37 protein-coding genes and 1 pseudogene (1 of these 38 cut by a window edge) are annotated in these 57671 nt (G+C 73.4%); 13 read left to right on the forward strand and 25 right to left on the reverse strand.

Going from position 1 to position 57671, the window contains the following annotated elements; all coding sequences use genetic code 11:
- Positions 1–125 precede the first annotated feature (125 nt).
- Positions 126–773 carry a DUF4360 domain-containing protein gene (locus ABD353_RS14100; RefSeq protein WP_425555156.1) on the forward strand — a complete coding sequence of 216 codons (648 nt, stop codon included), beginning with the start codon at positions 126–128 and terminating at the stop codon, positions 771–773.
- Between the two features lie 168 nt (positions 774–941).
- Here ABD353_RS14100 and ABD353_RS14105 read toward each other — a convergent pair whose 3' ends face one another.
- Positions 942–2135 (reverse strand): ROK family transcriptional regulator, encoded by a 1194-nt coding sequence (locus ABD353_RS14105; RefSeq protein WP_344623907.1) that lies wholly within the window; start codon positions 2133–2135, stop codon positions 942–944.
- Positions 2136–2309: 174 nt separating this feature from the next.
- On the opposite strand from ABD353_RS14105, the gene ABD353_RS14110 reads away from it, so the two are divergent.
- A complete protein-coding gene (locus tag ABD353_RS14110) occupies positions 2310–2573 on the forward strand; it encodes a hypothetical protein (protein ID WP_344623908.1) in 264 nt (87 codons plus the stop codon).
- Here the strand turns inward: ABD353_RS14110 and ABD353_RS14115 are convergent.
- The gene (locus ABD353_RS14115) at positions 2551–3828 is read right to left on the reverse strand and encodes an MFS transporter (RefSeq protein ID WP_344623909.1); all 1278 of its coding nucleotides are present in this window, start codon (positions 3826–3828) and stop codon (positions 2551–2553) included. The two genes, ABD353_RS14110 and ABD353_RS14115, sit on opposite strands and share 23 nt — an antisense overlap.
- Positions 3829–3922: 94 nt before the next feature.
- Here ABD353_RS14115 and ABD353_RS14120 point away from each other — a divergent pair, with 94 nt between their 5' ends.
- From ABD353_RS14120 to ABD353_RS14130, 3 genes are all read left to right on the forward strand, one after another.
- On the forward strand, positions 3923–4678 hold the full coding sequence (locus ABD353_RS14120) for a helix-turn-helix domain-containing protein (RefSeq protein WP_344623910.1): 756 nt from the start codon (positions 3923–3925) through the stop codon (positions 4676–4678).
- A gap of 120 nt (positions 4679–4798) precedes the next feature.
- Positions 4799–10636, forward strand: a complete 5838-nt coding sequence (locus tag ABD353_RS14125) for a hypothetical protein (protein WP_344623911.1) — start codon at positions 4799–4801, stop codon at positions 10634–10636.
- Positions 10633–12033 (forward strand): hypothetical protein, encoded by a 1401-nt coding sequence (locus ABD353_RS14130; protein WP_344623912.1) that lies wholly within the window; start codon positions 10633–10635, stop codon positions 12031–12033. Before ABD353_RS14125 ends, ABD353_RS14130 begins: the two co-directional genes overlap by 4 nt.
- Before the next feature lie 17 nt (positions 12034–12050).
- Here the strand turns inward: ABD353_RS14130 and ABD353_RS14135 are convergent, their stop codons facing one another.
- A complete protein-coding gene (locus ABD353_RS14135) occupies positions 12051–12215 on the reverse strand; it encodes a hypothetical protein (protein WP_344623913.1) in 165 nt (54 codons plus the stop codon).
- A 107-nt stretch (positions 12216–12322) separates the two neighbouring features.
- A complete protein-coding gene (locus ABD353_RS14140) occupies positions 12323–12805 on the reverse strand; it encodes a MarR family winged helix-turn-helix transcriptional regulator (RefSeq protein WP_344623914.1) in 483 nt (160 codons plus the stop codon).
- A gap of 62 nt (positions 12806–12867) precedes the next feature.
- Here ABD353_RS14140 and ABD353_RS14145 point away from each other — a divergent pair, with 62 nt between their 5' ends.
- Together ABD353_RS14145 and ABD353_RS14150 are read left to right on the forward strand one after the other, a co-directional pair.
- Positions 12868–14382, forward strand: coding sequence for a DHA2 family efflux MFS transporter permease subunit (locus tag ABD353_RS14145; RefSeq protein ID WP_344623915.1), 1515 nt, complete (start codon positions 12868–12870; stop codon positions 14380–14382).
- Between the two features lie 119 nt (positions 14383–14501).
- Positions 14502–15787: pseudogene (locus ABD353_RS14150) on the forward strand (IS256 family transposase).
- Positions 15788–16614: 827 nt separating this feature from the next.
- Here ABD353_RS14150 and ABD353_RS14155 read toward each other — a convergent pair.
- Positions 16615–23058 carry an RHS repeat domain-containing protein gene (locus ABD353_RS14155; RefSeq protein ID WP_344623916.1) on the reverse strand — a complete coding sequence of 2148 codons (6444 nt, stop codon included), beginning with the start codon at positions 23056–23058 and terminating at the stop codon, positions 16615–16617.
- Between the two features lie 700 nt (positions 23059–23758).
- On the opposite strand from ABD353_RS14155, the gene ABD353_RS14160 reads away from it, so the two are divergent.
- Positions 23759–27967, forward strand: a complete 4209-nt coding sequence (locus ABD353_RS14160) for a LamG-like jellyroll fold domain-containing protein (RefSeq protein ID WP_344623917.1) — start codon at positions 23759–23761, stop codon at positions 27965–27967.
- A gap of 583 nt (positions 27968–28550) precedes the next feature.
- Here ABD353_RS14160 and ABD353_RS14165 read toward each other — a convergent pair.
- The 7 genes from ABD353_RS14165 to dacB all read right to left on the reverse strand — a co-directional run bounded on the left by ABD353_RS14165 (position 28551) and on the right by dacB (position 36999).
- The gene (locus ABD353_RS14165; RefSeq protein WP_344623918.1) at positions 28551–29873 is read right to left on the reverse strand and encodes a M20/M25/M40 family metallo-hydrolase; all 1323 of its coding nucleotides are present in this window, start codon (positions 29871–29873) and stop codon (positions 28551–28553) included.
- A 199-nt stretch (positions 29874–30072) separates the two neighbouring features.
- Positions 30073–30906 carry a M55 family metallopeptidase gene (locus tag ABD353_RS14170; RefSeq protein ID WP_344623919.1) on the reverse strand — a complete coding sequence of 278 codons (834 nt, stop codon included), beginning with the start codon at positions 30904–30906 and terminating at the stop codon, positions 30073–30075.
- Complete coding sequence (locus ABD353_RS14175; RefSeq protein WP_344623920.1) at positions 30894–31868, reverse strand: S66 peptidase family protein; 975 nt, start codon at positions 31866–31868, stop codon at positions 30894–30896. The genes ABD353_RS14170 and ABD353_RS14175 overlap by 13 nt, the downstream gene beginning before the upstream one ends.
- A 7-nt stretch (positions 31869–31875) precedes the next feature.
- On the reverse strand, positions 31876–32832 hold the full coding sequence (locus ABD353_RS14180; protein WP_344623921.1) for an ABC transporter permease: 957 nt from the start codon (positions 32830–32832) through the stop codon (positions 31876–31878).
- Positions 32822–33751, reverse strand: a complete 930-nt coding sequence (locus ABD353_RS14185; protein WP_344623922.1) for an ABC transporter permease — start codon at positions 33749–33751, stop codon at positions 32822–32824. Before ABD353_RS14185 ends, ABD353_RS14180 begins: the two co-directional genes overlap by 11 nt.
- A gap of 45 nt (positions 33752–33796) precedes the next feature.
- A complete protein-coding gene (locus ABD353_RS14190) occupies positions 33797–35428 on the reverse strand; it encodes a peptide ABC transporter substrate-binding protein (RefSeq protein ID WP_344623923.1) in 1632 nt (543 codons plus the stop codon).
- Positions 35422–36999, reverse strand: a complete 1578-nt coding sequence (dacB, locus tag ABD353_RS14195) for a D-alanyl-D-alanine carboxypeptidase/D-alanyl-D-alanine endopeptidase (protein WP_344623924.1) — start codon at positions 36997–36999, stop codon at positions 35422–35424. Before dacB ends, ABD353_RS14190 begins: the two co-directional genes overlap by 7 nt.
- Positions 37000–37192: 193 nt before the next feature.
- On the opposite strand from dacB, the gene ABD353_RS14200 reads away from it, so the two are divergent.
- Complete coding sequence (locus ABD353_RS14200) at positions 37193–38698, forward strand: glycoside hydrolase family 10-like protein (RefSeq protein WP_344623925.1); 1506 nt, start codon at positions 37193–37195, stop codon at positions 38696–38698.
- Between the two features lie 59 nt (positions 38699–38757).
- Here ABD353_RS14200 and ABD353_RS14205 read toward each other — a convergent pair whose 3' ends face one another.
- Complete coding sequence (locus ABD353_RS14205) at positions 38758–39330, reverse strand: chloramphenicol phosphotransferase CPT family protein (protein ID WP_344623926.1); 573 nt, start codon at positions 39328–39330, stop codon at positions 38758–38760.
- Between the two features lie 99 nt (positions 39331–39429).
- Between ABD353_RS14205 and ABD353_RS14210 the strand changes: the two genes are divergently transcribed.
- On the forward strand, positions 39430–40440 hold the full coding sequence (locus ABD353_RS14210; protein ID WP_344623927.1) for a hypothetical protein: 1011 nt from the start codon (positions 39430–39432) through the stop codon (positions 40438–40440).
- 20 nt (positions 40441–40460) lie between these two features.
- On the opposite strand, the gene ABD353_RS14215 is transcribed toward ABD353_RS14210, so the two are convergent.
- Complete coding sequence (locus ABD353_RS14215; protein WP_344623928.1) at positions 40461–41003, reverse strand: hypothetical protein; 543 nt, start codon at positions 41001–41003, stop codon at positions 40461–40463.
- 75 nt (positions 41004–41078) lie between these two features.
- Here ABD353_RS14215 and ABD353_RS14220 point away from each other — a divergent pair, with 75 nt between their 5' ends.
- Positions 41079–41372 carry a hypothetical protein gene (locus ABD353_RS14220; protein ID WP_344623929.1) on the forward strand — a complete coding sequence of 98 codons (294 nt, stop codon included), beginning with the start codon at positions 41079–41081 and terminating at the stop codon, positions 41370–41372.
- A 4-nt stretch (positions 41373–41376) separates the two neighbouring features.
- Here the strand turns inward: ABD353_RS14220 and ABD353_RS14225 are convergent, their stop codons facing one another.
- Both ABD353_RS14225 and ABD353_RS14230 read right to left on the reverse strand, forming a co-directional pair.
- Entirely contained in the window at positions 41377–43302 is a 1926-nt protein-coding gene (locus ABD353_RS14225) for a glycoside hydrolase family 5 protein (RefSeq protein ID WP_344623930.1), read from the reverse strand.
- Positions 43303–43438: 136 nt separating this feature from the next.
- On the reverse strand, positions 43439–44653 hold the full coding sequence (locus ABD353_RS14230) for a serine hydrolase domain-containing protein (RefSeq protein WP_344623931.1): 1215 nt from the start codon (positions 44651–44653) through the stop codon (positions 43439–43441).
- A 211-nt stretch (positions 44654–44864) separates the two neighbouring features.
- Here ABD353_RS14230 and ABD353_RS14235 point away from each other — a divergent pair, with 211 nt between their 5' ends.
- Positions 44865–45296 carry a hypothetical protein gene (locus tag ABD353_RS14235; protein ID WP_344623932.1) on the forward strand — a complete coding sequence of 144 codons (432 nt, stop codon included), beginning with the start codon at positions 44865–44867 and terminating at the stop codon, positions 45294–45296.
- 131 nt (positions 45297–45427) lie between these two features.
- Positions 45428–46072, forward strand: a complete 645-nt coding sequence (locus tag ABD353_RS14240) for a hypothetical protein (protein WP_344623933.1) — start codon at positions 45428–45430, stop codon at positions 46070–46072.
- A 265-nt stretch (positions 46073–46337) separates the two neighbouring features.
- Here the strand turns inward: ABD353_RS14240 and ABD353_RS14245 are convergent, their stop codons facing one another.
- The 9 genes in view from ABD353_RS14245 to ABD353_RS14285 are tightly spaced (at most 48 nt apart) and all read right to left on the reverse strand, a layout consistent with a single transcriptional unit that may run on beyond the window.
- Complete coding sequence (locus ABD353_RS14245) at positions 46338–48314, reverse strand: acyl-CoA dehydrogenase family protein (protein ID WP_344623934.1); 1977 nt, start codon at positions 48312–48314, stop codon at positions 46338–46340.
- A 42-nt stretch (positions 48315–48356) separates the two neighbouring features.
- Entirely contained in the window at positions 48357–51686 is a 3330-nt protein-coding gene (locus ABD353_RS14250) for a non-ribosomal peptide synthetase (RefSeq protein ID WP_344623935.1), read from the reverse strand.
- The gene (locus ABD353_RS14255; protein WP_344623936.1) at positions 51683–52843 is read right to left on the reverse strand and encodes a M20/M25/M40 family metallo-hydrolase; all 1161 of its coding nucleotides are present in this window, start codon (positions 52841–52843) and stop codon (positions 51683–51685) included. Before ABD353_RS14255 ends, ABD353_RS14250 begins: the two co-directional genes overlap by 4 nt.
- A complete protein-coding gene (locus ABD353_RS14260) occupies positions 52840–53685 on the reverse strand; it encodes a [LysW]-aminoadipate kinase (protein WP_344623937.1) in 846 nt (281 codons plus the stop codon). Before ABD353_RS14260 ends, ABD353_RS14255 begins: the two co-directional genes overlap by 4 nt.
- A 32-nt stretch (positions 53686–53717) precedes the next feature.
- Positions 53718–54749, reverse strand: a complete 1032-nt coding sequence (gene argC, locus ABD353_RS14265) for an N-acetyl-gamma-glutamyl-phosphate reductase (protein ID WP_344623938.1) — start codon at positions 54747–54749, stop codon at positions 53718–53720.
- A complete protein-coding gene (gene lysX, locus ABD353_RS14270) occupies positions 54746–55615 on the reverse strand; it encodes a lysine biosynthesis protein LysX (RefSeq protein WP_344623939.1) in 870 nt (289 codons plus the stop codon). Before lysX ends, argC begins: the two co-directional genes overlap by 4 nt.
- Positions 55612–55791: a lysine biosynthesis protein LysW gene (locus ABD353_RS14275; RefSeq protein WP_344623940.1), complete on the reverse strand. Its 180-nt coding sequence runs from the start codon at positions 55789–55791 to the stop codon at positions 55612–55614. The genes lysX and ABD353_RS14275 overlap by 4 nt, the downstream gene beginning before the upstream one ends.
- 48 nt (positions 55792–55839) lie before the next feature.
- Positions 55840–56895: a transketolase family protein gene (locus ABD353_RS14280; RefSeq protein ID WP_344623941.1), complete on the reverse strand. Its 1056-nt coding sequence runs from the start codon at positions 56893–56895 to the stop codon at positions 55840–55842.
- Positions 56892–57671: the 3' portion of a transketolase gene (locus ABD353_RS14285; protein WP_425555154.1), read on the reverse strand. It continues 117 nt past the right edge of the window; 780 of the gene's 897 nt are visible here — the last part of the coding sequence; the start codon falls outside the window, past its right edge — the gene reads right to left on this strand; the stop codon is at positions 56892–56894. Before ABD353_RS14285 ends, ABD353_RS14280 begins: the two co-directional genes overlap by 4 nt.

A 57671-nucleotide genomic window follows, 5' to 3' on the forward strand; every position in this document is an offset into this window, starting at 1 on the left:
CGGCGCCCTCGCCGCCCCTCTGTACGCGGGGCGGATGTCATGGTGACATGTACGCGACAGACCGCCGGGACGGAGTCCCGCCCGGCGGCCGTGCACGATCGAAAGGAAACGCCTTGATCGTTCGCATGCTCGTCGCCGTCGGCGCCACCGCCGCCTCGCTGGTCGCCGCCCCCGCGGCCTCGGCCGCGGCGCCCACCGGCCCGTGGACCACCCCTCCGCCGCCGGACAAGATCGTGATCAACGTGGCCACCGTCAACGGCTCCGGGTGTCCGGCCGGCACGGCCGCCGTCGCGGTCTCCCCCGACAACACTGCCTTCACCGTGACCTACAGCGACTACCTGGCGCAGGTGGGCGTCGGCTCCAAGCCGACCGACTTCCGCAAGAACTGCCAGCTCAACCTGAACGTGCACGTGCCACAGGGCTTCACCTACGCCATCGCCTCCGCCGACTACCGCGGCTTCGCCCACCTGGAGCGCGGCGCCGTCGGCACGCAGAAGGCCAACTACTACTTCCAGGGCTCGCCGCAGACCACCTCCAGCAACCACCAGTTCAAGGGCCCGCTGGACGACAGCTGGCAGGCCACCGACTCGGTGGACGTGGCCGCCCTGGTCTTCGCGCCCTGCGGCGAGCTCCGCAACTTCAACATCAACACCGAGCTGCGGCTCAACGCCGGGACGTCCGACACCGGCAAGACCACCAGCTTCATGACGATGGACTCCACCGACGGCGACATCAACACCGTCTACCACCTGGCCTGGAAGACCTGCCTCTGACCCTGCCGCACCACCACGACTCCCGCCCGGCCCCACCCCCGGCCACTGTCGGGGCCGGGCGGGCCCACCCACCAGCAGGGGGCGCCGAGGAGAGCCGGCGCCCCCTGCCTCCGTACGTCGCGGGCCGCCCCGGCCGCGGCCGCGCCGACGGCCTCCGGTCCGCGGCCGTCAGGCGACGGTGCGGCGGCTCTCGGCGGCGGTGACCAGGGCGCCGTGGAGCTCGGCACGGACGCCGAGGGTGCCGGCGGTGATCTCGACCGCGTCGGCGACCGCGGGCTGGGCGTAGCGGTCGATGGACTCGCGGACGCCCGTCACCAGGGGCGTGCCGGCCTGGCCGAGCTCGCCGCCGATGATGATCGCGGCGGGGTTGAGGCAGTTGACCAGGTCGGCGAGGACGCGGCCGAGGGTCCGGCCGGCGTCGGTGATCACGCGGGCGGCGGCGGGACGGCCGCCGAGCTCGTCGAGCGGCGGGATCTCCTCGGGCACGTTCCCGCGGTCGGCACTGGCCAGCACGTGGGTGAGCCGGCGCCGGACCTCCGCGACGGAGACGACCGTCTCCAGGCAGCCGCGGTTGCCGCAGCGGCACCAGCTGGTGGCCCCGGGCAGCTGGATGTGGCCGATCTCGCCGGCCAGGCCGGTCGCGCCGCGGTAGAACTGGCCGCCGAGCACGAGGCCGCTGCCGACGCCGTGCGAGGCCTTGACGTAGATGAGGTCGTTGAGGCCGCGGCCGGCGCCGAGGGCGCGCTCGCCGCGGGCGCCCATCTCGGCGTCGTTGGCGACCGCGACGGGCATCCGGAGGCGGCGGGCGAGCTCGGCGGCCGGGTCGAGGCCGATCCACTTGGCGAGGATGGTGGGCGCGCGGACGGCCCGGGTGCGCAGGTCCATGGCGGCGGGGGCCCCGGCCGCGGCCGCGCCGACGGCCTCCGGTCCGCAGCCGGCCTGGCGCATCGCCTCGACGGCGAGGTCGGCGGCGGTGTCCAGGGCGCGCTGCGGGTGGTCGTCGATGTCGAGCAGCGCGGTGGCCTCGCCGAGCACGGTACCCTCGCCGGTGCCGACGGCGGCGGTGATGTGGGCGTGGCCGAGGTCGAGGCCGAGGACGAGCCCGTTGTCGCGGCTGAGCGCGACCACGGCGGCCGGGCGGCCGCGGCCGGTGACCGGGCCGGTGGGGGCGGGCTGCTCGGTGACGGCGCCCTCGGCGCGCAGGTCGGCGACCGCACTGCTGACCGCGGACCGCGACAGGCCGGTGAGCCGCCCCAGGTCGGAGCGGCTGAGCGCGCCGTACTCCGCGAGCACGGCGAGCAGGGCGGTGCGGGTGCGCAGCCGCCGGGCGGAGAGGGCGGCCGACTCGTGGAGGTCGCTCATACATGCACCGTACTGGCTTCCGAACGAATTCATCCGCCGGACGGAATATTTACTCCCCATCTCGTCCTCTTGACGGACATATTTCGCCCTCATACGGTGATACGGATCGCACTGGTCCGAACGCCACGGAGCTCCAACGCCCGTCACGTCCGCACGGGAGAGGAAGCACATCCGATGACCAAGAGGTCCCGAGCGGCATCGCCGCACCTGTTCCGCTGGCGGGTGGAGATTCCGCACCAGTCCGGTGACACCGGGCCGGACGGCACGCCCGACACCGGTGTCCACCTCTTCATCGTCGACGCCTCCGAGGCCGACCACGCACTGGAGCAGGCACTCGCCCGGGCGGAGTCCGAGGACGCCCGCCGGCACCGCCGCCACACCCCGCTCGCGGTGGACCTGCACCGGGTCTCCGTGGTCAAGCTCTGCCACGTGGCCTGAACCGCCCGCCGGGCAGCCCGACCCGCCCAGCCGCGCCCGGCTCCACCAGCGCGTACGCCAGCAGCAGGCCGAGCAGCGGCACCGCGCACAGCGCCGCCAGCACCCCCTGCGGCCCGTGCGCCCGGGCCACCAGACCGAGCAGCGGCCCGCACAGCCCGCCGGCGCTGACGCCGAGCCCCAGCGTGACCCCGGCCGCGGTGCCGGGGCGGCCGGGCAGGTAGTCCTGGCCCAGCTTCACCATCACCGCGAACGGCACGTTGAGCGCCGCCCCGGTCAGCACCGCGAACACCAGCGGCAGCAGGCCGCCCGGCGCCAGGCAGAGGCCCGCCAGTGCGGGCACCGTGAGCGCGGTGCCCAGCCGCACCGCGGCCACCGCTCCGATCCGGTCCGCGAGCCGGCCGCCGAGCAGCGTCCCGGCGACACCGCCGCCGAGGAAGCCGGCCAGTGCCGCACCGGCGAGCGCGTGCGAGGCGTGCAGGTCGCGCAGCCAGTGCAGCTCCAGGAAGGTGCTGACCCCGAAGAACACCACCGACCGCGCCACCTCGACCCCGGTCAGCACCAGGAACGGCGGCCACCGGTCGGGCCCCGCCGGTGCGGCCGCGGCCGTCGCGACGGCCCGCTCCCGCTCCCGCTGTCGCTGCCGGTGGCGCAGCAGCACCCAGCCGGTGATCAGCGCGGGCGGCACGAACAGCACCGTGGACCGCACGCCCCAGGCCGCCAGCACCGGCGTGGCCAGCACCGGGGCGAGGAAGAAGCCGACGCTGCCGCCCGCCGCGAACACGCTCATCGCCGTCGTGCTGCCGCCCGCCGCCTCCCGCGCGGAGCGCCCGGCCGCCGGGTGGAACATCGCCACCCCGAGCCCGGACAGCAGCACCAGCAGCCAGACCGCGGCGTACGAGGACACCAGCCCCGCCGCACCGAGGCCGACCCCGGCCAGGGCCACGCCGAGGGCGGCCGTCCCGCCGAGCCGCCAGCGGTCCACGGCCAGTCCGACGAAGGGCTGCGGCACGGCGCTGCCGACGGTGGCCGCCATCGCGAGCCCGCCGACCGCCACGTAGTCGTAGCCCCGGTCGAGCGCGAAGTACGGCACCACGGCGGGGACGAGGCCCTGGTAGAAGTCGTCGACGGCGTGCGCGGCGCCCCACAGGCCCATCCGCCGCCAGACCCCGCCGGACTCCGGCGGCCCGGCTGCCGCGGGTACTGCGGGTGCTCCGGTTCCGGTGGCGCTCCGGTGCGCGGTGTCGTCCAGGGTCATCCCGCCTCCTCGGTGGCTCGCCGGCGAGCGTTCGCCGGCGGTGACCAGCCTGGCCCGCGGCACCGGGGACGGGCTTCCGATACTCTGCCGATCCATGTCGCCAACCCGCCAGGAACTGACCGGCCCGACCCGGCAGCCGCTGGCCCACCGTGAGCGGATCGACTGGCACTTCCACACCGTCAACCAGCTGATCTGCCCGGGTCGCGGCGTGCTGGAGGTGTCCACCCCGCAGGGCGGCTGGGCGGTTCCCGCGCACCGCGGAGTCTGGCTGCCGGCCGGCGTGCCGCACGCCCACCGGGCCCACGGGCCCAGCGAGTTGCGCAGTCTGAGCTTCCCCGCGGAGGTCAATCCGCTGGCGCTGAACCGGCCGACGGTGCTGGCGGTCAGCCGGCTGCTGTGGGAGGTGGTCGAGGTGATGAGCGGTCCCGAGCCGCCGCAGGGCGAGCAGTTCCGCGCCCTGGAGCGGGTGGCGCTGGACCAGTTGTGCCGGGCGCCCGCCCTCGGCCTGGAGCTGCCGACGCCCTCGGACCCGCGGCTGCGGGACCTCGCCGACCTGCTGGCCGCGGACCCGGCCGACGACCGGACGCTGGCCCGACTCGGCGCCGCCGTGGGCGCGTCCGAGCGCACGCTGAGCCGGCTGTTCCGGCAGGAGACCGGCATGAGCTTCCCGCAGTGGCGGGCGCAGCTGCGACTGCACCGCGCGTTGACCCTGCTGGCCGCGGGTCGTTCGGTGACCTCGGTGGCGGCGGCCTGCGGCTGGTCCTCGCCGAGTTCGTTCGTGGAGTCGTTCCGGAAGGCCTTCGGCACCACCCCCGGCCGCCACCAACGGGAGGGCGGCCCGCTGCGCTGAGGGGTGCCGCGCCCGCGCCCGTACCACCCGCCCGAACACCGGATCGAGCGCCCGGAACCGGCCCGGACCAACCGGGCAAAGCCCTGGTCGGCGTGCCTGCTGCGTGCAAGGATCACGGGCATGCCCTCGATCCCCGCTCTCCGCTCGTGGCTCCGGACGCTCCCCGCGGACGAGGTGCGAATACTGGTGGCCCGTCACGAGGCCGCACACGGACCGGATTCCGTCCGGTACCGGGGGGAGCCGGTGGCCAAGAAGGCGGCCACGGGCTCGGGCACCCACCTGTGGGTCGTCAAGGCGCCCGTCGGGCTGCTCGCCGCACTCGCCGACTGCGGCGCCTCGATGGCCGCGATCGAGCTGTGCCACCGGGGGTTCCCGGTGGAGGCGGTGCGCTCCCCCGACCTGGACGGGCTCGGGACGATGATGGGCGCGCTGCCCGCGCCGATGGCCGGTCTGGCCCTGCACGGCCTGGCCCTGCGCCCGGAGTCCGCGACCACCCGGCTGGTGCGCGAGAACTGGCAGGACTTGTGGGAGCGGGCCCTGACGCCCGCCGAGGACCTCACCGAGGAGGGGCACTTGGCGCACCATCACATGGCGCCCGCAGCGCGGCCGGCGGCCGAGGACGTACAAACCTCAACGGACGCCACCGGATCCGGCGTGGAGCAGGTGGAGCAGGACGTCCAGCGGCTGCGCACGGACGGCGCGGCCCTCGCGGACCGGCTCGACACCGCGGCCGCCGGGATCCGGACCGGACTCGGCACGGTGGACCCGGCCCTGGCCGAGGACGTCGCCGGCTGGCTCGCCGACCGCGCGCGCACGGCCGGGACGGTCCGCGCACTGGACCCCGACGGCACGGGGTGGCCCGCCGAGGACACCTACGACACGGTGGTGCGGATCGTTGCGTCCGTGCGCGAGGCGGAGGAGCGGCAGGCGCACGAACGCCGGGCGCTGCTGGCCGAACTCGTCGAACAGCGCGAGACCCACGCCAAGTACGTGGGCCTGCTGGAGCAGGAGTCGTTCGTGCCGGCCCGGGAGGGGCTGGAGCGCGTCGTCGCGGACCTGGCGAACCGGGTCCGCGAGACCGAGGAGCGACTCGGGCTCGCCACCGACGGCCTCCCGTCCGCGGCGGCGGCGCCCGGTGAGCGACTCGACGACCCGGTGGAACCGTCGGCCGGTGCCCCGGCGGATGCCGTGCCCGCGGCCGACGAACCGGATCCGGAACCACATCCGGAGCCGGAGCCGGAGCCGGAGGACACGGCACCGGAGAGCACCGCGCAGGTGGACGACGCCGCCGCACCGGAGTCCCCCGCCGCCAGCACCACCGGGACCGACGAGACCGCCGGGACCGCCGGCCTCGACGAGCCCACGGGCACCGGGACGGTGGACACCGAGCCCGCCGGGGAGGCCGGGCAGCCCGGTCCGCCGCGGCGCAGGACGGAGCCGCCCGCCGCGCGGCCGGAGCAGGACACCTGGCCGGCCGGTCCCGCCGAGGCCGCCGAGCCCCTCGGGGCCGCCGGTTCCGAGGAGCCCGAGGAGCCCGACGGGTCCGCGGACACCGCCGGGCCGGTACCGGTGGCCGACGTGTGGACCAGCGGGAACGACGGCCCGTCGGCGGTCGAGCGGCTCATCGCGCAGGACCGCTTCGCCGAGGCGTACTGGACCACCCGGGCGGCCGGCGAGTCCCAGCACCGCGTCCAGACCCTGGCGTTCGCCCACGCGGCCTTCCACCTGCCGAACGCCCAGGCGGCGTTCGAGCTCCAGCTGCAGTCCGACGGCATCGGGTTCCCGGCCGCGTCCGAGGACCGCGAGGCGTACCTGGTCGCGCTGGCCGCCGCACTGCGCAGCGGCCTGAGCGCGGGCTGGGCGCCGCCGCTGGTCACCGAGTTCGCGCCGCTGCCGGGCCTGCCCCAGGTCTGGGCCGACGTGCTGCAGCACCTCGTCGCCGAGGTCCGCCAGGGCTTGACGCTGGCGGCCGGGGAGGTGCTGCGCGCGTCCGCGGCCGAGCCGGCCGTGCACCGCGCCGAGATCGGCGACCGGGCGCGGCAGCTCCAGGAGGACCTGCCGCAGCGGACCATCACCCTGCAGCGCGGCACCAAGGTGCTGCAGACCATGTGCGCCCGCGACGGGCGGCTCGGTCTGACGCTGCGTCTGGTCCAGGAGTGGGCGGCGGGCCGTGCGGACGAACGCGCGCTGGCCGAGGACATGGAGCAGCACTACCAGCGGGCCGACGCGGCGGACCGGCTCATCGACGCCACCGACCGCGCGACGCGCTCGCCGAAGCAGGCCAAGGAGAGCATCCACTCGACGGCCAGGGAGCAACTGCGCAACCACATCAAGACGGTGGTGGACCTGCTGCGCGAGGCGCAGACCGTGGCGGCGCTGCCCCAGCACGGCCGCGGCCGGGAGGTCGGCGCCGGACTCATCCAGGCCGTCGCGGAGGCCGGCCGCGCCGAGTCGGTGCCGGGTCCGGGCGGCGCCGCCCTGCGGGTGCTGGTGCGCTGGCTCAGCGGCGAGTCCAAGCCGGTGGCGCGGGAGGACGGGCTGACGCCGTCGGCCGACTGCCTGCTGGCGCTGCGCGACCTGGCGTGGCTGGACGACGGCGACCGGCCGCAGCCGCGGCTGGACGGGGCCGGGGCGGCCGACGCGCTGGCCGGCCTGCTCGAACCTGTGGACGTGCCGGCCGCGCTGCGGGCGCACCTCGACCGCGGTGACGTCCACCTCGCCCGTCTGCTGCTCGCCGTGGCCGGCCAGGGCCGCCTGCACGGGACGGGCATGCCCGAGGCCGGTGAACTCGAGCTCTGGCAGCAGCAGGTGGAGGACTCCGCCGCGGTCTGGCGCGAGCGGGTGGAGCGGCGGCGCCGGCGAGCCGAGTCGCTGTTCGCGCAGATCCGGGTGCAGAACCTGCTGACCCCGCAGGTCGAGAGCGAACTCTCGGGCCGGCTGGTGGACCTGCGGCGCGAGGAGCCCGCCGAGCGGTTCGGGGGCCGGGACGCCGACGTCCGGTCGCTGGCCGCGGAGCTCCGTGCCCTCGTCGTCCAGAAGACCGCGGAACTGCGCGAGCAGCTCGCCGAGTTGCCGCTCGACGCGGACTCCGTCGCCCGCATCTCCGACCTGCTGGACGTCGACGACGTCGTCACGGCGGAGGAACTGCTCTCCTTCGCCCGCCAGGGGCGCGCGCTGCCCGAGCGGCAGAGCGACAAGGGCGTCGAGCTGGACGAGTTCCTCGCGGGCATCGCGCACCGCGACGCGCCGGCCGCCGGCGGCACCGGGGTGGGCGCGCGCTGGTGGGCGTCCCACTACGCGGCCGGCCGGTCGCTCGCGGAGGCCACCTCGGTGGCCCTCGACTCCTGGGAGGCGCTGGCGGACCCGCGCAAGCGCAGCAACGCCTACCAGAAGCACGTGGGCAGTGTGCTGCGCCTGCTCGGCCTGACGGCGACCCAGGTGTCGCTGGACGAGGCGGACCGCAGGGACTGGAGCGTGATGCGGCTGAGCGTCCGCGCCGACGTCAGCGAGAGCCTCCCCGGGTACGTCGCCGCGCTGGGCTCACAGGCCCACCGGTCGTACCGGGTGCTGCTGATCTCCGACGAGCAGCGCGGCGAGGGACCGCTGCGGCACCTGTCGGAGTCGGCGCAGGGCGCGCACATCATCCTCTACCTGCAGCCGCTGGGCGTCGAGGGCCGCCGCCGGCTCGCGCAGCGGTCCCGCAACCGCCCGCAGCAGGCGATCGTCGTGGACCCGGCGGTGCTGGGCTGGATCGCCGCCCGCGAGCCGCGCTCGTTCCGCGCGGTGCAGCGGGTCACCCTGCCGTGGGCCGGCTACGTGCCCTACGCGCCCTACCTCGCCGGACGGGTGCCGCCGGAGGTGTTCAAGGGCCGCGACACCGAGAAGAGCGCCATCATGGGCCGGGAGGGCAGCCTGTTCCTCTACGGCGGACGGCAGTTGGGCAAGTCCTCGCTGCTGCGGCAGGTGGTGGACACCTTCGAGCGGGACAACCGCGAGGACCACGTGGCGGTCTACATCGACCTGCGCACGGCGGACATCGGGCACGCCGAGCCGCCGGAGCGGATCTGGGGCGTGCTCGCCGCCGAGCTGAAGCGGCGCGGCCTGCTCGGGCCGCGGCTGTCCGAGCGGGCGGACGGCGACACCATAGCCGCGCACATCCGGCAGTGGATCGCGGACAAGCCGACCCGTCGCGTCCTGGTCCTGGCGGACGAGGCGGACGCCTTCCTGAACGCCGACGCGCGGCCGGTGTACACCGAGGGCGGGCAGTCCACGTTCCGCACGGTGATGCGGCTGCAGCAGCTCATGCAGGACACCAACCGCGCGTTCAAGGTGGTGTTCGCCGGTCTGCACCAGGTGCAGCGCTTCAACCGGCTCACCAACGTGATCACCGCGCACGGCGGTCCCGGCATCCTGGTCGGTCCGCTGGTGCCGAAGTCGGCCGTCGAGCTGGTGGTCGAGCCGCTGGCCGCCGTCGGCCTGTTCTTCGAGTCCCCCGACCTGGTGTGGCGCATCCTCGCCCTCACCAACTACCAGGCGAACCTGGTGCAGATCTTCTGCGAGGGGCTCGTGGTGGAGATGCAGGAGCGCGCGCTGGCCGCCGACGGCAGCCGCCCTCGCATCACCGAGGCGGACGTCCAGAAGGTGACGGCGTCGCAGGGGATCCAGCACCAGATCAAGGACCGCCTGCGGCTGACCATCAACCTGGAGGACCGCTACCGGGTCCTGACCCTGATCCTCGCCCTGCGCAGCCTGCGCGACGGCTGCGCCCGCGGCTACACCCCGCAGGAGCTGCTGGAGGAGGCCCGCGCGGTGTGGCCGGAGGGCTTCCCGCCGCAGGACGGGGTCAACGAGGTCCGCATCGACCTGGTCGAGATGGAGGGACTCGGCCTGGTGATCCAGCTGCAGGGCGGCCGGGCGTTCGCGATGCGCAGCCCGAACGTCGTCAACATGCTCGGCACGTACGAGGAGCTGGACGCGGAGCTGCAGACGACGGAGTTCAGCCAGCCGTACGACTACAACCCGCGGGTGGCCCGCCGCTCGCTGGGCGTGGACCGGGAGCAGATCGCCCGGACGAGCCCGCTCACCGACGACCAGTGGCACGAGGCGCTGTCGGCGGGGACGGCGGTCGTCGCGGCCTCGCCGGCCATGGGCAGCGACCTGATCGACCGGGCGGCGCGGCTCCACATCGGCACGAGCCGCAAGGTGCTGACCTACCGGGCCTCGGACGACCTGGTCAAGGCGATCACCGAGCACACCAGGCTGCGCACCCCGCACATGCTGATCGTCGACCTGCGCGGCGAGAGCCTCGCCCGGGTGCAGGAGACGGTGGAGCGGCTCACCGCGTACACCGGCGCGATCGGCCAGGAGCGCCCGGTGGCCGACGCGGACGGCGCGGAGGTGCCCCGGCGCCGCGCGCTGGTCGTGACCGATCCGCTGCCGTCGTCGGCGCTGGCCGGCCGGGGCGCGGCCGTGGTGCGGCCGAAGCGGTGGAACGCGACCAGCGTCCGGGCGTGGCCCGAGTCGCCGTTCCTCTCGGCCGAGGAGCGGCGCAACCTGGTCGAGGCCACCGGCGGCTGGCCCGGGCACGTCGAGCGCGTCATGTCGGCGGTCCGCGGCGGGCGGACCCGTGACGCCGCGCTCACCTCGGTCCGGCTGGACGGGCCGGAGTCCGCGGCCACCCACCTCCGGCGCGCCGGGCTCGACCGGGACCTCACGGCCCGGCTCTGCCAGTGGGCCGAGGTGTTCACCGCCGAGGAGCACCGCAACGGCCTGGCCACCGCCACGCCGCAGGACCTGTCGATCGTCCTGGAGACCGGCATCGACGAGGCCGAGGAGCTGCTGGGGCAGCTGGAGCACCTCGGCGTGCTGGACGAGCGCCCGGGCGGGGTGACCGTCGACCCGGTGACGTTCCGCGCGCTCAAGACGCTGCAGGAGGCCGGGGAAGGCGGTCTCGGGTGATCGACGACGCGGCCGTCCGGCCCACCGCGGCGGACCTCCTGCGGCTGCCGGGGCCGCGTCGGCACCTCGCGCGGGTCGCGGCGGACCTGGCCTCCGGCCTGGGCTGCCTGTGGCTGCTGCCCGGCCACGAGGTGGAGCGCGGCCGGGCCGACCTGTACCTCGACCGGCTGCTCGCCGACCTCGACGACGTGGTCGAGGTGCCGGGCCCCGGCGGCGGCCGGGCGGCGCGGGCCGACGGGCCGGCGGAACGGGCCGACGAGGAGCTCTGGCCGGGCGTCGACGCCTTCGGGGACGTCGGCTTCGACTACGACGACGGCCTCGGGGGCTGGACGGCGCCCGCAGCGCCCGCGCCGGCCCCGCCGCTCGGGACACCGAGCCTCACGGAGCGCCTCGCCGGGCAGCTCGGGCTCGTCGGCGACCCGGTCGAGGAACTCGTCGACGGCGCGGACCTGCGCGCCCCCGTGGTGATCGTCCGCGCCTGGCGGGAGGACGACCCGGTGGCGCTCTCCCGTCTGATGCGCCGTCTGCAGGCCGCCGTGAAGAACGCGGGCCTCCCGCCGGCCCGGCGGCCCCGGCTGCTGGTCGCCGCCCGGCCGGAGGACCTCGCCCCCGACGCGCCGGAGGCACTCGACCCGGGCCTCTGCGCCGTCCACTGGTGGTGGTCGGTGTGGGGCCGGCTCGACACGGCGACCCTGGTGGCGGAGGCGGAGGCCGACGGGCGGTCCGCTCACGGCCGGCACACCGCCGGGAAGCGCATCCTGGCGGCGGTGCGGCACGAGACGGTCGTCGAGGTCTGCGGCCCCGACCTGCCGCTGGCCGCGCGCCTGACCGGACGCTGGAACGGGCGGACGGACGACCTGGTCCCCGCCCTGACGGCGTGCCGGCCGGCCGCCGGGGCGGCCCCGCCGCCGGCCGCGAACGCCGCGGCGGCCTACGCGCCGTCCCCCGAGCCGTCGCTCCGGCCGGCCTGGCAGGCCGGGCTGCTGGACAGCTGGGAAGGGCAGGTGCGCTGCTCGCCGGTGGAGTGGCTGGCCGGGGCCGACGGCCGCGACCGCCTGGACAAGCTGGTGTGGCAGGCGCAGAACCGCGTGCTGCTGCCGCTCATCGACGACGCCCGGGCCCGGCTCGTGGCGCTGCTGCCGCAGGCCGCCGCCCGGGGTGCCCGGCACCTCGCCGCCACCTACGTCGACCGGGACGGCGGGCGGGGCGGCCCGGCCGACCTCGCCTCGATGGAGCTGGGCGACATCTGGACGGCCGTCCGCCGCCGCGACGTGCGCTTCGGGACGGCGCAGTACAACCGGCTGTCCACGCTGCGCACCTCGCGCAACAAGCTGGCCCACCGCCGGCCGCTGACCGACCGGGAGCTCGGGGACCTGGTGGACGCGCTGACCGGGTGACCGGGGCGCGTCCGGGCTCAGGCCCGGTCGTCCTCCCTCTCGCTGCGGGTGCCGGCCCGGGCGGCGGCGAGGAAGACGGCGAGGGCGAGGACGGGGCAGGCGAGGCCGAGGCCCAGCAGGACGTAACGCGAGGTGATCTCCTCCTTCGGGTCAGGATCACCTTCGGCAGGACGATACGTCACCCTGACGGCCGAACGGCCGGTTTCACCCGTCCGATACCCGGACGGGGTGCCGCATTGCCGCGGGCTCGGGTGCGGGGCGTCGGGTGCGGGGCGTCGGGTGCAGGGCGTCAGGGACCGGCGTCGGCGTCGGCCGTCTGCTCGCCGACGGTGGTGCGGATGCGGGCGAGCAGGGACCGCAACTGCTCGCGTTCGGCGGGCGCGAGGGCGCCGGTGGCGGTGGCCAGGGCCGCGCGGTCGAGCTCCTCGGCCTCGCGGTGCCGGCGGACGCCCTCCTCGGTGAGGGTGAGCAGGAAGGCGCGGCGGTCCTCGGGGTGCCGGACCCGCTCGACCAGGCCGTCCTTCTCCAGGCTGTCGACGATCGTGGTGGTGGTCCGCGGGGCGTTGCCGACCAGCTCGGCGAGGTCGCGCATGCGCAGCGGCCCGCCGGCGCGGGCCAGTACGCGCAGGGTGCGCAGCCGTGAGACGGAGGCGCCGTGCTCGCGCAGCCTGCCGTCGACGAAGGCTCGGAGCCGCTGCGTGGTGGCGAAGAGCTCGTCCACCAGGACGTCGCTGCTGCCGAAGTCGCGCTTGTCCGCCTGCCGCTGTGCCATGCCGTGTCCGTCCCCGTCCCCAGTCTTTCTGAGCACCATCATAGTGAGTATGCTCAGCTTCTATGAGCACCCGCCTGAGCCAGCGCCGTGTCGTGCCCATCATGACGGTCCTGACCACCTTCATCTGCATCGTCGACGGTGCGATCACCACCGTCGCGCTGCCCGGCATCGCCCGGCAGTTCGCGCTGACCCCGGCCGCACTCACCGGGGTCGTCGTGGTCTACCCGGTCTGCCTGGCCATGATGGTCCCGGCCTCGGCCTGGCTGGTGGAACGGTTCGGCGGCCGCCGGATGCTGCTGCTCTCGCTCGCCGCCTTCACCGGCGCCTCCGCGCTCTGCGGCGCCGCCCCGGGCCTCGGCGCCCTGGTCGGCGCCCGGGCCCTGCAGGGCCTTGCCGCCGGCCTGCTGATGCCGACCTCGCAGGCACTGCTCTTCCGCACCTTCACCCAGGCCGAACAGGTCCGGCTCGCCCGCCTGCTGATCATCCCCCAGCAGATCGCCCCGGCGATCGCCCCGCTGCTCGGCGGCGCGCTCGTCACCGGTCTCTCCTGGCGCTGGGTGTTCTGGGTCAACGTTCCGGTCGGCGCGGCCGCGGTGCTCTTCGGCCTCCTCTTCCTCGCCGAGCACCGCGACCACGCCGCCGGACGGCTCGACCTGCCCGGCCTGCTGCTGAGCGCCGCGGGCACCGCCGCGCTGATGTACGGCGTCTGCACCGGGCCGGAGGCGGGCTGGACCGGCCCGCAGGCGCTCGGCCCGCTGGTGGCCGGCGCCGTGCTGCTCGCGGCGGCGGTCACGGTCGAACTCCGCACCGCCGAGCCGATCCTGCGGCTGCGGCTCTTCGGCGACCGGCTCTTCCGCGACACCAACCTGATCTGCCTGGTCGGCTACGTGCCCATCATGGGCGCGATGTTCCTCGGCCCGCTCTACATCCAGGAGGCCCGCGGCGGCAGCGCGCTGGACAGCGGCAGCACCACCTTCACCGAGGCCTTCGGGGTGCTGCTCACCATGCAGCTGGTCGGCGCGGTGTACGCCCGCATCGGCCCGCGGGTGATCATCGGGACCGGGATGCTGGGCGTGGCGGGGGTGCTGCTGCTGTTCGCCGCCGCGGACGAGCACACCGGCCTGTGGGCCTTCCGCGGCTACATGTTCCTGCTCGGGCTGGCGATGGGCGGGGTGTTCATGCCCACCACCATCGCCTCCTTCAGCACCGTCTCCAAGGCCGACGTCGCCCACGCCGCCACCCTCAACACCGTCGTCCGGCAGACCGGCAACGCCCTCGCCCCCGCCGTGGTGACCACCGTCCTGGTGCTCGGCGCCGGCGGCCCCGAACAGGCCCACCCGCCGCTGGCCGCGTACCGGACGGCCTACCTCGTCCTCGCCGCGATCGCGGTGGCCACCGGCCTGTTCGCCTTCACCGTGCCCGATGCGCTGGCCCGCCGTGCCGCGGCCGCACCGCGGCCGTCCCTGCAAGGGCGCGGGGACCTGCGCACAGCGGACGGGGGCGGACCCGCGGACCTGCACCCGGCCCGCGGCACTGCGGTGCCCGCTCCCGGACCGCGCCGTTCCACACGCCCTTAGCTTGACCTTCACCCCTTGGAACGAGGTGCCCAAGCCCCGGGCCCTGGTCTTGCGCATCAAGGGGGTCTGTACGGTGACCGGTGCATCTCCCGATCAAGGAAGAGCACCTGATGAGCGACATGATCGCCTCGGTTGAGGCGGTTGAAGAGGTCCGGCCGGTCGAGCTGTCGGCGGACCTGCTGGACGACCAGTTGATCGGGCAGCTGGTCGACCGGGCCCGCGCGAGCGGGCTCCAATTGACCGGCGAGGGCGGGCTGCTGCAGCAGCTGACCAAGCGGGTGCTGGAGTCCGCCCTGGAGGGCGAGATCACCGACCACCTCGGCTACGAGAAGCACGACCGGGCCGGCGCGGGCAGCGGCAACAGCCGCAACGGCGTCCGGGCCAAGACCGTGCTCACCGACGTCGGACCGGTCGAGATCGAGGTGCCCCGCGACCGCGAGGGCAGCTTCGATCCGCAGATCGTCAAGAAGCGCCAGCGACGGCTGACCGGCGTCGATGAGATGGTGCTTTCGCTGTCCGCGCGGGGTCTGACGCACGGTGACATCTCCGCCCACCTGGCCGAGGTCTACGGGGCGAGCGTGTCCAAGCAGACCATCTCCACCATCACCGACAAGGTCATGGACGGGATGACCGAATGGCAGAACCGCCCGCTCGACGCGATCTACCCGGTGATCTTCACCGACTGCATCCACGTGAAGGTCCGCGACGGGCAGGTCGCCAACCGGCCGATCTACATCGCCCTCGCGGTGACCATCGACGGCACCCGCGACATCCTGGGCCTGTGGGCCGGCGACGGCGGCGAGGGCGCCAAGTACTGGCTCCAGGTCCTGACCGAGATCAAGAACCGCGGCGTCGAAGACGTGTGCATGGTCGTCTGCGACGGACTCAAGGGCCTGCCCGACGCCATCGGCACGGTCTGGCCGCAGGCCATACCCAGACCTGCGTAGTCCACCTCATGCGGGCATCGTTTCGATACGCGGCCCACCAGGACTGGGACAAGATCTCCCGCGCACTCAAGCCGATCTACACCGCGCCGACCGCCGACGCCGCCGAGGACCGGTTCCTGGGCTTCCAGAAGGAATGGGGTGCCAAGTATCCGGCGATCGTTCGACTCTGGTCGAACGCCTGGGCCGAGTTCGTGCCGTTCCTCCAGTTCGACGCGGAGATCCGGCGGGTCGTCTGCACGACCAACGCGATCGAGAGCGTGAACGCCCGCATCCGCAAGGCCGTCCACGCCCGCGGACACTTCCCGAACGAGGCCGCCGCGCTCAAGTGCGTCTACATGGCCGTCCTGGGCCTGGACCCCACCGGCACCGGCCGCAAGCGCTGGACCATGCGCTGGAAGCCCGCACTCCAGGCCTTCGACATCGCCTTCGACGGCCGGCTCTCCATCGGCCGCCGGTAACTCACACAACACGAGATACACCAGTCGCTGGACACACCCGAACTTCGCTGCCAGTAAAGCTCGTTGATCCGGTGAAGCGCCCATACCACACCAACGAGCCGCAACGGCGGAAGCCATGGGTTGATGATCTGCAAGCCCTTAGTTGATCTCTCCCCTCAGTTAACCGGGCCGACGACAGGCTTCCAAAACTATGGAATTCCTCGACGCCCCGTGATCCGAGTGGAAGACCGTACCTGCCGACGCATTATCGCCGATCCCACCTGTCCTTGACCAACTCTGCCAGCAAACGGAGCCGAAACTCGAGGAAATCCCCGGGCCGCTGCTCGCCTACCACGAAGAGTTCGACTACGACGCGGTGGCCCGGCATGCGCGCTACGTCCTGGACTGCCAACGGCGGCTCGTCGGAGCGCCAGTCGAGAAGCTGTGACAAACCTCGCAGATCGAGGTCATCGAGTTACTGAGTTCGCGGGGTGATCGGGCCAGGCTCGCCAGATAATCCTCACCCGATCACCCCCGCTCACATCATGGCAATATCATTCTATAATTTGGAATTAGAGCTTCACGCTCAACCCTAGGCAGTCCAAAGGGAATTGAAGAAACCCCTTCAGGTATCTCGCAGCGAGAGATGGCGATTCCATTCAGACACACACCGCACCAGAAGGAGCAATACCCAGAGGACGCTCCAGGGCGGCTCGTGAATTTCATCTGAAGAGCAGCCTCGCCACATGATGGACAATAAACATCGCGCGCCGACTCGACACCTTCATAGAAGGCCTGAAATGTAGATATCCATCTATCCCAATCGGAAGCCATGGCATCACGATACCTCACCCATTTGCAGGATTCAACGGATGCGCATCCCACCACTCCTGATCAAACGCGTAGGCTCGATCCTCAAACGGCTCTCTCTCTGCCTCCGTCATGGGAAACTTCAGCCCGTCGCGCAATTCCTGAAGATGGAACCTTTCATGCGCGAGCGTCCTAGCCAGGGTCTGCTCATTGCGGAACGCGCCACGCCCGAGAACAACTGTTCCGTCCGGCATGGTAAACCCCTGGATACCCGCCACTCTATCCTTTACCACAATCGGCACATCGCCATAATCAAGACCGTACCGCTTAGCCATCTCCCGCGCGGCCTTCTCGGTCATTCGAATACTCGGCCCTGTCCCAACCTTCGAGGCCCTGAAGAGTCCAGATTCCTCCGATGCCATGCCGGCGGCCTCCTGCTCCGCTGCCGACATTTCGCCCACGCCACCGAGGAAGGCATAGGAACCTTCAGTTCCGGCACTTTCTCCCTGCGCGTAATACCACGAGTTTAGGTCAGCCCCGTGCTGCGACGCCCAGTAATCATACGGCGACTGGAGGTCACAGTCATCGGAGCCGAACCAGCACGGGAAATATCCTACGGTAAGACCGTATCCGAGCACCTTACTGACGCCGGAACCGATTCCATAAAAAACGTCAGCAGTCGGATGCTTCGGCCGCCAGGAAGAAATCACTCTGGCGATGTGGTTCTTCGCTACATCCTTATCCCGCTTGGTCTGCTTATCGTGAATCCGGTTGGCATGCTCAAGCTCGCCAGGGTGTCCGCTGCAGTCATGATTGTCGCACCAGATTCCATCGGAATCTGACCGAAGTCCGCTTGGATCGCTCTTTCCGACGGGATTACTTCCCGCATAGTTATATCCGCCCATCTGTTGGGCGTCTGCCGTCTCGAAGAGCGGATCCAGGCTGACGAAGCGGCCCGTGACGGGGTCGTACTGCCGTGCTCCGAGGATGGTCAGGCCGGTGGCCGTGGAGGCCGGGGCGTTGAGGAAGGCACGGTTGTCCGGCCAGGCGGCGGGGGTGCCGCGCGGGGCTCCGTAGGGGGTGGACTGGCGCCAGGTGGGGGTTTGTGCGGTGTTGTCGAGGAGGAGGCCGACGGTGCCGTGCGGGTCCGCGATCTCGAACTTGTAGTTGGTGCTGCCACCGGTACGCACGGCGGTGCCGCCGCCGGGCAGGGGGACGTAGCGGGTGCCGGTCGTTGCGCCGGTGGCCGTGTTGAGGACGATCTGCTGGCCGGGCAGGTAGAGGGTGGTGGTGCCGGGGTCCTTCTGGAGGAGGACGTTGCCGTCGGCGTCGTAGACGTAGCTGCTGTCGCCTGCGGTGCCGCCGGTGATGGCGGTGAGGTGGCCGGCGTCGTCCCAGGTCAGGTTCTGGGTGCCGCCGGCGGCGGTGGTGCGCTTGGTGGTGTTGCCCGCGGTGTCGTACTGCAGGCTCGTACCGCCGGTGGCCGAGGTCAGGGTGTGGGGCTGGTTGGTGCCGTTTCCGTTGTAGGTGTACGTGGTGGTGGTGTCGGCGCCGCCGGTGGTGGAGTGTTCCACCTGGCTGGTGCGGTTGCCGAGGGCGTCGAAGGCCCAGTCCGTCCAGTAGGCGCCGCCGGTGACGGCGTCGCCGACCTGGGAGTGCGCCGCCGTGGTCGGGGTGGCCGCGCACGAGTCGGTGGCGGTCCACGCCTGGGTGAGGCGGTCGAGCTGGTCGTACGTGAAGCACTGCGTCTCGGAGGTCGCACCGAGGCGGGTGGAGACCTGGCGAGTGGTGTTGCCGGCCTGGTCGTAGTCGTAGTGCTGCTTGTCGACCTCGGTGTTGGTGCCGGAGCGGACCACCGTCTGCTCGGTCAGGCGGCTGGTGTGCGGATCGTAGGTGTTGGTGATCAGCGCGAAGTTGCTGTTCAGACCGCCGATCTTCGTCTGACCGACCCGACCGTAGGCGTCGTAGGTGACGCTCTGGCCGTACCCGTAGCTCGTGGTGTTGGTGCTGTTGGGCAGGTCGAAAGCAGTGGCGTAACCGTGGAGCAGTGTCTCGCCGGGAAGTCCCGCCCCGAGGGGGAAGACGTCGGTGTCCAGCAGTCCCGTGTTGGGCGTGTAGGTGTGCTTGAAGACGTAGGACTTGCCGAGGGCGGTGCCTTCGGTGGTGGGGATGGTGATGGTGTCGCCGAGGGAGGCGCCGAACTTGTTGAAGCCTGCGGACTGCGTCTTGTAGGCGGCGCCGGTGGCGCTTCCTCCGACGTAGGAGGCGCTGGTGGTGACGTGGCCCTTGGGGTTGGTCATGCCGACGACGGCGTTGTTGTCGTTGTCGTAGACCCAGGAGGCGATCTGGTTGTTGCCGGACTGGGTCGTGGCCGTGGCGGCGTACGTGCCGGTCTTGCGGTTGAGGGCGTCGTAGGTGTAGCTGACGTTCTTTCCGCGCGAGTCGGTTGTCTGGAGAAGGTTGCCGGCGGCGTCGTACTGCATGGTGCTGGTGCCGGCGTCGGGGTCGATCCTGCTGCTGGCCTGGCCGAGCAGGTTGTAGGCGGTGGTCCAGGTGGAGCCGTTGGCGGTGACGGTGCTCTGCTTGCCGTGGCCGTCGTAGCCGTAGGTGATGGCCTGGCTCTGGCCGCCGGTGACGGTGTAGGTGCCGTTGAACGTGTCGGCGGGCGGGGTGACGGTGGGCCGCACGGTGTAGTCGTCGAGTTCGACGGTCCGGCCGAGCGGGTCGGTGACGGTGGTCTTCACGGTGCCGCCGGCGGGCGGAACGACGGTGGTGCGGTCGCCTCCGCGGACGGTGGTCGTGCTCTCCTGCACCACGGAGTTCTTCAACGCGTCGACCCGCACCGGACGGCCGAGGCCGTCGTAGGTGGTGCGTTCCTGGTTCGGAACCTTCTCGTCCAGGACGTCGTTGGCGAGAACCAGCGTCGGGAGGTTGTCGGGGTCCCAGAACGCCTTGTTGGTCTTGGTGACCCAGCCGTGGCTGTCGAAGTACGACTCGGTGATCAGGCGGCCGCCCTGCGGAGTGGGCGCCTGGGTCTGACGGACCCGGCCGAGTGAGTCGTAGAGCGAGTACGAGGTCACGTAGCCGAGCGAGTCGTTGAGCTTGTCCGTCGTGGTACCGGACAGACTGGTGTTGGAGACGGTGTAGGTGAACTTGAGGTTCGCCGGTGCTGTCGTCGGACGGGACTGGGTCCACACCGCGGTGAGTCGGCCGAGCGCGTCGGACTGGCTAGTCGCGGTGATGTTGTTGACGTCACCGGCGGCAACGGTCAGGCCGCGGGCCGGCGCCAGGGTCGTGGTGGCGGTCTGGCTCTTGGCGTTGGTGACGGTGCTGGCGGTGGTCAGGCCGACCGCGTTCACCGTGTAGGTGGTCGTGGTGGTGTTGCCGTTGCCGTCGGTCGCGGTCAGCGGGCGCCCGTACGTGTCGTAGGTGGTGCGCTTGCTGGTCTGCCAGACGTAGGAGCCGCCGGCACCGGTGTGGTCGGAGGCGGTCTGCACCATCGTGACGTTGCCGACGGTGGGCGGGTTCGGCTGCGGGAAGGTGGTTGCGAACTGCGCGTCGTCGTAGAAGGTCCGGGTAGCGGACTGTACCTGCGCAGGCCGGTTGACGGCGGCGGGCGCGGTCAGCGTGTTGTAGCCGGCCGGTGCCGAGGCGATGCTGCCCTCGGTGAAGCCGCCGCAGGTCACCGACACCGTCTCCTGCGAGGCGACCAGGCCGACGAGGTTCCGGCCGGTGTTGGCAGGAGCGTAGGTGTAGGTGGTGCACCGGTCGTACGCGGCGTTCGCCGGCACGGTGTGGACGTAGCTGGCGTTCAGCAGGCCGAAGCTGGAGCTGTTGGTGTCCGAGACGTAGCTGTTGTTCGACTCCGTGACCCGCCACGTGGTGGGCACGGTGGAAGTGACGGCCTGACGGCTGTAGGTCTCCGCCTCCTTCACCGTCTTCGCCGCGAGGGCGGGCAAGCCGGTGCGATTGCGGGTCGCGGTGCTCGCGGACACCCAGTACGAGGTGATGTCCAGGCTGTCGACCTCGGTGCCGTCACCCTTGTAGGTGGTGCTCTCCAGTTCCCTGCCGGACAGCTCGTCGCTGTCGGCGTGGGTGGCCCCCTGGGAATCCGTCAGTGCGACGGACCGGGTCGAGGTGGGCGAGAGCCAGTCCCCGTCCATGCCCCGGTAGTAGCTGGTCTTCTGCTTGGTCCGGCGGTCGTTGGTACCGTCTCCCACCCAAGTGGTGACGTCGGCGTAGCCGCGGAACTGGCCCCAGGTCCGGTACTTCGCCTGCACGACCTCGTTGTCGTCGTAGTGCCAGGCCGCTCCGCCGCCGTACTCGTAGGAGGTGGCGCGAGCGGGTGCACCGGCGGTCTGGTCCTTCTCCAGGACCTTGGTGACGGCGTACTTCTGGAACCAGTCGACGATGGGATCGGTGTAGAACTCCGGCGTCCATCTGACCGGGAAGCAGGAGTTCGTGTTGGTGGAGGCGTTGGCCGTGGCCACGTAGGAGGCGGTGCAGGGGTTGGGCAGGCCGTACTCGACATCGGTCTTGGCGCCGAGTTCGGTGATGATCGTGGTAAGCCGGTAGCGGTACATGCCCGGGTAGTTGGTGGTGTCCACCCGGTTCTGCATGCTGGTGCCGCCGAAGACCACGGGCGGGAGCGCGATCGAGCCCGATCCGCCGGCGGTGGTGTCGTTGCCCGTGCGGGTGACGGAGGCCAGCCAGAGGGTCGGCGAGGTGCCGTCACCGGTCGGCGGCTCGGTCTGCGCCAGGTCGTAGGTGTCGACCGCCGCGTACTGGGAGGAGGCCGTCGAGTACTGCTTGGTGACGATCTGCTTCAGCCGGACGGTCGAGAAGAACGACGGCGCCTGCGAGGTGCAGGTCGCACCGCTGTTGCAGATCAGGTCGAACGGCACGTCCGGGTACTGCGTGCCCGCGTTCGAGGCCGAGATCGGGTCACAGGTGGTCGCCACGCAGCGCGAGCCGGTGATGAAGTTGACCTGGTCCGGGACGGTGCCGAAGGCGCCGTTGTCGAGGAAGCCGTAGTCGATCCGGGACAGGTAGGAGTCGCGGACGTACTTGGTGTTGCTCTGGCCCTTGTTCTGCCCGTAGTAGTTGGTGTCCTGGGTGTACCAGTAGGACATGGCCTGGCCACGGACGTCCTTGACGTAGTCCAGGTGCCACTTGTAGGCCATGGTGCACACCGAGGCGTTGAACCCGGAGGCGTTGTAGCAGGGGTCGCCGGAGTGCGAGGAGTAGACCGGCACCGAGTCGACCGAATTGGTCACCGGCTTGCCGGAGCTCCAGCCCGGCAGCTGGTTGCGGCCGAAGTAGTACACCGTGCCGGAGCGGTCCGTGACCGTCCAGTAGTCGGTGTTGTAGGTGCCCGTGCCGTTGTTCGAGTTCGTGACGTGGGTGACGACCTCACCGTTGTCGCTCTGCGGCTTCCAGGTGTTCTTGCCCGAGTCCCAGACCAGCGCCGTCGACGAGCCGTTCAGCGACAGGGTCAGGATCGGACCCGCGTAGCACTGGTCACCCGTCTCGGACGGCGAGGCCGTGCCCTCCGGCTTGTCGGCGCAGGAGGTGAAGGTCTGCTCGATGTACGAGTCCGGGGTCGACCAGCCGTCGCCCACCCAGGAGGCCTGGGCCTGGGTGGAGGCGGTCTTGCCGTCCACCGAGGCAGAGTCGTACCCGAGCGAGATCTTGGGGGTCAGGGAGCCGGAGGCGCCCGGCGTCTGGATCGGGTACCCGTAGGTGAAGGATCCGCCGGCGCTGCCACCGGTCCACGAGCCCGACGGCGACAGCGAGCTGGCGGCGTAGTTGCCCGACCGGCCACCGCCCTGGTCGCCGGAACCGGTAGCGGCGAGGACCTGGGCACCGGACGTCGAGGCGGCCTGCAGCGCGACCGCACTGTCGCCGGACCAGACCGCGGGAACGGCGCGGCTGCCTTCCGCGTCGGTGGATGCGTGCACGGTCGACGGCTTCCCGAGCATGACCTCGGCCGACACGCTGGACGCCTTGGCGTCCTGCCGCGTGTCGAGCGGGGTCTGCACCCGGCAGGCCGCGACCTCGGGGGTGGTCAGCGCACAGGCGGGAAGGGTGACCAGGTGGAGCCGGGAGGCGTAGTTGCCGCCGTAGGCCTCGGCGAAGGCCGAGTAGTCGACGCCGACCCGGACCTTGCCCTCACCGGTGGCGGTGGCGGACGGGTCGACGGTGAAGACCACGCCGGAGATGCCGAGGGCGGCGGACTTCTGATGGTCCAGCACCGTCACACCGACGTCGGACGGGCCCTTGTAGGCGCCGTTGCCGGACTTCGTGGCCTGGACCCACACGGGGGTGTTGGCCGCGGTCTGCTTCGTGCCGTCAGCCTTGGCCGTGGGCTCGGCAAGGCGGGCACTGCCCTTCGCGGCCTTCGGCCAGGCGGTCGCGCGCGGCTTGAAGGTGCGATCGGTGTCGCTGGTGTGCTGAGCGACCTTGGGCTTGAGGTTGTGCACGCCCTTGACGGCGACTGCGGAAGGTGCCGACGGCAGAGCGGGCTTGGTGTCCGCGGCTGCTTGTGCAGGCGCGGAGACCAGGGCCGAGACCAACACCGTGGCGGCAAGAGCAGCCGCAGTTCTCAGAGCATTTCGTGACGACGGGAGCATGCCCTTTATTCGTGGTCGACGTGCGTCGACGGGTATGCGCATGGCGCGGGGACACCTCTGTAGGTCTGCTGCCTTCGGGCAGCGCGGAGTGCCGACGTGATCGTTCGTCGGACCGCCCGACTATGGCAAAACCACAGGCCAGCTCGGGAGGGCCACCTGACGCCGCGCTCTAGTTTTGCAAACTTTTTACTGATGACCTTTCCGCCAAAACGGTCATTCACGCCACAAACAGCCCACGGTATGAAGCTGGCTGGGCGGGAAGATCTGCGCAGCACCGCAGCCACCTCCGAGTCCTGGACGAACCAGGACAGCCGAGGTGGGGCAGTGGCCTGTAACGATCGACAAGTTGAGGACCTATCCCATGCCATCACCTGCACTGCCCAGACGCATAGGCGTCTTCGGCCTGGCCGCGGCACTGTGTGCGCTGTCTCTGACAGCGCTCGGCGTTCCCGCCCAGGCCGACACCGGCGCCACGAGACGATCTGCCCTTGGCGGGCCGCTCTCGGCCGAGCAGGCGTCCGCAAAGGCTCGCTCGTCGAAGAAGCCGGTGGTGGCCGATGCCGCCACCACGGCCACCGATCAGCTGACGGCCAACCCCGACGGCAGTTTCACGTTGGATCAGTCCCTCACTCCTGTGCGGCGCTACCAGGGCGGGGCCTGGAAGCCGTTGGACGCCACGCTCGTCAAGCGCGCCGACGGGTCCGTCGGGCCGGCACTGACGGCATCCGACCTCACCCTGTCCGCCGGCGGCACAGGTCCGCTGGCTCAGATGAAGAGCCTCGGCCGCTCGCTGTCCCTGCAGCTTCCAGCCAGCCTCACGAGCAAGCTGCCCGCCCCGGACCTCAACGGCCCCACCGCGACCTACCACCTGCTGGCCGGCATCGACCTGAAGGTCACCGCCGACCTGCAGGGCGGCTTCTCCGAGGTACTCGTCGTCCAGGACGCCAAGGCAGCTGCCAACCCCGCACTGAAGTCCCTCTCGTTCACCACCAGGGCCACCGGGGTCGATCTCGCCGTCGACGCGGCCGGCAACATCACCGGCAAGGACAAGTCCGGCAAGGTGGCCTTCTCCGCCCCCGCACCCGTGCGCGGCGTGTGGGACTCGGCGGTGGACGCCTCGGCACCCACCGTCACCCACCCCACCACCGGTCAGGTACTGGACGCCCGCAGCGGCGAGCCCGCCCGCTCCAGCGCACAAGCGCCCGGCGCGACCGCGCACACCGCCCCGCTCAAGACCTCCTACGGCAACAACGCCATCACCCTCACGCCGGACCCGGGCCTGCTCGCGGGCAAGAACACCGTCTGGCCGCTGTACATCGACCCGACCTACTCCGCCGGCGGCTCCGCCCTCGGCTGGACCTACGTCAGCTCGGCCTTCCCGACGACCAGCTACTGGAAGACCAGCGACAGCACGGGCCTGCGGGTCGGCTACAACAACTGGGACGCGCCCTACTACGTCGGCCGCGCCTTCGCGAAGATGTCGGTGCCGAGCAGCATCCACGGCGCACAGATCAGCCTGTCGACGTTCTACGCCACGGAGACCTGGGCACCGTCCTGCAGCGCCCGTGACGTCGAGCTGTGGCAGATCGACCCGAGCACCCCGGTCTCCTCTTCCACCACCTGGAACAACCAACCCGTCTGGAAAGCCAAGAGCGACACCAAGAACGCCGCCCACGGCTTCAACGACAGCTGCCCTGCGGAATCGGTCGGCTTCAACACGACCGGCCTGATGCAGAACGCGGCCAACGGCAAGGCGAATGACATCACCTTCGGCCTGCGGGCGTCGAACGAGTCCGACGGCTACGGCTGGAAGAAGTTCCAGCCGTCGACGATGACCATGACCACGACGTACAACCACGCGCCGAGCGCGCCGGTGTTGTCGACCTCGCCGTCCACGTCCTGCCCCGCATCGACTCCGACACTCGTCGGCGACGGGGACGTCTACCTGCGGGCAGCGGTCTACGACGCCGAGGGCGGAATCCTCACCGCCAACTTCAAGGTGACCAAGACCTCGACCGGCGCAGTCGTCGGGCAGGGCCCCGTCTCCGCCGGATCAGGATCCGACGCCGTCTACGTCATGAAGAAGGAGGACCTGGAGACTGCGGCCGGCGGCAGGACGACCGGCTCCCCGACGACCTTCTCCTGGAACGTCACGGTCAGCGACGGACCGGCCGGCACCACCAGCGCCACCTGCAGCTTCACCTTTGACCCAACGGCACCCGGCGCACCGACGGTCACCCTGCCCGCCGGCCCGTTCACCGTGGGAACACCTCTCCAGGTCTCCATCACCCCCAATCCGAGCGGCCCCACCCCCGCCAGCTACCTATACCAGCTCAACGAGAGCGCGCCGGTCTCCGTCAACGCCCTGAACGGTGCTGCCACGGTGACCGTCACACCGACCCGCGCCTACAACACCCTCTCGGTAACCGCCGTTGCGGCTTCCGGCAACCCCAGCGGCAACAGTGCCGTCCAGCCGTTTGCGGCCGGCGCGCCGACCACGGCGCTCGAGAACGACCTGACGGGTGACGGCGGCGCCGACCTCGCCCTGGTCGGGAACAAGGCGGCCCTGCCGCCGGGCCTGTGGCTGGCCACCGGAATCGACGCCTCCAACGTGGACGCCAACGCCCACAACGTCGGAGACGCAGGCACCGGCATCAACACCCAGGGGTCCGCGGCGGACTGGAACAGCACCGAGCCGGTCGTCGGCCACTTCTTCGGAGGCGGATCCGGCTTCAACGACATCCTCGCCTACAACCCCAACACCCAGAGCGCCCAGATCCTCAAGGGCAACGGCGACGGCTCCGCCCTGAAGCCGTACTCGGGCGGAACCGTCAGCCTGCCGTCCACGGTCTTCACCGACGCGGACAGCGGAACAACGACCACCCATGTCGCCAGCGGGGGCTGGCTCAAGCGGATCGCCAACGGCGACCCCACCGACAACGGTGCCGGCCCCGACCTGCTCCTCACCTACGGTGGCCACCTGATGGTCGAGGAAGGTGGCGTTGCGGTCGAGAACTACGAACGGGTCGTCGGTGCAACGCTGCTCGCCGAGACCCCCCCGGTCGGGACGGACTGGAGCGATTGGACCATCACCAGCGCCGTCGTCGGTAACAGGCCCGGCATGTTCGCGCGCCACGACACCGGCAGCGGCGAGCTGTACTACTACAGCCCCGATGTGCTGGACTCCCTGATCCAGAGCGGTTCCGCCGCGCCCACGCTGGTTGCCGACAAGGGATGGGGCGCCGACACCTTCACCACCATCCAGGCCGCCGACGTCGATCGTGACGGCATTCCCGATCTGCGCGGCATCAGCCCCACCGGTCAGGCCAGCACCTACGTCTTCAACGGCGCCTCCCTCACCGCCACGCCGTTCACCCAGCAGTTGTCCACCGCCACCCACACCTGGGCCCTGGCCGACGGCGTCGACGGCAAGGTCACGACCGCGGCCGACAACACCGCCACCGGCCGCACCCCCGTGCCCCTCACCGGAGGTGACGGCACCGGAAACACCGCCACCTGGGCCACCAACGACCTCTTCAACCCCGATGTCCACCTCGACGGCACCAAGACCGGCGTCCTGAGCACCACCGCCGGCGTGGTGGACCCCACCAAGAGCTTCACCCTCTCCGTGTGGGCCAAGCCCGACGCCCTCGGCGGCACCGTCCTCTCCCAGGACGGCACCAACACCTCCGGCTTCAAGCTCTACTCCGATGCCGCAACGAAGCAGTGGTCCTTCTGCATGGCCGCCTCCGACGTCGCCTCCCCCACCTGGGACTGCGCGGCCTCCGGCACCACTGCAGCCCAAACGGGCGTGTGGACCCACCTGACCGCGACATACAACGCCGGCACCAAGACGATGACGCTGTACGTCAACGACACCGGCACCAAGACCGCAACGCACAGCCCGACGGTCGGCTTCACCAAGGGCTTCCGGGTCGGCGACTCGCTGAGCGGTACCACCCGGCAGGCCTTCTTCAAGGGTGCCGTCTCCAAGATCCAGACCTGGAGCGGCATTGCTCTGCCCCCCGCCCAGGCGTCGCTGCCGCCTGTCGCGCCAGGCGTGATGCGCTGGTTCCTGTCGGACGATGCCACGCTCAATGTGTCCACGCGTGCGCCGTTCGACTACGGCAACAGCCCGATGGTTCCGCTGGTCGGCAATTGGGACGGCGCCGGTGGCGACAGCCCCGGCGCGTACGACCCCGCCACCTCGACCTTCTACCTTGCCAACACGTTCGCCGGCGACGTGAGCGATGTGAGCCTGCGCTTCGGCAACCAGGGCGACACGCCGGTGGTCGGGCGCTGGGACGGCGGGCGTGCCACCCAGGTCGGTGTCTACCGGCCGAGCAATGCAACCTTCTACCTGCGTCACAACGACGGCACCGTCACCTCCCTCCGCTTCGGCAACGGCGGCAATTGGAAGCCGATCGCCGGCGACTGGACCCACAAGGGCTACGACACTCCCGGCCTGTTCAACCCTGACACCGCCACCTTCTACCTCCTCAACTCCTTCCACGAAGGAGCCGCCGACACCACCATTGTGTTCGGCAACTCCGGCGACCTGCCGATCACTGGCGACTGGAACAACAGCGGAGCCACCCAGATCGGCGTCTACCGACCCACCAACCGCACCTACTACTTCCGCGCCACCGGCGGCACCGTCACCTCCGTCACGTACGGCGACACCGGCATGACCCCCATCACCGGCGACTGGAACAACGACGGCAAAGCCACGCAAGGAGCCGTCGCCTACGGCCACTGACCCGTCCCGCCTCCGTCCACCGAACGGCCGGCCACGGCGGTCGCACCGGCCTCGGGAAGGCCGCCAGCCGGAGGCTGAGTTGTGGTGACCTCCCGGCAGGTCGGGGCAATGCCCCGACCTGCCGGGAACTTCAGAGGAACAGGCGTTTCTTCGACACTGGTGCCTTGCGGTCGGGAGGCGGGCCATACCGGACAGCCCTCTGAACGGACTAGCGGCGACCTCGTCGGGCGGCTGCTTGCCACCGGCGGAGTCCTGGACCGACGCCGCGGTGACGATCACCGTGAGCAGTGGTCGCAGACCGTCTTGCAGGCGGGAAGTTGTATGGCAGGTAGTCCCACGGGAAGCCGGTCCGATTGACGTGGGGGATCGCGTTCACGATCCCGCAGGTCATGGACGCGGACCGCCACGCCGGAACCGGCACGGCGAGCCCCCCAGGCTATGAAGACCGTCTCGATCAGGCCCCGTCGGGCATCGGACACGTCAGTGCAGTAAGGGCACCGAGAAGTCGCGAGCCCTGCAACGGCCCACCGCCGCCCCGGTCACCCGCCCGGGACGACCCACCTGCAACCCAGATCAGACGCCCTCAGTAGCTCTCGAGGAAGCGGTCCAGGACGCGGACGCCGAAGGCCAGGCCGTCGACGGGGACGCGTTCGTCCACGCCGTGGAACATCGTCGGGTAGTCGAGTTCCGGGTCGAGCAGCAGGGGTGCGAAGCCGTAGCAGGTGATGCCCAGGCGGTTGAAGGTCTTGGCGTCGGTGCCGCCGGACATCAGGTACGGCACCGGGTGGCCGGCCGGGTCCTCGGCGCGCACGGCGGCGGCCATGGCGGCGAACGCCGGTCCCGTGTGGTCGGCCGCGACGGCCTCCTCCAGGTTGATGAACTCGCGGGTCACGCCCGGCCCGAGGAGCCGTTCGACGGTCTCCAGGTACTCGTCCCGGGTGCCGGGCAGGAACCGTCCGTCGACCTGGGCGTGCGCACTGCCGGGCACCACGTTCACCTTCTGCCCGGCCTGCAGCACGGTCGGCACCGCCGAGTTCCGCACGGTGTGGGCGAACAGCGCGCCCGCCCGGCCGAGTCGGGCCGCCTCCGCCTCCAGCCGCTCCCGGTCGATCCGGGTCCCGAGGACCCCCTCCAGCTCGGTGATCAGCGCCTCCACCGGTGGGGTGAGGCGGACCGGCCAGGCGTGCGCGGCGAGCCGGGACAGCCCGTGCACCAGGGTGGCGACGGCGTTGTCCGCGCCGGCCCGGGAACCGTGCCCGGCGGTGCCGGTGGCGGTCAGCCGCATCCAGGCGGTGCAGCGCTCCCCGACCGCCACCGGATAGAGCCGCCGCTCCCCCGCCGTCTCGCCCGCGGGCACCGAATACCCGCCGGACTCGCCGATCGCCTCGGTACAGCCCTCGAACCACTCGCGGTGCCGCTCGGCCGCGAAGCGGGCACCGTACTCGCCGGTCGACTCCTCGTCCGCCAGGAAGGCGAGCACCAGGTCCCGGCGCGGCCGCCGCCCGGTGCGGGACCAGTCCCGGACGAGGGCCAGGGTCATCGCCAGGGTGCCCTTCATGTCGACCGCGCCGCGGCCCCACAGGCAGCCGTCGGCGAGTTCGCCGGAGAGCGGGTGGTGCGTCCAGTCCTCGGCGTCGAAGGGCACGGTGTCCAGGTGGCCGTGGACGAGCAGCGGCGGCAGCGTGCGGTCGGTGCCGGCCACCCGGGCGAGGACGTTCGCCCGGCGCGGCGCGGACTCGGTGAGCAGCGGGTCGAGTCCGGCCTCGGAGAGCCGGGCGGCGACGTACTCCGCGGCGGCCCGCTCGCCCGGCCCGCTGCCGTCCCCGGGGTTCACGGTGTCGAGGCGCAGCAGGTCGTGGCAGAGGACGGCCGCGTCGGTGTCGAGTGCCTGCGGGCTGACGGTCACGGGGTCTCCCTCTCGGGCACGGGTGGTTGGTAGGTGGTAGGCCAGGGGCGCGGGGAACTGCGCAATTCGGATGCGGGCCACCGTACGAATCACGGCCTGGCCCGTGCTGTCGTGACACCCGCCCCCGGATCGCCCCCGGATTGCGCAGTTCCCCCCAGCCTTCGGCCGGGAGGTGCCCCCGGCGCCCCTGGGGAGGCCACTATCCGTACTGCTGCTCGGCGGCCGCGCGGGCGACCACGGTGCAGACCTTGAAGGTGCGGGCGGCCCGGGTGGCGCCGGGGGCGGTGTAGCCGACGGTGCACGGGCCGAGGAGTTCGACGGTGGGCACCGCGGCGACCGCCTCGGCCTGGTGGGTGGCGTGGAAGTCGATCTCGAAGCGGTGCGGGCCGGTGACGGGTTCGGGGCGGCCGAGCAGCCGGTGGTCGCGCATGGCGAGCTCGGCCCGGTCGCGGATCAGCGCGGCGCTGACGGACGGCGGCAGGCAGACCGCCGCGTAGCGGCTGACGCACTCCTTGACGGCGGCGGTGCGGGCCTCGGGTGCCCAGGCTGCGGCGGCGGCGCAGGTGAGGTCGTCGCCGGTGACGAGGATGACGGGGACGCCGTGTTCGGCGGCGGTCAGGGCGTTCATCCGGCCTTCGTCGGCGTCCGTGCCGTCGATCCGGAAGCCGGTGAGTCCGGCGCCCAGGTAGGTGTGGGCGAGGACCCCGTTCGCCCCGGCACCGGTGTGGTAGCCGAGGAAGACGACGGCGTCGGCGTCCTGGACGCCCTGCATCATGCCGAGCGGTTTGTGCCGGCCGATCAGCAGCTTCGCCCGCGGGTCGAGTTCCTCCAGCAGGACGTTCCGCTGGGTCTCGTGTGCCTCGTTGACCAGGACTTCTTCGGCGCCGCCGGCGAACAGGCCGGCGATGCAGGCGTTGACGTCGCCGGTGAGCAGCCGGCGCATCCGCTGCCAGGCGGGCGCGCCGGGTTCGACGTCCTCCGGCCAGGTGGTGCCGGTGGCGCCCTCCATGTCGGCGGAGATCAGGACGCGCACGCGGTCTCCTCGGCGGCCGGCCGGCCCGGGGCGGGCCGGGGGGCGAGCGGGGGTTCGAGCAGGGTGAGCACGCCGTCGCCGAGTTCGGCGGCGGTGCCGAGCGGGACGGTGAGCTGGAGCGGGCCGTGTCCGGCGGGCAGGCCGGCCGCGACGGGGATGCCGAGGCCGCCGAGCCGGTCGGCGAGGACGGCGCGGACCTCCTCCTCGGGCCCGCAGTCGGTGAAGTCGCCGAGCACGATGCCGGCGGCGCGGCCGAGCACGCCCGCGCGCACCAGCTGGGTGAGGATGCGGTCCAGCCGGTAGGGCTCCTCGCCGGTCTCCTCCAGCAGCAGCAGGCAGCCGTCCGGCGGCTGGGCGGTGGGGGTGCCGACGGAGGCGGCGAGCAGGCTGGCGTTGCCGCCGGCGAGCCGGCCGCGGGCGGTGCCGGGGACGAGCACGCCGCCGGCGAGCGGCAGTTCGGTGACCCGTTCGGGGTGGAAGAGCACGGTGCGCAGGTGGTCGGCGCTGGCCGGGTTGTCGACCAGGGCGCCGGTGGCGGGCATCGGGGCGTGCAGGGTGCTGGTGCCGAGCCGGACGGCGAAGGCCTCGTGCAGGGCGGTGATGTCGCTGGAGCCGATCAGCAGGGCGGGTTCGGCGGCGGCGTCGATCGCCTTCCAGTCGACCAGGTCGACCATCCGCTGGGTGCCGTAGCCGCCGCGGGCGCAGAGGACGGCGCGGACGGCGGGGTCGGCGCAGGCCTCGGTGAGGTCGGCGGCGCGGTCCTCGTCGCGGCCGGCGAGGTGGCCGAGGTGGCTGTCGCGGACGTGCGGCAGCACCGTCACCTCCAGGCCCCAGGAGGCCAGCAGGGCGGTGCCGCGCTCCAGCAGGGCGGGGTCGGGCGGGCCTGCGGGGGCGGCGACGGCGACCCGGTCGCCGGGTCGCAGGGCCTGCGGCACCGTTCGGGGCCGGTCGTGGGTCGGCATGCGGGCCTCATCTCAGCTTCGGGTCGTACGCGTCCCGGACGGCGTCGCCGAGCAGGATGAAGCTCAGCACGGTCGCCGACAGGAACAGCGCGGGGAAGGCGAGCAGGTGCGGGAAGTCGAGGACGTACGCCTGGGCCGCGTTCAGTTGCAGGCCCCAGGAGACCGCAGGGTACTGCAGACCGACGCCGAGGAAGTCCAACGTGGCCTCGCCGGAGATGACGTTCCCGACGTTCAGCATGGCGACCACCACCACGGGGGTGGCGGCGTTGGGCAGCAGGTGGCGGGTCATCAGCCGCAGCGGTCCGGCGCCGGTGGAGCGGGCGGCCTGCACGTAGTCGGCCTGTTTGAGGCCGATGACCTGGGCGCGCATCACCCGGGTCATGGTCGTCCAGCCGAGGGCGACGAGGACGAGGGTCATCGCGCCGAGGCCGTGGTCGGGGAAGGCGACCAGGACGACGGTGGCGCCGAGGACGAACGGCAGGCCGAAGAAGACGTCGGTGAGACCGGAGAGCAGGGTGTCCACCCAGCCGCCGAAGAAGCCCGCCAGCATGCCGAGGAGCAGCGAGAGCAGCAGTGCCCCGGCGGTCACCGCGAGCCCGATGACCAGCGAGGGGCGGCTGCCGCGGACGACCTGGCCGAGGTAGTCGCAGCCCTGCAGGTCGAAGCCGAACGGGTGGTGGAGGCTGGGGCCGACCCGGGAGTCGGCGAGTTCGCAGCGGCCGCTGTCGTCGGTGAGCAGGGCGACGAACGGCTCGGGGAGGGCGGCCATCAGCGCCATCAGCAGCAGCACGCCGGTGCAGGCGAGGACGAGCGGGCGCCTGCGCAGGTCCCGCCAGGCACCGGCGGAGGGGGACTCGCCGCGGCGAGGGCGCCGCTTCGGCGGCAGCGTGAGGTCCCGGACGGGCGCGGGCGGTGCCGGGGCGGGGGCCGGGGGCGGTGCGGGGGCCTGCGGGCTACCGGTCATGGCGGATCCTCGGGTCGAGCAGGCCGTACAGGACGTCGACGACCAGGTTGGCCAGGCAGTAGACCAGCACCAGGGCGGTGGTGATGCCGACCACGGTCGGTCCCTCGCGCAACTGGATGGCCTGGAAGACCTGTTGGCCGACGCCGGGCAGGTTGAACACGTACTCGGTGACGACGGCGCCGGCCATCAGCGAGCCGAGTTCGATGCCGAGGAAGGTCACCACCGGGATCAGCGAGTTGCGCAGGGTGTGCCGGACGACCACCCGCCGGCGGGACAGGCCCTTGGCGCCGGCGGTGCGCACGTGGTCGGCGCGCAGGTTCTCCAGCAGGGAGGCCCGGGTGAGCCGGGCGACGTAGGCCACGCCGAAGGAGGCGAGGACCAGGCCGGGCAGCAGGTAGGCGGTCGGCCAGCCGTCCTCGGCGCCGGCCACCGGGAACCAGCCGAGCTTGACGCCGAGCAGCAGTTGGGCGAGGTAGCCGACGATGTACACCGGCACGGCGATCACCAGGGTGGTACCGGCGAGCACCGCGTTGTCCGCCCAGCGGCCCTTGCGCAGCGCCGCCCAGACGCCGAGCGCGACGCCGAGGACGGTCTCCAGGAACCAGGCGGTGAGGCCGAGCCGCAGGGTGACCTGCCAGCGGCCGGCCAGGGTGTCGGCGACCGGCTCGCCGGTGAAGGTCCGGCCGAGGTCGCCGGTGAGCAGGCCGCCCAGGTACTTGGCGTACTGGACGACGAGCGGGTCGTCGAGGTGGTAGCGGCGGTGCAGTTCGGCGAGGACGGCGGCCGGCACCGGCCGGTCCCCGGCGAGGCCCTGGATCGGGTCGCCGGGCAGCACGAACACCATGGCGTGGATGAGGAAGGTGGTCGCCAGCAGTACGGGAACGGCGTACAGCAGGCGGCGGGCGATGTATCGGCCCATCGGCGGGCGCCCCCGGTTCGTGTGGTCGCGACGGTGGTCAGTGGCTCAGTGCCGCACGGTCACCTTCTCCAGGTGCAGGCCGGCGACGTACGGGTCGACCAGGACGTTGCCGATCCGGGGGCTCCAGGCGGTCTGGTCCTGCCAGTTCCAGAGCGGGATCAGCGGCAGCGCCCGGAGCGCGATCGACTCGGCCTCGTGGTAGTGCTGCTCGGACTCGGCGGCGTCCGGCGCCGCGTTGCCGAGCGCGAGCGCCCGGTCGAAGGCCGGGTCGGACCAGCCGGAGCGGTTGTTGGGGCCGAGCAGCCCGGCGAGGTAGTTCTGCACGCTCGGGTAGTCGACCACCCAGTTCTGCCGGTACGGGCCGGTCGCCTTGCGGCCGTTGAGGATCGGGCCGAGGTCGGCGCCGGACATCTTGCGGAAGGCGATGGAGCGGATGCCGAGGTTCTGCTTGAGCTCGTTGGCCACCGCGGTCATCCACTGCTCGTACGTGGGGTCGGAGTTGGCGAAGTACAGCTCCAGCGTGCCGGTGAAGCCGCCGGCCCGGTCGAACAGCTCCTTGGCGCGCTCCGGCCGGTACTCGCAGGTCTCGCCGCAGGCGCCGGCCCGGTGGCCGGGGATCATCGCGGCGACCAGCGAGTCGGCGGGCGCGAACACCTCGTTGAAGATCGCCCGGGTGATGCCCCGGCGGTCGATCGCCATCGAGATGGCCTGCCGCAGCTCGGGCTTGGCGTAGCGGGCGTCCCAGAGCGGCAGGCCGAGGTAGTCCATCGTGCCGCTGGGCCGCACCGAGTACCGCGCGCCGAAGGTGCGCTTCGCCTCGTACGCCCGGGCGGGCGGCACGCTGGCCATGAAGTCGACGTGTCCGGCCCGCAGTTCGGTGAAGGCGGTGTCCTTGCTGGTGAAGATCCGGAAGTGCACGCCGTCGGCGGTGGCGGGGCGCGGCCCGGTGTAGCCCTCGGCGCGGCGCAGGTCGATCCGCTGCTGGTGCCGCCAGTCGCCGTCCATCGCGAACGGGCCGTTGCCGACCGGGTGCAGGTCGTACCCGGCCGGGTCGGCGAAGGCGGCCTTCGGCAGCGGTGCGAACGCGGGGAAGGCGAGCAGCATCGGGAACTGGCTGAACGGCGCCCCGAGGGTGACCTTCAGGGTGGTGTCGTCGACCACCTCCAGGCCGGACAGCCGGTCGGTCGGGGGCTTGGCGCCGTCCGCCGGGTTGAGGGCGGCGTACCCGTCGATCTGGCTGAAGTACCCGTTGGCCTCCCAGCCGTTGGGCCCGTACGCGGCCGCGTTCCAGGCGTCGGCGTAGCTGGCCGCGGTGACCGGCTCGCCGTTGTGGAAGCGGGCGCCGGGCCGGAAGTGCAGTGTCCAGACCCGCTGGTCGTCGGTGCTGACGGACTCGGCGGCGAGCGGCACCGCGTGGCCGTCCGAAGGGTCCAGGGCGAGCGGGGTGTCGAACAGCCCCTCCAGCACCTGCAGGGAGTAACTGCTGGTCGTGCGGCCGGGGGTGAGGTGGTCCGGCTCGGTGAGGGCGACGGTGAACGTCCCGCCGGGCACGTCCGGGACGGGCCCGAGGTCCTCGTCCGAGCGGCGGACGCAGCCCGCGGCGGCCGTCCCGGTGACGGCGAGCAGGGCGAGGGCGAGCAGCGCGGCGGGCAGCCGGCCCGTGCGGCCCGTCAGCACCGGGCCTCCACCAGGCAGGCGGTCTCCCAGTCCCGGTCCGGCACCTCGCCCGGCGTCTCGGCCGGCGGGGCGGCGCGGACGGTGGCGGCCGAACCCCCGGCCAGCCGGACGGCGAACGCGTCGATCACCGAACGGGGGCTGCTGCCGGCGAAGTTGTTGACCAGGACGGCGAAGGCCAGGGTACGGCCGTCGGCCCGCTCGGCGTAGCCCGTCAGGGCGTCCACGCCGGTCATCGAGCCGGTCTTGGCGTGCACCCGGCCCTCGGCGGCGGTGCCGCGCATCCGGTTGGTGAGGGTGCCGCCGACGGCGCGCCGGGCGTCCCCGGCCACCGGCAGCGCCTGGTACCAGGTGGCGAACCAGGGCCTAGTCCGGGCGTACGCCAGCAGCGCGGTGAGCCGGGAGGCGGTCAGCAGGTCGTGCCGGGACAGCCCGGAGCCGTCCACCTGCCGGGCCTCGGTGGGCTCCAGGCCCGCCCGGTGCAGGAAGCCGTTCACCTGGTCGGTGCCGGAGGCCCAGCTGCCGCTGCCGGCCCGCACCCGGCCGATCTCCTTCACCAGGTGCTCGGCGATGCCGTTGTTGCTGAGCTTCAGGAAGGGCGCCATCAGGGCCGAGACCGGCGCCGAGTCGTGGGCGGCGAGGACGGCCGCGCCCGCCGGCGCCCGGCCCTCGCGGGGCGCACCCTGCACCGCGACCCCGTGCCGGGCCAGGGCTGCGGCGAACACGTCGGCGGCCACCAGCGCCGGGGCGTCCACGGCGATCCACTCCTCGCTCGGGCCGCCGTCCGCCGGGACGCTGCCGGAGAGCAGCAGTTCGTTGCCGCCGGGCCTGCGGTCGACCACGGCGGTACGGGCGCTGCCGGCCGCGCTGGTCGCCACCCGGCCGGTGAACCGGACGGGCGCCTCGGCGGGGACGACCCGCACCGCGGCGGGCTGCCCGGACGCCTCCCCGGGGGTCAGCACGACCCGGACGGTGCCCGGGTCGTAGTCGGTGTCGGTGGTGAGGGTCAGCGCGGAGATCTGCGGGCTGTAGTACGCCGCCTGGTCGTCCCACGACCAGCTGGGGCCGAGCGGCACGTCGTCCCAGCGGCTCGCATCGGCCAGCAGGGCGCCGCCGACCTCCGTCACCCCGGCGGCGGCCACCGCGGCGGCCAGCGCGTCGAGGTCGGCCGTCAGCAGCGTCGGGTCGCCGCCGCCGCGCAGCACCAGGTCGGCGTCGATCCGCCCGCCGGTGCGCGGGCCGGCGGCGAGCACCTCGGTGGTGAAGCGGTGGTCGGGGCCGAGCAGTTCGAGGGCGGCCGCCGCGGTCACCGTCTTCTGGGTGGAGGCGGGCAGCAGCAGCGCGCCGGGCGTCCGCCGGTACAGCACCTCGCCGGTGGCCGCGTCGGTGACCAGCGCGGACACCTGGGCACCGGTCAGCGCCCGGTCGGCGAACAGCGCGTCCAGGTCGGAGCCGAGGCTCCGGGCGGCGGCGGACGTCCCCGCGCCGCTGCCGGGGGCCGCCCCCGCGGGCAGCAGCGCGGCGAGCACGACGGCGAGCGGCACCGCCAGCAGCCGGACGGGCACAGTGAGCACGGTGTTGCCTCCCGAGGAGTGGAGCCGGGCACCACCTTCTCCCCGATCGGACGTCAGAAGTCGCCGGTGGCACGGAGATCGGCGACAATTCACCCTGCAATTCCCCCGTGCGGAGGACGCCGACGGCGCGGTGCCGCGACACCGCCGGCCCCGGGCGGTGAGAGTGGCACCACCCTCACCCCCGGGAGCCGCCATGCCGCCGCGTCCGTCCCGCCGGCTCTTCCTGGGCGGCCTCGGTGCGCTGACCCTGACCGCCGCGGCACGGCCCGCCACGGCCGCCGCCGGGCCGCCGCCGCGGCGGCTGCGCGGCGTCTGGATCGCGACGGTCGACCACATCGACTGGCCCCCCGCACCCGGCCTCCCCGAGGCGCAGCTGCGCGCCGCGTACGACGACCTGCTCGACGCCGCGGCGGCAGCCGGCGCCAACGCGGTGTTCGTGCAGGTCCGGCCGACCGCGGACGCCTTCTGGCCCTCCCGGTACGAGCCCTGGTCGCAGTGGCTGACCGGCGTCCAGGGGCAGGACCCGGGCTGGGACCCGATGCGCTTCCTGGTCGACGCCGCACACGCCCGCGGCCTCGCCTTCCACGCCTGGTTCAACCCGTACCGGATCGCCCAGCACGACGACCCCGCACGGCTCGCCGCCCACCACCCGGCCCGCCGCCACCCCGAGTGGACGGTCTCCTACGGCGGGCGCCTCTACTACGACCCCGGCGTCCCCGCCGCCCGCGCCTTCGTCGAACAGGCGATCCTGGACGCGGTGGCCCGTTACCAGGTCGACGGCGTCCACCTCGACGACTACTTCTACCCCTACCCCGCCGCCGGCCGGCCCTTCCCCGACGACGCCTCCTTCACCGCGTACGGCGCCGGCGCCACCGACCGGGCGGCCTGGCGGCGGCGCAACGTCGACCAGCTGATCCGCGAACTGCGCGACCTGGTACGGGCGGTGCGGCCCGAGGCGGCCTTCGGTGTCAGCCCGTTCGGCATCTGGCGCAACGCCGCGACCGACCCGCGGGGCTCGGCCACCGCCGCCTTCCAGTCCTACGACGGGCTGTACGCCGACTCGCTGGGCTGGGTGCAGGACGGCCTGCTCGACTACGTCGCCCCGCAGCTGTACTGGCACCTCGGCCACCCGCAGGCCGACTACGCGGCCCTCGCCCGCTGGTGGGCCGCGCAGACCGCCGCCCGGGACACCCTGCTCTGGACCGGCCAGGCCGCCTACCGCGCCGGCGCCGCGGGCGAGGCCCCCGCCTGGCAGGACCCGGCCGAACTCTCCCGCCACCTCGACCTGGACGCCACGCTGCCGCAGATCGGCGGCCAGATCCTGTTCAGCGCCCGCAACGTCCGCACCGACCCGATCGGCGCCGTCGCCCGGCTCACCGCCGACCACTGGCACCGCCCCGCCCTGCCCCCGCTGCTGCCACGGCTCGCCGGCGGCACTCCCCCGGCAGCGCCCGTCCTGACCGCGGCGGACGGCACCCTGCGCATCGCCCCCGGCGGCCCGCCGCCGTTCCGCTACGCCGTCCACCGCCTCCCGCAGACACCCGGCGACCGTCCGCAGCTCACCGCGGACACCCTGGCCGCCTGCCTGCCCGCCGCCGACTGCGCCCGTCCCCTGCCCCTCCCCACCGGCCGGTACACCGCCACCGCCCTCGACCGCCCGGGCCGCGAAAGCCGCCCCGCGACACCGGTCCAGGTGTAGCGCGTCGCTCCCTGCCCCCACGCGCCCCTGAGGTGCCCCCGTCCACCTCGGATCACGGCTCAGACCGCGTGCCGACCGTCCGTCAGGTACCTCTCGCGGAGCCGGCTGAACGCCGTCGGCGTGGGACGCCGCGGCAGGAACTCCTTGATCCGCTCCGCGCACGCCCGGGGGCTCGCCGCGGCGGTGTCGCACTCCAGATCGTAGTCGCCGTGCCGGTGCACCAGCCCGTACTGGTGCACCGCGAGGCCCGGCGGCCGGTCGCCCCGGTCCCGTTCGCGTCGGGCCAGTTCGTCCGGCGGGCAGTGGACGCCGACGAACAGCACGTCCTCCGGCGGCAGCACGGCGAGGCAGTCGAGCAGCCGCCACTCCTCGCTCAGCACATGGTCCACGACGACGTCGTTGCCCGCACTCGCCATGGCGGCGATCGAGCGGTGGAAGCCCTCCCTGGTGCGGCGCAGCGCGGCTGCGAGTTCGGCCTCGCCGAGTTCCCGTTTGGTGCGCATGGCGTTGAAGCCGTCGACCGCCAGGTGGAAGAAGACGCCGTCGTCCAGGACGTCCAGGAGTTCCCGCGCGATGCTGGACTTGCCGGAGCTGGACGTGCCGTTGAGGAAGATGATCCGACCGGTTGCCATGCCGACATGATCACACGGGGTGTGCGCCGGGTTCCGGCGTTCCGGGACGCTGCACCCGGTGGCCGGGCCGCCCGGGCGCGGCCGTCGTACGGTGGAGCGGTGAGTGCCGAGAACCCCCGGCCCTCGCCGCAGGCGTTCCAGGTGCCCCGGCGGGCGGTGCTGCTCGGCCTGGCGGGGGTGGTGCTGGGGGCCTGCAGCAGCCGGACGGGCACTGCGGCCGGCTCCGCCTCCCCGCCCGCGCCGGCCACCTCGTCCCCGCCCGCGACCTCGCCCGCAGCCTCCTCGGCGGCGCTCCCCGCCACCATGCCGTGGCAACCCGGCCCGGGTGAGATCGACCCGGACGTGAAGCTGCGGGCGACCCAGCTGGTCGAGGCGCTCGGCGCCTGGCCTGCCGGCGGGCAGGGCCTGGCCGCCGCCCGGGACCGGGTCCGGGCGCTCGGCCTCGACCCCACGCTCGCCGACCAGGCCGGACCGCTGCTCGGCACCGCCCCGCAGGCCGTCCTGCAGGTCGTCAACGCCCAGTGGGGCGGACACCTCACCGACTCCGCCAGCGTGATGGTCCCGTGCCGGCAGTGGACCACCGAGGGTTCGGGGGGCACCACCGTCGACGTGCGGCTGGTCAGGGCGCAGCCGCGCTGGAACGTCACGGCCCTGCACCCGGCGGAGCCGGCACCGCCAGCCGCCACCCTCTCCGACGCGGCGCAGCGGGTGCTGGCCGAGCCGCGGATCCAGTTGCCGCCGGCCGCGGTCGCGGACGTCCGCGGGGGCGGCGTGCACGAGAGCGTCCTCGCCTCGATGCTGACGCTGGCCGGGCGGTACTCGTACGCGGTGACCGTGCTGCGCTCGGGGCATCCCATCGACGTGTTCGGCACCTCCCGGCCGAGCGACCATCCGCCGGGGCGGGCCTTCGACGTCTGGCGGATCGACGGACACGAGGTGGTCGACCCGGCGACCCCGCACGACCTGGTCGACGGCTTCATGCGGGCCGCGGCGGCGAGCGGCTCCTACAACGTCGGCGGCCCGCGCCAGCTCTCCGGCGGCACCGCCCCCAACCAGTTCTTCACCGACGACGCCCACCACGACCACGTCCACGTCGGCTTCCGCAGCTGAGACCGGGCTGCGGCCCCGGCTCAAGGTGACGCAGCGCCCCCGGCGGAGGCGAGCCTGCGGAGCCGGTCCGCGGCCGTGTTCCGGAGCTTCCGGGCCGCTCCGCGCTCGGCGAGGACGCCCAGCAGGACGGGCGACCGCGAGGTGTCCGCGATCGTTCGCTGGAGCCAGAGGTTCCCGGCCAGCACGGCCGCGACCGAGCCCTCCGGATCGGCCTCCGCCCGCTTGACCGGCACCCACTGCCCGATCCTCGCTTGCAGGAAGGCGAACCCCGGCGCCTGTCCGGCGAGGGTGCTCACCCGGTCGGCGAAGTCCTCCGCCGTGGTGAAGTCCGGTGCCAGCCGGTCGACGTGCCACACCAGCGTGGATTCGGCCATCGCCGCGTCCTGGTCCCGGACGACGATCTCCACGATCCGTTCCTCGTCGGCCGCCGAGGGGCAGGCCGCCAGGCACTCCTGGTACAGCCGGTACCGGAGGTGCTCGTCCTCCGCCCAGCCCTCCGGTGGCGCCGCCCGCCCCACGAGGCCGGACAGCCACCGCACGTCGTCCTCCCGAACCACCGTCACCCGCCCGTCCGCATCCGCCTCGCCGCTGTCGCCCGGCCGACGATATCCGGTGGACGGCGCTGCGACACTGGCCGCATGGACGACCGCGATACGACCGCGCACCTGGAGTGGTGGGCCGACCCGGAGACCTGTCCGGGCCGGGTGGCCGTCCGTCTCGGCGCGGTCTCCACGGCCGGCGGAGCGTGGCGGTGCGAGGCGCTGCTCGCCCCTCCCCTGTCGGCGGCCGACCGGGAGGGGCTCGACTTCCTGATGGCGGTCCATCCGGTGTTCACGCTGCGGCGCGGCGCGGGCACCGTCGAGGTCCGGGCCGACCGTGCCGGGACGGACGACGGACTCGTGCTCACGGCAGTGCCCGCGCCCGCGCCGTAGCGGTTCAGGAGAGCGGGCGGCAGAGCAGCGCGTCCGGGGTTCCGGAGGAGCCGATGCGGGTGGTGAAGGCGAGGCCGGCGGCGTACTCGGTGGGTGCGCACTGGCCCTTGTAGGCGCCGTAGGCGAATTCGCCGCCGGGGCCGGCGGACGGGCGGTTGTCGCCGCGGTCGAACCAGACCGTGCGGGTGCCGGTGCCCAGCGGGCGGCGGGCCGTGGCGCAGAGGACGGCCGAGACCCGGGAGCCGCGCAGGCTGTAGCCGATCAGGTACTGGCCCTGCGCGCACTGGTACTTGGTGTAGCCGGAGGCCCAGTCACCGCCTGCCGGGACGTTGCGTTCGTCGCGGACGACGACGGCCTCGCCGGTGGCGGCCCGCAGGTCGCCGCCGGTCGCGGTGTCGGTGCACAGGCCGCGGCCGCCGGTGTGGGCGACGCCGGCGAGGCGTTCCCCGTCGGGGCAGACGGCCTTGCGGGCTCCACCGTCCCAGTCTCCGGCGGCGCGCACCCGCAGGGACTGCACGGCATCGGCGTGGTCGGTGGTCAGCATGTGCCAGGAGTCGGCGGCCGGCACCGGCCCCGTGAGGCCGGGCGCGGCGGCAAGACGGTTCCAGGCGTCGGCGCGCCAGTCCGTGCCGTCCAGCAGGCCCGAGCGGCCGCCGGTGGCGGTGTACCGGAGGAGGGCCCAACTGTCGCCGCGGCCGGGGTCGTTCCAGCCGACCAGCGGCCAGTAGGCGAAGTCGGTGTCGAGGGCGGCCAGGCGGTCGGTGAAGTCGCCGAACCAGGTCCGCGGCGCGGCCGCGGCCTCGTCCGCGCCGATGCCGAACTCGCTGACCCAGACGGGGGCGGTGAAGTGCTGCCCGCTCTCGGCGGCGACGTAGAGGGCCTGCTGGTCGAGGACCCGGTAGAGCTCGTCACGGCTCAGGTCCTGGTAGCGGGCGTCGTGGGTCTCGCCGAGGCCGGTGGCGCCGCTGTGCTTGGGGCCGGTGTAGCCGTAGAAGTGCGCCGAGTAGACCAGCTTGTGGGAGGCGACCAGGGTGTGCGAGAGGGTGCGGACGGGGGTGAGGGTGGGGCGGCCGTGCGGAAGGCCGTCGGCGGGGATGCCCGTCCAGTTGATGCCCTCGACCACGATCAGCAGGTCCGGGCTGCCCTCGGTGAGGATGCGGTCCCCGGCGTGCTGGGCGGCGGCGTACCAGTCGTGGGCGTCGCCGAGGCCCCAGTTGGGGTCGTCGAGGTAGTCGCGGCGGACCTCGTTGTACAGGTCGGCGCCGACCACCCGCTTGTTGTCGCGGTAGCGCCGGGCCATGAACACCCAGTCGTCCTCCCACTGCGCGGTGGACTGGCTGCTGTTCCAGCGTTCGTTGCCGTCCAGGCCGCAGCACCAACGGGTGGTGTTGGTGTGGTTGTTGAGGATCACCGCGAAGCCGTCCGCGGTGAGCGCCCGCACCACGGCGTCGTAGACCTGCAGCGGGGTGAGGCCGCGCAGTTGCGGGTTGGCCGCGACGGCGGCGTCGGGCACCGGCGCGGTGGTGCGGATCATCTCGTTGGAGAAGGGCAGCCGGATGCTGTTGAGCCCGAGGCGGTGGAAGTCCGCCATCAGGGTCGGTAGTTGGGCCCGGTCGAGGCCGAGCGGGATGCCGTGGGAGTCCTGGCCGCTGTGGTGGTTGGCCGGGTCGGCGGCGCTGCCGGATCCCGTCCAGGAGCCCTGGGCGCCGTCCCAGTTGCCGGCCCGGAGCTTGAAGCGGGCACCGGTGGCGTCGACGATGTAGCGGCCGCGGGTGGAGAGCGGCGCCGTCCAGTCGGCGGCGGGGCCGGAGGCCGCCGCGCCCACGGGTGAGGGGGCGGCGGACGCCGGTGCTGCCGAGGCCGCGGGGGCGACGAGCAGCGCGGCCGGGAGGGCGAGCGTCAGTGCGGTGCGGAGGAGGTGCCGGATCATCGGGCCTGCCCGGGTGTCAAGAGTGTCGGATTCATGCCAACGTTGCGTCGGCAGAGCCGAGTTACCCGGCGGTAGAGCGGTTGAACCGCCGCCGGCCGACACCTCGTCGCGGGGTGTCGGCCGGCGGACGGCCGGGTCAGCGGAGGTCCAGCGGGTTCTGCGGGGCGAGCAGTCGGGAGATGCGCTCGGCGACGACCTGGGCGGCGTTCCCCTCCGGGGTGTCGGGCCCCTTGGTGGCGGAGACGGCGATGGACAGCCGGCTCTGCGGCAGGTACGCCTGGAGGGCGGCGTAGCCGGAGAACGACGGGTTCTGCACCACCCAGTCGTTCACCACCAGGATGCCCAGCCCGAAGTGCCTGGCCTCGGTGTTCAGCAGACAGACGTCCGCCGGGCAGGTCTTGGTGGCCCCGCCGAGGCCGACCGTGCCGGGGTCGAGCTGCACCCGGAAGGAACGGCGGTCGAGCAGTTCGCCGCTGCCGATCGCCCGGGCGGAGCGCTCCAGGTCGCAGATGTGGGTGGTGAGGACGGCACCCGGCGCGGTCGTCCACGAGGGGTTCCAGAAGGTGGACTCCTCGTAGGTGCCGCGCTCGGCGGTGAAGGCGTGCAGCACCGGGGACTCGATCTCCGGGGTGAAGCTGTTGCGGGTGTTCCGCAGCCCGAGCGGGCCCGTCACCCGCTCCTCCAGCAGCCGGTCCAGCCGGGTGCCGGTGATGCGCTCCAGGGCCTCGCCGAGCAGGACGAAGTTGGCGTGCGAGTAGCTCCAGCTGGTGCCCGGGTCGTACCAGAGGTCCTGGGCGGTGGAGATGCCCACCAGCTCCTCCGGCGTCCACTGGCGGAACGGCTCGGCGGCGAGCGCGGCCAGGAAACCGGGGTCGCGGACGTAGTCGACCAGGCCGGAGGTGGAGCTGCCGAGCATCCGCAGGGTGATCTCGTCGCCGTGCGGCAGGCCGGGCAGCCACCGGGAGACCGGGTCGTCGAGGCCGACCTCGCCCTCCTCCACCAGCTGCAGCAGCACGGTGCCCATGAAGGCGATCGCCACCGAACCGGCCCGGAAGTGCATGCCCGGCTCGGCCGGCACGCCCGTCATCGACTCGCCCTGCGCCCCGGTGACGACCTCCCGGCCGCCCTGGGTCACCTTGAACAGGACGGCCTTCAGCCCGAGCTCGTCCTTCACCTGGCCGACGATCCGGTCGACCTGCCGGGCCTTCCCGCGGAGCGGCTCCGGGGTGCTGACGCAGGCCTGCCCGTCGTGCCCGCCACCCCCGGCGGCGACGGCCACCCCGGCCGTGGACTGCAGCGTGGCGGCGAACAGCGTGGCCGCGCAGAGCAGCGCGGTCTGAGTACGTGTCATGCCCCACCGTGCGAACACCCCCGCGCCACCCCGGACCCGACACCCCGGCACCTCCGCCGGACGGCCGGACCCACCGTCCCCCGGAAGAGTGGCCGGAGCCCGACGCCATCCACCGGAAGAGAACTTGAACGCGTTCAAAAGAGCTGGAAGGATGACCGGCACCGAGCGAGGCAGGGGTTCCACCTGCCCGGGAACGGCAGGGAGGGGCCCGATGCCCGAGTACAGCGGTCGCACGGTACGCGGCAGCACGAGGCTCCGACCTCCGCTGTACAGCACGTACTGCTCCGCAGCCTGGGCCGTCTTCGCGCCGCTGGCCCTCTTCCTCCCGTCGGTCGCCGGGCCCCGGTCGGGCAGTGCGGTTCTGCCGCTGGTACTCCTCCTGGGCGGCGGCTCGGGCCTGCTGCTCGGCATCCTCCTCGGTTACCTGGAGGCCCGGGCACTCCTCGGCCTCGCGGCCGGACTCTCCGCCGCCCTCTTCCTGGCGCAGATCCTCTGGCTCGGCGCATCGGCCGGAGCTCCGACACCCTACGGGCTCCTCGTCGAAGCGGTCGTCTGGCTGGTGTACGCGGGATGCGCCGAATTGCCGCTGTTCGTCGGCGTGGTGCTCGGCCGGGCCCTGCGGTATTCCCGAGCGGCCCGGTGACAGCACCCGACCGCAGTGCGGGAACCGGCACCGGCTCTCCGGACGGTCGGTGCGGCCGTGGCCAGCGGCTCCCCCGAAGACTCCGTAGCGCCCAGTCCCTGCGGGCTGCGGCGACGCATTCCCACCACTGGATGGACATGGACTCGACTATCGGAACCCCGGCCGGAACCGACCCTGCCGCGCCGTCGGAGCCGCGGCCGGGTGGCGGGACGGGCCGCCGGCCGGCCCACCGGTTCAACGGGCGGTTCGGGTGGGTGGCCGCAGTTCTCTGGTGTCTGGTTCTGGGGTGCACGTCGTGCGCCGGCGCCGGTGGCGGGTCGGCGGTGATCGGGCAGGCCGATCTGGTCGGCGACTGGGGCAATGCAGCCGGCGCCAGGCTGCACGTGTCGGCCGACCACACCCTCACCTGGAGTGGGATCCTCAACGCCGTACCCGACTACGAGTGCTCGACAGGGGTGGCGGGAGGCGGGTGGAAGTTCCTCGTGTCGAGCGATCCGTCAGGGGATGTCTACGCGTCGGACTCGGCCACGGCAGGCGACTCGTTCACGGTGTCCACGGGCCGCCACTCCCAGGTCGGCTGCGACCTCGACGCCAAGGTCCAGTACGACGACGACGGCTACAACCTCTGTCTCGTCAGGGACTTCGACCAGACGTGCACGTCCGGAGAGCTTCTCCGCAGGTCCTCGACACAGACCGACGACGGCGCCCACCGGCAGTCCACCCGACCGCCCGAAGCGGCCGCGGAGGGCACGGCCCCTCTCACGCACGACGGATGAACCGTCCACCACGATGGCCGCCCTGACAGCGGCATCCCGCACCGGGTCCGGACCGGGGCGCCCTGGCCTCGGTCCGCACGTGGCTCGGGAGCCAGTCTCAGACCCGGTCGAGCGCTGCCTGGATCGCCGGGCCTGACCCCGGATCGGCACCGCGCTGTGCTCCGGGTCCCGCTTCACGACGTACGGCGCGATCACGCGGTGGAGCAGCTCGCCGTCCGTGGGGCCGCACTAACCACTGTGGCACCACCCGTGATCGGCCGGACGACTACTGGCCGGCGAGTTCCGCGAGGCGGGCCGAGCCTGCGGTGTGCCAGAGGGTGGCGGGGGTGGCGAGGCGGACGGCTTCGGTGCGGGTGAGCCGGTAGTGGAGGTGGAGGGGGGTGGCGTCGGTGAGGCCGCGGACGCCCGCGGTGTGGACGGCGGTGCGGACGGCCTCCAGGGCGGTTTCGGCGGCGGTGGCCAGGGCCTCGGCGGCGGACCGCGTGAGCAGGGCCTCGGGGGCGCCTGAGTCGGCCAGGGCGGCGGCGCGGCGGACGAGCAGGCGGCCCGCCTCGATCCGGACGAGCTGGCGGGCGAGCGGCAGGGCGACGCCCTGCCACTGGGCCAGCGGACGGCCGAACTGTTCGCGGCGGTGGCTGAGTCCGACGGCCTCGCCGGTGGCGCCGGCGGCCAGGCCGAGCAGGTGGGCGGCCTGCCGGATCCGCTGCCGGGCGGTGGCGGGCCCGGACGGCGGGAGGGTCGGCGCGGGCAGTGGCGTTCCGGCGCAGGCGGCCTCCGCGGCGGGGCCGACGGCGTCCGGGTCGAGCAGGTCGAGGGCGGCGGCGGTGTCCAGGTAGGGGCCGCGGAGGGCGGCCCGTCCGAGTTCCTCGGCGACGACGGTGGCGGCGGCGAGGCCGAGGTCGAGTCCGCCCGACTCGGCGGGCACCTCGAAGAGCGGGGCGCCGAGTTCGGTGAGGGCGGGCCAGGAGGGGCAGTCGGGGCCGTCCTCGGCGGGTGCGTCACGGACTCCGGGCCGGGGCCTCTCGGTGACCGCCCGGTCGAGCAGTTTCCGTACGGCTTGCCGGAGTTGCTGTTGCAGGAGGTCGTCGCCCGGGTCGAGGGCGCCGGCTCCGGCGACGACCTGGAGCATCACCTCGGAGGTGCCGGCCGAGAGGGTGAGTCCGGGTGCTTCCCGGTAGCCGGCCTCCAGGCCGGGGTCGGTGCCGGGCGTCGAGAGGCCGTGGGCGGCGGCCCAGCCGGCGATCTCCTGGGCGAGTTCGCTGGTGTGGTACTTGGCGGCGGCCGAGAGCGGTTCGTCCACCTCGGCGGTGTGGCCTCCGCCGTCCGCGGGGGCGAGGACCCCGGCGGTGAGGCGGGCGGCGAAGAGGGCGGCGGCGTCGACGGCGGCGCCGTACCGGGCGATCTCCTCGGGCCGGTCGAGGCCCTGCGCCAGGACGGCCCGGTACCAGCGTTCGGCCTTCAACGCGTAGTCCAGGCCGGTGCGTTCGACGGCGAGCGCCTGGGTGAGCAGCGGCCAGCCCTGGTGTTCGGTGCCGACCAGTGCGTCGGCGCCGACGCGGACGCCGCGCAGCTCGACCCGGTGGAACTGTTCGTCGGCGAGGCCGGGGATCACGCTGCGGTGCACCCCCTCCGCCGCAAGGTCGACCAGGAAGAGGCTGATGCCGTGGTAGCGGCCGTCGGTGGGGCCGGTGCGGGCGGCGCACAGGCCGAGGTGGGTGCGGTCGCTCTTCAGGCTGAACACCTTGGTGCCGTCCAGCCGCCAGCCGTCCGCGGGCTCCGACGTGGTGTCCCGGACGGCGGTGGTGCGCAGGGCGGCCAGGTCGGAGCCGGTCTCGGGTTCGGTGTAGAGCACGCTGGCGAAGCGCTCGCCGGCGGCGATGGCGGGCAGGTGGGCGGCCTTCTGTTCGGGGGTGCCCGCCATCAGCAGGAACAGGCCGACGATCTGGACGGTGTTGACGTGCAGGGTGTCGGGGATGCCGGCCCGGACGAGTTCCTCGTAGAGGGCGGCGGCCTCGGCGCGGCCGAGGCCCCGGCCGCCGTACTCGACGGGCCAGTCGGGGGCGAGCAGCCCTTGGCGGCCGAGTTCGCGGTAGAGCGGCCGCTCGTCGGCGTCCGGTCCGGGCGCGGCGCGCCAGGCGTCGAGGGCGGCCCGCACGGCGGGGCCGGCGAGCCGCTCGCGGACGTCGCGGCGGAAGGCGTCGAGCCCGTCGGCGGTGGGCGGGTGGCCCGTCGAGTGGTCCATCTGGTGCTCCTCCGGGGGCTCGGACGACTGGCGGAAAGGGGGTCAGGAGGCGGAGCCGCCGGCGAGCAGCCGGGCGGCCTCGTCCTCGGACATCCGCTCGATCAGGCCGATCAGGGCGTCGTCGTCGAGTGCGGTGGCGCGGGCCCGGTCGACGAGGGCGGCGAGGTGTTCGACGGTGGGGCCGCGGAAGAACTCGGCGAGCGGCACCTCGGCGCCGAAGCGTTCGCGGATCCGGGCGAGCAGCCGGGTGCTGCGCAGGCTGGTGCCACCGAGGTCGAAGAAGCTGTCGTGCACGGAGATCCCGTCGGCGCCGAGGACTTCGGCGAACACCTCCTCGGCGAGGATGCGTTCGGTCTCGGTACGGGGTGCGGTGGCCGGTCCGCCGCGCGGCCGGGCGGCGGGGTCGGGTTCGGGCAGGGCGCGCCGGTCGACCTTGCCGCTGGTGGTGAGCGGCAGGGCGGGCAGGGCGACGTAGTGGGCGGGAAGCATCCAGCCGGGGAGGCGTTCGGCGAGGGCGGCGCGCAGGGCGGCGGGTTCGGCGGGTTCGGCGCCGTCTGCGGGGGCGGTGTAGGCGACCAGGTGGCGTTCGCCGAGCGGGTCCGTCCAGACGGCCGCGGCGGCCTGCCCGATGCCGTGGACGGCGGCCAGCGCGGCTTCGACCTCGCCGAGTTCGATCCGCAGGCCGCGGAGTTTGACCTGCTGGTCGATCCGGCCGAGGAAGGTGATGGCGCCGCCGGGTTCGCGGCGGACGAGGTCGCCGGTGCGGTAGAGGCGGGCGCCGGGGGCGGTGCCGAACGGGTCGGCGACGATCTTCTGTGCGGTGAGGTCGGGGGCGTTGAGGTAGCCGGGGGTCAATCCGGCGCCGCCGATGACGAGTTCGCCGGGCACGCCGTACGGGACGGGCCGGAGGTGGCGGTCGAGGACGTGGGCGACGTGGTTGTCCATCGGCAGGCCGATCGGCGGGCTCGCCGTCCAGTGGCCGGCGCACTCCTGGACGATCATGGTGACGGTGCACTCGGTGGGGCCGTAGCCGTTGAAGAAGCGGCGGCCGGGGTTCCAGCGGTTGACGAGCTCGCCGGAGAAGGCCTCGCCGCCGACGAAGACGATCCGCAGGGCGGGCAGCCGCTCGGGCTCCAGCAGCGCCATCACGCTGGGCGGCAGGTCGACCACGGTGACAGCTTGACGTTCCATCAGATCCTGCAGCCGCGCGGGGTCGAGGCGTTGCTCGTCGGTGGCAAGGCAGAGCCGGGCGCCGGTGAGGAGGGCGGCGAACGTCTCGAAGACGGAGACGTCAAAGGCGGCGGAGGCGAAGCCCAGCACCCGGTCGTCCGGGGTGAGCTCGAAGAGCCGGCGGACGGAGTCGGCGAAGGCGACGGCGCTGCGGTGGGTGATGGGCACGCCCTTGGGGGTGCCGGTGGTGCCGGAGGTGTAGATGACGTACGCGGTGTTGTCGGGGCCGGCCTCGCCGCCGGATCCCGTCAGGGCGACCAGGGCGCCGCCCTCGGGGTGCCAGCGGCCGTCGCGGTGGACGATCCGGCGGGCCGGGGAGCCGGTCGGCAGACCGTGTTCCGTCGCGTCGGTGGCGAGGACGGCGACGGGGGTGGCGTCGGCGAGGACGGCGGCGATCCGGGCGGGCGGGTTGGCGGCGTCCAGCGGCACGTAGGCGGCGCCGGTGCGCAGCACGGCGAGGACGGCGGTGAGGAGCTCCTCGCTGCGGGGCAGCAGCAGCGCGACGCGCTCGCCCGGCCGGGCCCCGGCGGCCCGCAGGGCGTCGGCCAACTCATCAGCGGCGGAGTCGAGTTCGGCGTAGCTGGTGTCGCGGCCGGAGACGGTGAGGGCGACGGCCTCCGGAGTGCGGGCGGCCTGCTCGGCGAAGGCGGTGGCGAGGGTGCCGGCGGGGACGGGCGGGCGGGCGCCGTCGTAGGTGCCGCCGGTGAGTTCGGCGTGCTCCTCGGCGGAGAGCAGCGGCAGCCGGCCGGCCTCGGCGCCGGGATCGGCGAGCAGGCCGTCGAGCAGGGTGCCGTAGTGGGCGGTCATCCGGTCGACGGTCGCCGGGTCGAACAGGGCGGTGGCGTACTCGACGTAGAGGTCGAGGCCGTCGGCGCGTTCGGTGGCGTTCCAGCTCATGTCGAAGCGCGAGGTGCCGGGGTCGACGGCGTACTGGTCGACCGTCAGGCCGGTCAGCTGCAGTGGCCGGTCGGCGTTCTGGTAGGTGAAGGCGAGCTGGACGAGCGGCGAGCGGGAGGGGTCGCGGGGCGGCCGGGCGGCGTCCACGATCTGCTCGAAGGGCAGCTCGCCGTGGGCGAAGGAGTCGCGGACGGCGGCGCTCACCCGGGCGAGGGCCTCGCGACCGGTGGGCTCACCGTCGAGGTCGACGCGGATCGGCAGGGTGTTGACGAAGAAGCCGACCAGGTCCTCGATCTCGACCCGGTCGCGGTTGGCGGTGGGCGAGCCGACCACCAGGTCGTGCTGGCCGCTGTAGCGCTGGAGCAGCAGCAGGAAGGCGGTGAGCAGCACGGTGTACGGGGTGGTGCCCTCGCTGCGGGCGAGTTCGCGCACCCGGGGGGCGAGTTCGGCGGGCAGCAGCCGGCTGCGGTGGGCGCCCTCGTACCGGACCTCGGGCGGGCGCGGGCGGTCGGTGGGCAGGTCGACGGTGGGCAGTCCGGCGAGCCGTTCGCGCCAGAAGCCGGTGAGCCGGGCGAGTTCGGGGCCGGTGAGGCGGGCGCGCTGCCAGAGGGTGTGGTCGGCGTACTGGACGGGCGGGGGTGCGACGGCCTCGCCCGCGTAGCCGGCGGCGAGTTCGCGGGCGACGACGCCGAGCGACCAGCCGTCGCAGACGACGTGGTGCACGGCGAGGACGAGCAGGTGGCGTTCGGGCTCCGACCGGAGGAGGGCGGCGCGCCAGAGCGGTCCGGTCTCCAGGTCGAAGGGGCGGCGGGCGAACTCCTCGGCGAACCGCTCGGCCCAGGCCTCGCGTTCGTCCGGGGAGGCACCCTCGGCGGGCAGCGGCGCCAGGTCGACGAACTGGTGCCCGGCGATCTCCTGGACGGGCCCGTCGGGCGTCTCGCGGACGCGGGTGCGCAACGCCTCGTGGCGGTCGACCACGCCGGCCAGGGCGCGGGCGAGGGCGTCGGTGTCGAGCGGCCCGTCGAGGCGGTAGGCGGTGGTGACGTTGTAGGTGGCGAGGCCGGGGGCGAGCCGGTCGAGGAACCAGAGCGGGGCCTGGGCGAAGGAGAGCGGCACCGGGCGCTCGCGGTCCTCGCGGGGGCGCAGCTCGGCCTCGGGCCGGGCCCCGGCGCCGCGCAGTTGGGCGAGGAAGGCGGCGCGCCGCTCGCCCGGGAGCTTGGCGAGGCGGTTGATCAGCTCACTCATCGCAGGACGCCTTCCGGCTGGCGGGCCGCGGGGGCGGCGGGGTGGGTGTCGGGTCGGTCGGGGCGGGTGTCGGCCGCTGCGGGCCCGGTGGCGGGGGCGGCCGCCCGCGGCGGCAGGGCGGCGAGGTGGCGCAGCGCGGTGCGCAGGACGGCGATGCCGCGCAGGTAGTCGTCGACGGCGATGTGCTCGTCGTCGGAGTGGTCGAGGGCGCTGTCGCCGGGGCCGTAGGTGGCCATCGGGACGTCCCAGACCTCGGCGAGGGTGTTCATGTCGGAGGTGCCGGTCTTCCGGGTGGGCCGGGGGGTGCCGCCGGCCGCGCGGACGCCGGCGGTGAGGGCGCGGACGACCGGGTCGGTGCGCGGGGAGAGCACGGCGCCGACGGCGTTGAGGACGTCGAGGGTGCCGCCGTCGGCGCGTTCGCGCAGGGCGGCGGTGAAGGCCGGGATGTCGAAGCCGACGGGGGTGCGGACGCCGATCTCGAGTGCCGCGGCGGCGGCGTCGCCGTGCATCGCGACCAGGGTGGCGCCGGGGGTGCCGAAGGAGGCGTGGCCGGCGTCGGGGCCGAGCAGGTCCAGCAGGTGCTGCCAGAAGGCGGCGGCGACCTCGGTGGCCTTGGGTTCGGGGTTGCTGGGGTGGGTGGCGGCGCGGGTGACCCGGTAGCGCAGGTCGAGCTTGCCCTTGTAGCCGAGGACGACGCCCTGCCAGCCGCCGGGTTCGCCGACGATCAGCGCGTCGGGGACGGGGCGGGTGCGGCCGAGGTGGACGGCGCCGCGCGAGCGCGGGGTCTCCTCCTCGACCACCCCGGCGACGACCAGCCGGCCGGGGAAGTCGGCCTCCGCGGCGACGGCGCTGATCATCGCGGCGAGCGGCCCCTTGGCGTCGACGGCGCCGCGTCCGGTGATCACCCCGCCGGTGCGGCGGACCGGCAGCTCACCGGGGACGGTGTCGAGGTGGCCGACCAGCATCACGGTCGGGCCGGGCCGCGGCTCGGTCTCGCCGATGACGTTCCCGGCTGCGTCGATGCTCGCGGTGAGCCCGGCCTCGCGCATCCGGGCGGCGAGGTGGACGGCGAGCGGGTGCTCCTCGCCGGAGGGCGAGGGGACGGCGAGCGCGGACTCCAGCAGTTCGACGGCGGCGTCGGCCTCGGCGGGGGTCATGCGCCACCTGCCGGGGTCGCGTGGGCGGTGAGTGCGATCTCGGTGCCGGCGCCGTCCAGGGCGCGGGCGAGCGCGCCGGGGGTGCGGCCGTCGGCGACGGTGACCCGTCCGACGCCGGCGAGCAGGGCCTCGCGGGCGGCGACCAGTTTGAGCGCCATCCCGCCGCGGGCGAACTCCCCCGGGGCGCCCTCGACGGACACCTCGCAGCGGTCCAGCAGGGAGTCCGGGTCGGCCGGGTCGGCGAGCACCCCGGGGGCGCCGGTGAGCAGCAGCAGCCGGTCGGCACCGAGCGCCCCGGCGACGGCGGCGGCGGCACGGTCGGCGTCGACGTTCACCGGACGGCCGTCCTCGGCGGCGGCCGGCGGGGAGACCACGGGGACGAACCCGGCGTCGAGCAGGGTGGTGAGCACACCGGTGCGCACCTCGGTGATCCGGCCGCTGTGGTCGTCGCGGACGAGCACGGTGCGGCCGTCGACCACGGCCCGGTGGGCGCGCTTGCGGCGGGCCCGCAGCAGTCCGCCGTCCAGGCCGGTGAGGCCGACCGCGGGGACGCCGTGGTCCTGCAGTCCGGCGACCAGCCGGGGTTTGACGGCGCCGGCCAGGGCGAGCGTGACGACCTCCAGGGTGGCGGTGTCGGTGTGCCGGGCGGAGACGCCGTCGGGGGCGGTGAGGCGGCGGTGCGGGACGCCGAGGCGGTCGCCGAGCCGGTCGATCTCGGCGGAGCCGCCGTGCACGAGCACGACCCGCCGCCCGGCCCGGACGAGGGCGGCGACGTCCGTGCAGATGCCCGCGGCGTCGACCTCGCGGTTGCCGCCGCACTTGACGACGGTGAGGGGTGCCATCGGCGTCCTTTCGCTCGCTGGATGATCGTGCGTCAGATCGGGTGCAGGCCGGGGAAGGAGAGCCCGAGGCCCTCCGGGCGGCCGGTGCGGATGTTGAGGCACTGCACGGCGTTGCCGGCACCGCCCTTGACCAGGTTGTCCAGGGCCGCGATCAGCACCAGCCGCCCGCTCTTCTCGTCGTACACGTGGCCGACGTCGCAGAAGTTGGAGCCGATCAGGATCTTGGGCTCCGGGTAGCGGTAGGTGCCGCGGCGCTGGGCGACGATCCGGACGAAGGGCTCGTCGCGGTAGGCCTCCCGGTAGGCGCGGCGGATCGCCAGGTCGTCGACGCCCTCGGCGGCCTCGACCCGGGCGACCACCTGGACGCCGCGCACCGCCTCGACGCCGGTGGCCGTCATCCGCACGTCCAGGCCGGTGAGTTGGGCGATCTCCGCCTCGTGCCGGTGGCCGACGGGGGCGAACACCCGCATGGCACCGCTGCGTTCGGCGTGCAGGTTGGCCTCGCCGGCGGTCACCCCGGAGCCGCTGGAGCCCGTCCGGGCGTCGAGTTCGACCCGGCCGGTGAGCAGGCCGCGCGCGGCGAGCGGGGCGATCGCGAGCAGACCGGCGGCGGCCATGCAGCCGGGGACGCTGATCCGGTCCGCGGTGCGCAGTTCCTCGCGGTACAGCTCGGGGATGCCGGGGGTGAAGGTGCCGAGCAGTTCGGGCACCGGGTGCTCGGCCCCGTAGTACCGCTCGAAGACCTCGGCGTCGCGCAGCCGGAAGTCGCCGGACAGGTCGATCACCGTCTTCACCCGGCCGGACCAGTCGCGGACGAGTTCGGCGGTCTTGCGGTGCGGGGTGGCGAGCAGCACGGCGTCGTACTCGCGCCGGGCGGCCTCCTCCGGGTCGGTGAAGACCAGGTCGGTGACGGCGCGCAGGTTGGGGTGGACGGTGTCGACGCGTCGGCCGGGGAAGCGGGAGGAGACCGCGGCGGCGACCTCCACCTCCGGGTGGCCCACCAGCAGCCGCAGCAGCTCGCCGCCGATGTAGCCGGCGGCGCCGAGCACGGCGACCCGGGTCATCGGGCGGCCTCCTCGACCAGGTGCCCGGCGATCGCGGCGCCGATGTCGACGCGGTCGCCCGCGGCGGCCTGCAGGCCGGCGAACTCCACGCGGTGGTTGACCTCGATCACGTACAGGCCTCCTCGGGCGTCCTCGACCAGGTCGACCCCGGCGATGCCGGCGCCGACGCCGTCCGCGGCGGCGACGCCCAGCTTGGCGAGGTCGTCGGTGAGCGGGCAGGGTTCGGTGGTGGCGCCGCGGGCGACGTTGGTGCGCCAGTCCGCGGAGCGGCGGTAGACCGCGGCGACCGCGCGGCCGCCGATCACGGCGACCCGGATGTCGCGGTCCGGCTTGTCGACGTACGCCTGCAGGTAGACCAGCCGGCCGGCCGGCGAGGGCATCGCCTCGCAGTACTCGAACAGGCTGCGGGCGGTGTCCCGGTCGCGCAGCAGGGCGACCCGGCGGCCCCAGGAGCCGGTGAGCGGCTTGAGGACGACCGGGTAGCCCAGCTCCTCGGCGGCGGCCTCGGCGGCCTCCGGGGTGAGGGCGAGGGCGGTGCGCGGGGTGGGCACGCCGGCCCGGCGCAGCGCCACCGAGGTGCGCCACTTGTCGCCGCAGGTCTCGGTCGCGGCGGCGCTGTTGAGCACCTTCGTCCCGGCGGCTTCGAGGGCGAGCGCGGCGTAGAGCGCCCGGGTGGCGGAGATCTCCCGGTTGAGGACGGCGTCCCACGGCGCGGGGGCGGCGTCCGGCTCCCGGTGCAGGGAGCGGGTGTCCAGGTGGGTGCAGCTGAGGCCGTGCCGGGCCAGGGCCTCCAGGATCCGCTTCTCCTCGAAGCCGATCCTGGAGGCCAGCAGGGCGATCCGGGGCCTCGGGGAGGCCCCGCTCACTCGCCCCAGTCCTCCTCGACCTCGGGCGCGAGGGCGAGCAGCACCGGGTCGGTGGCGACGACCTCCAACTCGGTTCGGCACTCGGCGCATTCGGTGATCTCGGCGAGCACCGGCGGGGCGGCGAAGGCCACGTCGGCCTCGCAGCTGGGACAGGCGAGGACGTCGGTCGCGGGCATCGGGCTTCCTCTCGTGAGCAGGTCTGGGCTGACAGGTCTGACGGTGCGTCAGTCGATGGCCGGGGCCGGGCCGAGGCCCAGCGCACCGCGGACGGTGCAGGCGACCCGGGCGGGGGTGATGCCGTAGTGGGCGAGCAGGTGCTCGTGGCCGCCGACGGTGTCGGTGAAGGTGTCGGGCATGCCGATCCGCAGCACCCGGGCGGGCGCGGCCTCGGCCAGCGCCTCGGCGACCGCGCCGCCGAGGCCGCCGCTGCGCCAGTGCTCCTCCACGGTGACCACCAGTCCGCTGTGGTCGGCGGCCTCGACCAGCGCGGCGGTGTCGAAGGGGCGCAGCGTGTGCACGTTGAGCACGGTGCACTCGACGCCCTCGGCGGCGAGTTCGGCGGCGGCGGCCAGGCAGGCCTGCACCGGGTACGGGCCGCAGGCGGCGAGCACCGCGTCCCGGCCGCGGCGCAGCGTCTGGGCCCGGCCGGGGACGGGCGGCGGGGTGCCGGCCGGCAGGGCGGGGGTGGCCTTGCGGCCGAGCCGGACGTACAGCGGGCCGGGCAGGTCGAGGCTGCGGTCGACGAAGGCGGCGGCCTGCGCGGCGTCGGCGGGCACCACCACGGTCATGCCGGGCAGCGCCCGCATCACCGCGAGGTCCTCCAGCGCCTGGTGGGTGGGGCCGAGGTGGCCGGCGGCGAGGCCGCCGTGGGTGGCCATGATGCGCACCGGCAGGCCCGTGTAGGCGATGTCGATCTTCACGGCCTCCAGCGCCCGGGTGGCGGCGAAGGCGGCCATGGTGTTGACGAAGGGCATCCGCCCGCTCGCGGCGAGGCCGGCGGCGATGCCCATCAGGTTGTGCTCGGCGATGCCGAGGTCCAGGTACTGCCGTCCGGCGGCGGCCACCTGGTCGGCGCCGAACAGGCCGGTGTCGGTGTCGAGGCAGATCAGCCGGGGGTCGGTGGGCAGCAGCGCCAGCAGGCGGTCCCGGTACGCGGTCCGGGTGGCCTCCGGCGGCGTCGGCCCGGCGGACGGGGCCTGCAGTGACGGGGCCTCCGGTGGCGGGGCCTGCTGCGACGGCGTCTGCTGGGGCGGGGCGGTGGCGAGCGCGGACCAGCTCATGCCGGCCTCCCTGCGGTGACGGTGTCTTCCCCGGCGGTGGCGGCAGCTCGCGCGGCGGCGCGCAGCGCGGCGCGGGCGCGGGCGTGGTTGCGGGCGGAGAGGGTGACGTAGTGGGCGGCGGGCCGGCCCTCCAGGAAGGGCACGCCACGCCCCTTGACGGTGTGACAGATCAGCAGGCTGGGGCGGCCGGGCTCCCAGGGGGCGGAGCCCAGGTGCTCGACCAGGGCGGCCGGGTCGTGGCCGTCGGTCTCGCGGACGGCCCAGCCGAAGCTGCGCCACCGCTCGGCGAGCCGGGCCATCGGAGCCTTCCCGTCGGTGGGGCCGGTGAGTTGGAGGCCGTTGCGGTCGATCACGGCGACCAGGTTGTCCAGCCGCAGCGAGGCGGCGGCGATCGCCGACTCCCAGACCGAGCCCTCCTGGAGTTCGCCGTCGCCCATCAGTACGAAGCTGCGGGCGGACCGCCCGTCGAGCCGCTGGCCGAGGGCGAACCCGCAGGCCAGGGCGAGACCGTGGCCGAGCGAGCCGGTCGGCATCTCGACCCCGGGGACGGCCCGGACGGGGTGGCCCATCAGCCGGGTGCCCGGCCGGCCGTAGTCGGCGAGCTCGGCGGTCGGCAGGTAGCCGCGTTCGGCGAGCACCGCGTAGAGGCCCACGGCGGCGTGGCCCTTGCTGAGCACGAACCGGTCGCGGTCCGGGTCGGCGGGGTCGGCCGGGTCGGTGTTCAGCACGGCGAAGTACAGCGCGGTGAGGATCTCGGTGCTGGAGAAGGCGCCGCC

Source organism: Kitasatospora arboriphila (assembly GCF_039528095.1).
Lineage (GTDB): Bacteria > Actinomycetota > Actinomycetes > Streptomycetales > Streptomycetaceae > Kitasatospora > Kitasatospora arboriphila.

What these genes read in the sequence shown, in the direction of transcription:
- ABD353_RS14100 (WP_425555156.1), top strand. Translation starts at nt 126, where the DNA reads ATGCTCGTCGCCGTCGGCGCCACCGCCGCCTCGCTGGTCGCCGCCCCC.
- ABD353_RS14105 (WP_344623907.1), bottom strand. Translation starts at nt 2,135, where the DNA reads ATGAGCGACCTCCACGAGTCGGCCGCCCTCTCCGCCCGGCGGCTGCGC.
- ABD353_RS14110 (WP_344623908.1), top strand. Translation starts at nt 2,310, where the DNA reads ATGACCAAGAGGTCCCGAGCGGCATCGCCGCACCTGTTCCGCTGGCGG.
- ABD353_RS14115 (WP_344623909.1), bottom strand. Translation starts at nt 3,828, where the DNA reads ATGACCCTGGACGACACCGCGCACCGGAGCGCCACCGGAACCGGAGCA.
- ABD353_RS14120 (WP_344623910.1), top strand. Translation starts at nt 3,923, where the DNA reads ATGTCGCCAACCCGCCAGGAACTGACCGGCCCGACCCGGCAGCCGCTG.
- ABD353_RS14125 (WP_344623911.1), top strand. Translation starts at nt 4,799, where the DNA reads ATGCCCTCGATCCCCGCTCTCCGCTCGTGGCTCCGGACGCTCCCCGCG.
- ABD353_RS14140 (WP_344623914.1), bottom strand. Translation starts at nt 12,805, where the DNA reads ATGGCACAGCGGCAGGCGGACAAGCGCGACTTCGGCAGCAGCGACGTC.
- ABD353_RS14145 (WP_344623915.1), top strand. Translation starts at nt 12,868, where the DNA reads ATGAGCACCCGCCTGAGCCAGCGCCGTGTCGTGCCCATCATGACGGTC.
- ABD353_RS14175 (WP_344623920.1), bottom strand. Translation starts at nt 31,868, where the DNA reads ATGCCGACCCACGACCGGCCCCGAACGGTGCCGCAGGCCCTGCGACCC.
- ABD353_RS14180 (WP_344623921.1), bottom strand. Translation starts at nt 32,832, where the DNA reads ATGACCGGTAGCCCGCAGGCCCCCGCACCGCCCCCGGCCCCCGCCCCG.
- ABD353_RS14185 (WP_344623922.1), bottom strand. Translation starts at nt 33,751, where the DNA reads ATGGGCCGATACATCGCCCGCCGCCTGCTGTACGCCGTTCCCGTACTG.
- ABD353_RS14200 (WP_344623925.1), top strand. Translation starts at nt 37,193, where the DNA reads ATGCCGCCGCGTCCGTCCCGCCGGCTCTTCCTGGGCGGCCTCGGTGCG.
- ABD353_RS14205 (WP_344623926.1), bottom strand. Translation starts at nt 39,330, where the DNA reads ATGGCAACCGGTCGGATCATCTTCCTCAACGGCACGTCCAGCTCCGGC.
- ABD353_RS14220 (WP_344623929.1), top strand. Translation starts at nt 41,079, where the DNA reads ATGGACGACCGCGATACGACCGCGCACCTGGAGTGGTGGGCCGACCCG.
- ABD353_RS14225 (WP_344623930.1), bottom strand. Translation starts at nt 43,302, where the DNA reads ATGATCCGGCACCTCCTCCGCACCGCACTGACGCTCGCCCTCCCGGCC.
- ABD353_RS14230 (WP_344623931.1), bottom strand. Translation starts at nt 44,653, where the DNA reads ATGACACGTACTCAGACCGCGCTGCTCTGCGCGGCCACGCTGTTCGCC.
- ABD353_RS14235 (WP_344623932.1), top strand. Translation starts at nt 44,865, where the DNA reads ATGCCCGAGTACAGCGGTCGCACGGTACGCGGCAGCACGAGGCTCCGA.
- ABD353_RS14240 (WP_344623933.1), top strand. Translation starts at nt 45,428, where the DNA reads ATGGACATGGACTCGACTATCGGAACCCCGGCCGGAACCGACCCTGCC.
- ABD353_RS14245 (WP_344623934.1), bottom strand. Translation starts at nt 48,314, where the DNA reads ATGGACCACTCGACGGGCCACCCGCCCACCGCCGACGGGCTCGACGCC.
- ABD353_RS14250 (WP_344623935.1), bottom strand. Translation starts at nt 51,686, where the DNA reads ATGAGTGAGCTGATCAACCGCCTCGCCAAGCTCCCGGGCGAGCGGCGC.
- ABD353_RS14255 (WP_344623936.1), bottom strand. Translation starts at nt 52,843, where the DNA reads ATGACCCCCGCCGAGGCCGACGCCGCCGTCGAACTGCTGGAGTCCGCG.
- ABD353_RS14260 (WP_344623937.1), bottom strand. Translation starts at nt 53,685, where the DNA reads ATGGCACCCCTCACCGTCGTCAAGTGCGGCGGCAACCGCGAGGTCGAC.
- argC (WP_344623938.1), bottom strand. Translation starts at nt 54,749, where the DNA reads ATGACCCGGGTCGCCGTGCTCGGCGCCGCCGGCTACATCGGCGGCGAG.
- ABD353_RS14275 (WP_344623940.1), bottom strand. Translation starts at nt 55,791, where the DNA reads ATGCCCGCGACCGACGTCCTCGCCTGTCCCAGCTGCGAGGCCGACGTG.
- ABD353_RS14280 (WP_344623941.1), bottom strand. Translation starts at nt 56,895, where the DNA reads ATGAGCTGGTCCGCGCTCGCCACCGCCCCGCCCCAGCAGACGCCGTCG.